Origin of the sequence: Inquilinus limosus, assembly GCF_051487185.1 — a bacterium.
GTDB lineage: Bacteria > Pseudomonadota > Alphaproteobacteria > DSM-16000 > Inquilinaceae > Inquilinus > Inquilinus limosus_F.
In genome coordinates this window covers 113431-170308 of sequence record NZ_JAHVDK010000016.1, presented here as the reverse complement: position 1 = coordinate 170308, position 56878 = coordinate 113431, and the positions used below count along the sequence as shown (strand labels likewise).

The window sequence follows — 56878 nt, the reverse complement described above, 5'->3', positions numbered from 1 at the left end:
CGAGCTGCACAGTGCCGGGACCGTCAGCGGTCTGTATGGTTCATCGCTCATGGACGCAGCGCATTTCTCGGCCGTCCTGCGAGACGCCGCGCAAGCGCGGCTGCCGTCGCCCACCCTCCGGGCGCTGAACCTGATCGTGCACGACTTGATCAAGGACGGGGATTATTGGCGTGGCACCATCGATCTGCGCCATCTCCATGACCTCGCAAAACTTGCGCAGACGCCGCAGAGCATCGACTGGTTCCACCTTTCCCGGCTTTTGCCGGGTCGGCTGCAGCAGAATGCATTCCGGACACAGCTGCTGGCCTTGCGCGAGTTGTTCGAGGTGCCGATCCCTGACGCTCTGTGCCGGACTCTAGTGCCGAAGGTTCAGCACTGGCGAAGGATGGCCCAGATCCGTCACCCCCGTTTGGCCATGCCCTTGCGGTTCGCGGGGGCTGCGGCCTGGCTCGGCCGGCGCGTCCGAACGAAGGATTGTCCGCGGTTCACCGCCAAGGATTTTGCGCCGCGGGTGTTCCGAAAGCTCATGCAGGGGCGCCGCGAGATCGCAGAGGCCCTGATGGGCATTCATCTCGGCCCCAAGCTATAGCTGCTCGCCGCAACCCCGCAGCTCGCTTTTGAGCCGTGATGAAAACCTTCCGGCCATCGACGCGCCGCTGGCCGCGGCGCGCACTGCTAGGGCCGGTTTGCCGCGTAGTCGCGCAGCACCCGACCCAGCGCCTCCAGATGACCGCGCAGCGCCGCGAAGCCGGCGGTGCGCTCGCGGCTGTCCTCGTCCATATAGAGCCGGCGGTTGATCTCGATCTGCAGGCTGTGGCGGCCGCGCACCGGATCGGAATAGGCCGAGATCAGCTCGGCGCCGCGGAACGGCACGTTGAGCGAGACCGAATAGCCGAGGCCGCGCAGCGTCTCGGCAGCGAGCTGCACGAAGCCGGGCTCGCAGCTGGCCCCGTCATAGTCGCCGAGCACGAAGTCGGGCCGCGCCGTGCCGGCCGGGTCGGGCGACAGCGCATGGCCGAAGGCCGGCATGGAATGGCAGTTGACATGGTAGACTCGGCCGAAGGCGCCGTGCACCGCGTCGAGCAGGCCGCGCAGCCGGTCGTGATAGGGCCGCCAGTAGCGCTCGATCCGGGCCTCGACCTCGGCCACGGTCGGGCGCCGGTCGTACATCGGCTCGTCGCCCCAGGCGTAACGCCAGATCAGTCCCATGCCGCGCCGGGCCGAGGCGCTGTCGCGCACCGGATGCGGCCAGCCGCCCTCGACCAGCTCCAGATCCACGTCGAGCAGCGAACGATTCACGTCGAGGAAGCTGCGCGGGAAATGCGCGACCAGAAAGGGCGCGCCGAGATCGGGGGCGAAGTCGAACAGCGCGTCGACATGGGTGTCGGCGGCGATGTGCACCAGCTCGGGCGGCACCGCCGGACGGAAGTCTTCCGGCAGCATCAGCCCGCTATGCGGGCTGTCGAAGACCATCGGGCTCGGCGTGCCGCGCGGCGGGACGACGGTGAGGACGCCGTCGATCTCGACGGCGTCGATGCGGGCGGGCTGGGTCATCGTGGATCGGTCAGCGGGTCGCGGCGGTGGCCTGGGAGGCTGGGTAGGTGGTGTCGGCCATGCCGGTGAAGCCGCCGCCCTTCCGGGCGATGGCCGAGGGCGAGGCGAAGGGGCGAGGATAGACCGCCCGCTGGGCCGGGCGGATCGGGCCCAGCGGTTCCAGCGCGGCGACGCAATCCTCCGGCAGATCGATATCGACGGTAATCCCGGCGGTCGGCCCGGCATTGATCCGCGGCGCGTTCAGCGCGTCCTCGACGCTCATCCCGGCATGCAGCAGCATCGCCGAAACCTGGGCCAGCGCCGGCACGATCTGGTTGCCGCCGGAGGCGCCGAGCACGGCGAAGGGGCCGTCCGCATCGGTGATCGCCACCGGGCACATGTTGTTCGGACCGAGGGCGCCCGGCCGCAGGCTGTTGGCCCGGCCCGGCCGCGGGTCGAACCAGGCCATGCCGTTGTTCAGCAGCACGCCGGTCGCGGGCGACAGCACCCGGGCGCCGAAGCGGTTCAAGAGGGTAAAGGTCAGCGCCACCATCCTTCCGTCGCGGTCGGCGGCGTTGAGCTGGGTGGTGCTGGAGGTCGTGCTCAGCTCGGCCGGGGTCAGCCGCCCGCGATGGGCGGCGAAGGCGTCGCGGAGCGACGCCGTCATCGCCGTGTAGAAGCCGGGATCGAGCGGACCGGCGCCGCGCTGCGCGTCGAAATGGCGGAGCGCATCGTGCAGCCGGCGGCCGCCGCTGGTCTCGCCGGCGACATGGACGCGCCGGCCGGCGATCTCGGCGGCGGATGCCGAATAGACGCTCGGCCGGTAGGCGGCCAGATCCTCCGCGGTGATGAAGCTGCCGCCGCGGCGCAGGTCCTCGGCCAGACGCTCGGCGATCCGGCCGGTGTAGAAATCCTCCGGCCCGGCATCGGCCAGCCGTTGCAGCGTTTCGGCGAGCCGCGGCAGCGGCAGCACGGTCTCCGGCTCCGGCACCGCGTCGCCGGGCATCAGCACGGCGCGGGCGCCGACGTCGCGCCGCAGATCGGATTCGGCCATGGCGATGGCGAGCGTGGCATGCCAGTCGACGGTCATGCCCTTGCGGGCCCGTTCGATCGCCGGGGCCAGCGCCCGGTCGAAGCCGATCGTGCCGAAGCGCCGCAGCGCTTCGGCCAGGCCGCGGATGCAGCCGGGCACCACCGCTGCGGTATAGCCGCGTACATTGGCCTGGCCGGCCGAGGCCGGCATGCCGAGGAAGGTGACGGATCCCTCTGGGGCCGGCCGATAGGCCTCGGGGTCGAAGCGCTGCGGCGCGCGGCCGGTGAACTCCACCACCTCGACCCTCCCGTCCGGCTCCGCCACCATCAGATAGCCGCAGGCGCCAAGGCCGCTCATCCAGGGCTCGACCGTCTGCAGCACCAAGGCGCCGGTCACCGCCGCGTCGACGGCGTTGCCGCCGGCCTCCAGCACCGCGGCGCCGGCCTCGGCGGCGGCGTAGTGCTGGGACGTGACGACGCCGTGTGGCCCGGCGGCGGCCGGCTTGCGCATCTGCCAGCGCTCGACCCGGGCGGCGGCGAAGCGGGGATCAGCCATGGTCAGCCTCCTGATCGGCGGCGACCAGGCGGCTGGCACCGGAGATGTCGCCCAGCTTCTGCCCGGCTTGGGCGCGGGCCTGGCGTTCGGCGATGCGGGCCTCGCGGGCGATCGCCTCATCGGCCGCCGCCTCGGCCTCGCCGGGCGGCAGGACCAGCACGCCGGTGGCGTCGGCCAGGACGGCGTCGCCCGGCAGCACCGGGACGTTGCCGCAGGCGATCGGCAGGTTCAGAGCCCCGCCCAGGTCGTTCAGCCGGGTGGTGATGGCGGAGGCGCCGCGGCACCAGACCGGCAGCCCGGCCTCGCGGATCTCCTCGGGATCGGTGCAGGGGCCGTCGAGCACGACCGCCACCGCGCCGGCCCGCTGCGCCGCCCGGGCGACGCCGCCGCCGAGGCAGGCGTGGCGGTCGTCGCCGAGCCGGTCGATCACCAGCACGTCGCCCGGCCGCAGCAGGCCGATGGCATGGTGCAGCAGGGTCGAATCCGTGCCGGGGATGGCGAGCGTCACCGCGGTGCCGACCAGGGTTCCCCGAACCGGCTGCAGCGGCGCGATGCCGCGGTGCACGAAGCCGCGATGGCGGAAATGACCGATCGTGGCGATCTCGACCCGGGCCAGCTTCTCGGCCAGGGCCGGGGCGATCTGCGGCGGCACGGCACCGATCTCATACTTTCTCATGCAGCCTTGTTCCTTCCGGCCCGGCAGCGTCGCGGCCCCAATCGCGTCCAGGCACGGCCGACAGCAGCTCGCGCGTATAGGCCTCGCGCGGGGCGCCGAAGAGGGCGGCGGGCTCGCCCTCCTCGACGATGCGGCCCTGGCGCATCACGGCGATCCGGTCGCAGATCCGGCTGGCCACGCGCAAATCATGGGTGATGAACAGCATGGCGAAGCCGAGCCGCTGCTGAATTTCGGCGAGAAGGTCGAGGATCTGCGCCTGGACCGAGACGTCGAGCGCCGAGACGGATTCGTCGGCGATCAGCAGGTCCGGCTCGATCGCCAGCGCCCGGGCGATGCAGATGCGCTGACGCTGGCCGCCGGAGAATTCGTGCGGGAACCGGCCGGCCGCCTCGGCGTCGAGACCGACGGCCTGCAGCAGCCGCAGCGCCCGTTCCCGCGCCTCCGTCTTGTCGACGCCATGGATGATCGGCCCCTCGGCGATGGCGGCGCCGACGCTCTGCCGCGGATCGAGCGCGCTGTAGGGATCCTGGAACACGATCTGCACCCGCCGGCGCGCCGCCCGCAGCGCCTTGCCCTTGAGGGCGGAGAAGGAGCCGGCGGCCAGCACGATGTCGCCGCGCTCGGGCTCGATCAGCCGGATGACGCATTGCGCTAGGGTGGATTTGCCGGAGCCGGATTCGCCGACCAGCCCCAGGGTCTCGCCGCGGCGGATCTCGACATCGACCCCGTCCACCGCCTTGACGCTGCGGCCGCCGCCGAACAGCCCGGCCTTGCGAAAGGTCTTGGCGATGCCTTTGGCCGAGAGGGCGACCGGGCCCAGCCCCGGCCGGGCGCGCCGCGGCTCCAGCATCGGTACCGCGGCCAGCAGGTCGCGGGTGTAGGGCTCCTGCGGCCGGCGCAGCACCTGGTCGCGCGGGCCTTCCTCGACCAGCCTTCCGTTCTGCATCACCGCGACCCGGTCCGCGATCTCGGCAACCACGCCGAAATCATGGGTGATGAACAGGATGCCGGTGCCGTGCCGCTGCCGCAGATCCAGCATCAGCCGCAGGATCTGCGCCTGGGTGGTGACGTCGAGCGCGGTGGTCGGCTCGTCGGCGATCAGGATGGCGGGGTCCAGCGCCAGAGCCGTCGCGATCATCACCCGTTGGCATTGCCCGCCGGACAGCTGGTGCGGATAGCTGTGGTACAGCTGCTCCGGGTCGGGCAGCCGCACCTCGCGGAACAGCGCCAGCACGCGCTCACGGATCTCCGCGGCCGACAGCTTCGTGTGCAGCCGGAAGACCTCGGCCACCTGGTCGCCGACGCGGTAGATCGGGTTCAGGGCGGCGCTCGGCTCCTGGAAGATCATGGCGATGCGGCGGCCGGCGACGTCGCGCCGCTCGCGCTCGCCGAGGGCCAGCAGGTCGCGGCCCTCGAACAGCACGCGTCCGCTCGGCGCCGGCAGGTTGGCCGGCAGCAGCCCCATCACCGCCAGGGCGGTCATCGACTTGCCGGAGCCGGATTCGCCGACGACGCAGAGGATCTCGCCGCGGCCGAGCGCCAGCGACAGGCCGGAGACGGCATCCGGCCGCTGCGCCGCCGGCGGCAGCGGCACGCGCAGATCCTCGATGGCGAGAAGGGGTGTCATGCCGGCGCCACCTCGACCCGGCGCGGGTCGCAGCGGCGGAAATGGGCGACGAAGCGCGCGGTGAAGCCGGTGATGTGCTCGACGATCCGGGCGCCGATCGCGGGGTCGGCCAGGGTCGGGTCGCCGCCCAGCATGCCGTCCGGATTGACCTCGGTGACGTCGAGCGGCACCTGCACCGGCAGCCCCTCGAAGCTGACGGCGGCGACGCCGTCGGTCGGCAGGCCGAAGGCGCGGGAGGGCGTCGCTGGGCGGATCAGGTCGGGCCGCATCAGCTCGGGGAACAGGTGCAGATAGACCGAGGTCAGCGGGTCGCCGCCATGGCCGCGGGCCCGGCTAGCGGCGTCGCCGTGCAACTCGCGCCACAGCTCCGGCGGGATCAGGCGCCAGATGTTCAGCGCCGCCACCGCCACGCCACGTTCGCGCCGCACACGGCGCAGCGTCTGGTCGATCAGCGGCGCGTTCGAGCTGTGGCCGTTGAACACCACCAGATGCTCGACGCCGTGGTCGAGGAAGGCGGTCACCGTGTCCTCCAGCACCGCCGAGAAGGTCTCGGCGCGCAGCTGGATGCCGCCCGGCACGGTGCGGAAGAAATCGGCATAGCCGAAGGGGACGGTGGGGGCGGCGATCGCGTCCGCCGCCTCCGCCGCCAGCACCGACAGCCGCTCGGTCAGCATGTAGTCGCCCATCGGAGCATGCGGGCCCTGCTCCTCCTGGCTGCCGAAGGGCAGCAGGACGACCGGGCGCTCGGCCAGACGCTCGCGGAACTCGACGAAGGTCATGTCCTTCAGGGCGTACTTGCGCAGCGGCATCGGCGTCGTCTCAGCCCAGCTTGAGGTAGTCGCCATACAGGCGCATGTCGCTGTCGGCGATCGGCGTCCACTGGATGTCGGCGCGATGCGCCCAGTTGTAGACGCTCTTCCACAGATAGAAGCCCGGGGTGACCCGCTGCCACTCCTCCGACAGCGCCAGATAGGCCGCCTTGCGCTTCTCGAAGTCGGTCTCCTTCTCGAAGGCACGGCCGAGTTCGACGAACTTCTCCGTCGGCGTCCAGGACTTCCAGCTTGCGGTCGCGCGGGTCGAGGTTGGACCCCAGTCCAGCCACAACGGCTGGTAGGGATCGCCCGGGATGAAGTCCGAGCTCATCGACATGTTCATCAGGTGGTAGGGGCGGCGGTAGACCAATTCGAAATTGTCCAGCACCACGGCCTCGACATTGACGCCGATCTCGCGCCACTGCTCGACCATGATCTCGGCCGCGGCCTCGTAGTTCGGATAGAACTGGCGGGTGATGTGCCAGCGCAGCTTCTGGCCGTCGTAGCTGGTCTCCTTCACCAGGGCCTTCGCCCGGTCGGGGTCATAGGGCAGCTTCGGCTTCAGGTTCGGGTCGTAGAACTTGCCGTATTCCGGGAAGTTGAACGGCACCGCCGGGTGGAAGGTGGCGTCGCCGAACAGGGCCGAGACGATCTCGTCCATGTTGACGCCCTGGACCATGGCGTAGCGCAGCTTCGGGTCGACCAGCGGGTTGTCCGGCGGGTCGGGCAGGGTGTTGAAGGCGAAGGCCGGGTAGTTCTCGACCTGGCGCCGGATCAGCTTGACGTCGGAATAGCCCTGCAGCGTCGGCTCCTGGTCGGTCGGGATGTTGACGATGAAGTCGAACTCCTTCGACACCAGCCCGGCCAGGCGCGCCGCGAATTCCGGCACGATCTTCCACACCAGCTGCCGCACCGGCGGCGGATCGCCCCAATAGCCGTCGAAGGCGTCGAGCACCATCACCTCGCCGGAGCGGAAGGTGGTGACCTTGTAGGGGCCGGTGCCGATCGGCGCCTGGCCGAAGCGGTCGACGCCGACCTCGAGATAGTATTTCTTCGGCACCACCAGGCCGATATTGCCGGTCAGCTTGCCCGGGACGTTGGGATCGGGCGTCTCGGTTTCGATCTCGACCGTGTGCGGGCCGGTGGCCTCGACCCGCTTGAAGCCGGCGGTGAAGGTCCTGCCGCGCGGCTCGAACGGCTTCGGGCCCCACAGCCGGTCGGCGCCGAGGGTGAAGGCGACGTCCTCGGCCGTCATCTCCGTGCCGTCGTGGAACGTCACGCCCTGGCGCAGCTCGATGGTCCAGACCGTGCCGTTCTGCTCCCACTTCGTCGCCAGCTTGGGTTTCAGCGCCAGGCCGTTCGGGTCGGAGATGTAGTCGCGCTCGATCAGCCCGTCGTAGAAGTTCGGGAAGATCCGGTTCGAGGTTGTGCTGAAGCCGTTGATCGGCGACATCGTCTGCCACAGGTTGTCGACCGCGATGGTCAGCACCGGCCGGTCCGCCGCCCGCCCGTGCCGCAGCGGCGCCACCAGCGAGACGGCGCCCGCGCCGAGCGCCAGCTTGCCGAGATCGCGTCTTGTGAACATCGAAGCCTCCATCGTTCGTTTTCTTGCGGTTATCAGGCGGTCCGGCCGCGCAGCATGGGGTCGAGCCGGTCGCGCAGCCAGTCGCCGACGATGCTCATCGACAGGGTGACGGCGAAGATCACGAGGCCGGGCCAGACCGCGATCCACCAGGCGCTGGACAGGTATTCGCGGCCGTCGCCGAGGATCTGGCCGAGGCTGGTCAGCGGCGGCTGGATGCCGAGGCCGAGGAAGCTCAGCGAGGTCTCGAGCAGGATGATCTGCGGGAAGTTGAGCGTGATCTGCACGATCAGCGCGCTGGCCACATTCGGCAGGATGTGCCGCAGGTAGAGGCGCATCGGCGCCGCGCCCAGCGCCACCACCGCCTTGGCATAGGGCTGGCTGGCGGCGGACAGGACGACGCCCCGCGCCAGCCGGGCATAGGCCTCCCAGCCATGCAGCCCCATCAGGATGACGAACAGCGTCAGGCTGTTGCCGAAGAAGGCCAGTAGGGTCAGCGCAATCAGGATGAAGGGCAGGGAGGCCTGGACGTCGACCAGCGTCATCAGCGCCTCCTCGACCCAGCCGCGGAAATGCGCGGCGATGAAGCCGAGGGCGCTGCCGACCACGGCGCCGATCAGCGTGCCGGCGACGGCGACCGACAGCGACATCTGCAGCCCGCCGACCAGCCGGGCCACCATGTCGCGGCCGAGGCGGTCGGTGCCGAGCAGGTAGCGCGGGTCGCCGCCCAGGAACGCCGGCGGCTTCAGCCGGGCGAGCAGGTTCTGCTGGGTGACGCCATAGGGCGTCAGCCAGCCGCCGAACAGGGCGGCCAGCAGCGCCGCCGCCAGGACGATGGCGGCGGCTGCGAGGAGCCAGGGGAAGCGCCGCATCGTCCGGCCCTCAGCGCGCCGCGCGGATGCGCGGGTCGAGCAGCCCGTACAGCAGGTCGACCGCGAGATTGGCCGCGACCATGGTGGCGGCGACCAGCAGCACCAGCGCCTGCACCACGGCGAGGTCGCGCGCGGTCACGGCGGTGACCAGGAGGCGGCCGATCCCCGGCCAGGCGAACACCGTCTCCACCACCACCGCGCCGCCCACTAGCGCGCCGAGATTGAGCCCGATGATGGTGACGATCGGGATGGCGGCGTTGGGCAGGGCATGGCGCAGGATCCGGGTAAGGGGCGGCGCGCCCTTAGCCGCCGCGGCGCGCATATAGGGCTTGGCCAGCACCTCCAGCATCGCCGAGCGGGTGAAGCGCGCCAGCGTGCCGGCGGTGTAGACCCCGAGGGTCGCGGCCGGCATCAGCAGGTGCAGGATCGTCCCCGTCCCCGAGCTCGGCAGCCATTGCAGGGTCAGGGAGAACAGCAGGATCAGGAGGATGCCGAGGAAGAAGTTCGGCAGGGCGAAGCCGAAGACGGCGAAGCCCATGACCAGCCGGTCGAGGGCGGAGCCGCGGCGCAGCGCCGCGACGATGCCGGCCGGGACGCCGACCAGGATGGCGACGGCGTAGGCGGAGAGGCCGAGCAGCAGGGTCCAGGGCACGCGCTCGGCGATGATCTCGGTCACCGACCGGCCGTCGCGGTAGGAGGTGCCGAACTCGCCCGACGCCATCTGCACGACATAGCGCAGATACTGCTCGGGCAGCGGCCGGTCGAGGCCCCAGGCCTCCCGGAACTGCGCGATCTCCTCGACGGTGGCATCCGGGCCGAGCAGCGACTGCACCGGGTCGCCCGAGACCCGCAGCACGATGAAGGCGAAGGTCACGACGAACCAGAGCGTCAGGAGGGTCCGCGCAGCTTTCACCGACCAGAAGCGCACCATGCAGCAGCCTTCTCCGTCATCGGGGCGGGCAGGGCCTGTCTCGGGGGACGCCCGCGATCGCAAGAAAGGGTCCGATCCGGGGTGCCGACGGAATGAGCGGACCACAGCGATCCCGTGGGATCTATCACAAAATTACAAGCCCATTTATATGTCACATGTATGAATAGGGGCATCGAGCTGCGGCATCTGAGCTACTTCGCCTGCCTGGCGGAGGAGCTGCACTTCGGCCGCGCCGCCGACCGCCTCGGCATGGCGCAGGCGCCGCTCAGCCAGCAGATCCGGCAACTCGAGGAGCGGCTCGGCGTCCGCCTGTTCGACCGCACGACGCGGCGGGTCAAGCTGACCGCGGCCGGCGAGATCCTGCTGCGCCACGCCCGCGACGTGCTGAGCGGCCTCGACCGCGCCATCTCCCACACCCGGGCGATCTCGGGCGAGCATGTCGGCCATCTCGTCGTCGGCGGCGTGCATCTGGCGCTGTCGCAGTTCCTGCCTGCCATCATCCGGGCGTTCCGCGAGACCTATCCCGCGGTCACGGTGGACGTCGTGCCCTTCACCACGGCCGAGCAGTTGAAGACGCTGGAGGCCGGCGGCATCAACGTCGCCTTCATCCGGCCGACCACGGCGGCCGGCTTCATGCAGATGGAGCGGCTGTCGAGCGAGGGCTTCGTGGCGGTGCTGCCGAAGGCGCATCCGCTCGCGGCCAAGCCCGACCTCTCGCTGCGCGACTTCTCCGGCCAGCCTTTCATCGGCTATGCGCCGATCCTCGGCGCCAGCTACAGCAACCTGGTGCTGGAGGCGTTCCGCCGGGCCGGGGTGCGGCCGATGGTGGTGCAGGACGCCTCTCACACCCTCTCGATCGTCACCCTCGCCGCCGCCGGGGTCGGCCTCAGCATCGTGCCCTCCTGGGTGTCCCACATGCCGCTGCCGGAGCTGGCCTACCAGCCGCTCGACGAGCTGCCCGAAGCGGTGGAACTCGCCATCGCCTGGCCGGCCGGCGAGACCTCGCCGGTGGTGCTCGATTTCGTGCGCATCGCCCGCCAGGTGGCGGCGCTGCGCCGGGCCAGCTGATCAGAAGCTGACGCGCAACCCGCCGGTGGCGGTCTGGCTGCGATAGTCGTCGGCAAAGCTGCCGTCGTAACGCAGGAACAGGCTCACCGCTTCCGCCGTGAGGGTGGCGCCGATGCCGATCACGGCGAGGTCGCGCGGCGCACGGGCGCCCGTCACGGTGAACGCCGCGTCCGAGCCCTCGAAGCGCCCGTCGAAGGAACGCTCCGTATCGGCGACATCGTGGCTCCACGCCGCCCGCAGTGACAGGCCGAGCGGCGCCGCCAGGCCGATGTCGAGGCGATGGGCCAGCTCCGCGCCCAGCATGCCCTGGGCCGAGGTGACGGTCCGGCCGTCGATCTCGAGATTGACGGCGCCGGCCCCGCTCTCCGTGATCTCGTCCTGCCCGACGACGATGGCCTGAAACGCCGCGAAAGGCGTGAGATCGGTGCTGTCGCCCAGCGACAGGCGATAGCCCGCCTCGATACCGAACAGGAACAGGTTCGAGTCCGCGTCGGCGGCAGCGAAGCGGTCGATGCCGGGGAAGGAGATCGTCCGGCTCACCGACCCCCAGCCATGGGCGTAGCCCAGCGCGCCATCCACATACCAAGCATCGGGCGAATAGCTGGCGTAGAGGCCGAGGGAGACGGTGCTGAGATCGCCGTCACCCGAAAGCTTCCGGGTGTTGAAGCCGCTGGTCGAGAAGGCCAGCGCTCCGCCGGCGGCGAGGGCATCGTCCAAGCGATGCTCGAAGCCCGCGGCGACGCCGACGATGTCGAAATCGACATCGTGCCTGTCGCCGTCGCCCGACAACCGGCCGAAGCTGCCCAGGCCGGCGACCCAGGCGTTCGGCGCGCCAGGCTCGCCGGGCCCTGCCGCGGCGATCCCGCCTGCCGGCACGGCGCCGCTGTTTCGGGATTGGCGCATCTGCTGCCGCAGCACGTTCAGGAACGTCTGCGCGCCGGCGATCTCGACCGATGGCAGATCCGCGTAGACCTCGCCGCTCAGCTGCTGCAGCGCCGACCGCAGCGGGCCCTGGTCGCCGTAATTCAGCAGATCGAGGCTGTTGTAGACGTGGTCCATGTCGCCGAAGAGCTGCGGCGGCGTGGCGCGGTCGAGGGCCTCGGCGATCGCACCGGCATTGCCGCCGCCCGCCCGCGGCCCATAGGCCAGGGCCTTGGCGCCGATCAACTGCCGGTTGGCATAGGCGTCGGCCGGCAGGAACTGCGGATTGGCGCAGTTCGGATCGTCGGACCGCCCGATCAGCAGGGACTGCGCCGTGCCGCCGCTGCCCCAGGGGCCGCCGACCGGGATCGACGGCGGATTGGCGGGGAAATTACCCAGAATGGGGGCGCCGGTTCCGGTCAGGATGCAGGTCCCCGCCGGCACGCGGACGATGGTCAGGGAATCCGGCAGATAGGGCAGGGCGAGCCGGTCCTTGATCTCCGCGGCCGTCAGCCGGCGCACGACGTCGGAGCCGGCGATGAAGCCGCCGACCGCCCGGGTGGTGCCTTCGGTGTAGACGCGGACATACTGCGTCTCGGCCGTGGTCCGCACCACCGCCGCCGGGGCCGAGTTCACGAAGGATTCGGTCGGCGGGGTGCTGAAGATATAGGCGTTGGCATCGGCTCCGGTCGTGACGGAGGAAATGGCAGAACCATCCCTGCGGTAGACGGGGCCGGACACGACCTCGCCCGGAGGGAGGGGCAGCGTCCCGGATATCTGCGCCAGCGCCGGGGCCGCGCATTCGATGGCCAGCACGCCCGAAAGGACCAGGGCCGCGCACCATCCGATATGCCATTTTCCTGCACCGAACCGCATCATCGTAGCCTGACTCGACCGGTGGCAGTAGACATAAAGCCTCCCGAGATGAAGCGCCGCCCGACCGTCCTGACCGCGAGGTGGCAGGGAATGTCAAGGCAAGCATGTTCCGGCTGGTTCCTTCTCTTAATATTTGATTCGTCCGGAAGGTGAATAGAGAAAATCTCAGATCTTCTATATTTCTATTGAATTAAATTAAATCAAAACAATACTATAATTTCCATTGAAATAGACGATTTGATTTGAGGAGCCCTGTCGTCGCCTTCTTTTGTCGTGCTGACGAAGGCGCTGCATGCGGCATAGGCTGGCCGATCATAGCGTCAGGGCGCGCAGTTCTCGTCCCCCGTCGGCGACGGCTCGCCAGGGATCTCAGACGCGTCGCCCCGCTTCGCGCGAGGTCATGCCTTGGCTCGCCACAATCGGCGGCGGCGAACGACGCCGTCATGGCCCAGGGCGCAGAACCCGCCGCCCTGGAAATGGTCGGTCACCTGCGGCAGGGGCACGGGCCTGGGCTGGTGGGCTTCGGGCGCTGCGAAATCGGTGGTGCGGTCCTGCGGTCGGTAACCCAGCGCGGTCGCGACCGAGTTGTCCCACCAGGCCGCGTCGTTGGCCGAGGCGCCGTAGACGGCGGTGCAGTCGATGTCGGGATGTTCGAGACCGATGAGGACGAGCTGGGCGAGGTCGCGCGGGCTGATCCAAATGGCGAGGCCGCGAGCGTCGACCGGCCGCTCGCCGGCATTGCCGATGCGGATCGCGAGGGTGCGGATGCCGGCCTTCTCGAAGAACACGCCGGCCTCGAGCTCGCCCCAGCACTTGCTGAGCCCGTAGAGCCCGTCGGGGCGCATCTGGTCCTCGACGCCGACGCGGGCATCGCGCGGATAGAAGCCGGTCACGTGGTTGCTCGACGCCAGCACGACGCGGCCGATGCCGGTGCGCCGTGCCGCCTCGTAGACATTGTGGGTGCCGAGCACGTTCACCCGCAGGATATCCTCGACCGCCCGCTCGTTCGGATAGCCGGCGAAATGGACGATGGCGTCGGCGCCCTCGACGGCGGCGGTGAGCGCCGCGAGATCGGTGATGTCGGCCGGCGTCCAGCGCTCGTGCTCCGCCAGCGGGCCGGGATCGGCGATGTCGATGATGCGCACCGCTGCGATGCGGCCGGCCAGCGCCCGGCGCAGCACCCGGCCGACATTGCCCGAGCCGCCGGTGAGCACGATCGACTTGGCGGAGGAGGGCACAGCGCCTTCGGCGCCGGACGGGATGGACGATATCAAGATTCTCACACTCCTTCGAACATCCGCTGCCGGGCATTGAGGATGTGCCGGCGCATGGCCTCGGCCGCGGCCCCGGCATCGCGCCGGCGGATCGCCTCGACGATCGCGACGTGCTCGTCCTGCACCGCCCGGATCCGCTCCGGCGTCCGCATCCGGCTCAGATGCCGGGTGATGTTCATGCCGACGGCGATGTGCGGGGCCAGCGAGCACTGCACGGCGATGTGGTACGGGTTGCGCGTCGCCCGGGCGACCGCCTCGTGGAAGCGCCTGTCCTCGTCGGCCCCCAGCTCACCATTGCCGAGACAGGCCTCGAGCGCTTCGAGCGCGTCCTCGATCTCCTTGAGATCGTTCGCTTCCCAGCGCTCGGCGGCGAGGGCCGCCGCGACGGATTCGAGGCCGGCGCGGAACTCGAAGCAGCGCTGCACATCGGCCAGCGAGCGGACCTGGGCGAAGCGCAGCACCGCCACATCCGGCTGCTGCCGGACATAGGAGCCCGAACCCTGGCGCGAGACGATGAGGCCATCCTGCCGCAGCCGCCCGAGCGCCTCGCGCACCACGGGCCGCGAGGCACCGAAGCGCGCCGACAGCTCCGCTTCCGACGGCAGCCTGCTGTTGAGGGCGAAATCGCCATGCGCGATCAGGGACACGATGCCGTCATAGACGACCTCGCTCAGGCGGGCCGGCGACCCGGTGTCCCGCGGCAGAAGGCCGATCGCAGCGTCGCCCTCCGTGCCACTCATGCCCGTCTCCTCCGCACCGGCAAGTTGTCAGGATCGATGACCGCGGAGCCCCACCTGGCCCGCATGCCGCATTCATCCGTCGCCGGCTCGGATGCCCGGTTCTTCTCGCTGTTTGCGCTGCCGCATCCCCGTACGACAGAAAACATCCGGAACAAGGCCATTCCTGTTGTTATTTGTCAATATTTGTAATAAGACCGGAACGACAAAGGAAGCGGATCGGCGCGCTCGCGGAACCGGTCCGACGCAGCACACAGGGGAGGAGTCCAGGATGGACGACAAGCTCAGCGCCTCGCCGCACGTGTTCGCCCGACGCACGGTTCTGAAGGGTCTCGCCGGGGTGGCGGCGGTGCCGCTCGCGGCCCGCTTCGCCCATGCGCAGGCCGCGAAGGGAGAGGCTCCCGATCTCGCGCAGCTGGTGAAGGACGGCAAGCTGCCGCCGCTGGCCGAGCGGCTGCCGGCCAATCCGCTGGTGGTGCAGCCCCTGACCAAGGTCGGGACCTATGGCGGCACGCTGCATCGCGGCCTGCGCGGGTCGTCCGACCACAATGGCATCCTGCGCATGGTCGGTAACCAGGGCCTGGTGCGTTGGAATCTCGAATTCACGAAAGCCCTGCCCAACCTCGCGGAAAGCTGGGAGATCAACGCCGACGCGACCGAATTCGTCTTCCATCTCCGCAAAGGGACGAAATGGTCGGACGGCCATCCCTTCACCGCGGACGACATCGTCTTCTCGGTCGAGGACTGCGCCAAGAACGCCGAGCTTTACGGCTCGGTCCCCTCACAGCTCTCGATCGCCGGCAAGCCGGTCGTCGTCACCAAGGTCGACGACGCGACGGTCAAGTTCACCTTCGCCGCACCCTACGCGACCTATCTCGAGACGCTGGCGACCCCGCTGGGGCAGCACCCGACGCTGTTCGCCAAGCACTACGCCAGCCAGTTCCATCCCAAATACAACGACAAGGTCGACGAGCTGGTGAAGCAGGCCAAGCTGTCGAACTGGACCGACCTGTTCCGGGCGAAATGCGGCGACATCGAGATTCCGGCGCGCTGGGGCAATCCCGAGAAGCCGACCCTCGACCCCTGGGTCATCGCCGAGCCCTATGTCGGCGGCGCCACCCGCGTGGTGATGAAGCGCAACCCCTATTTCTGGCAGGTCGACACCGAGGGCAACCAGCTGCCCTATATCGACGAGATCTATTTCGGCATCTCGCAGGATGTCGAATCGCTGCTGCTCGACGCTATCTCCGGCAAGCTCGACATCCAGGAACGGCACATCAGCCAGCTCCAGAACAAGCCGACGCTGTCGCAGAACCGGGAGAAGGGCGGATATCGGCTGATCGAACTCGAGCCCTCCTCGGCGCAGCAGTGCCAGATCTACCTGAACATGTGCCACAAGGACCCGAAGATGCGGGCCTTCTTCGGCCGGAAGGAGGTCCGCCAGGCGCTGTCCCTCGGCATCGACCGGCAGGAGATCATCGAGCTCGTCTATTTCGGCCAGTCGGAGCCCTACCAGACCGGACCTCGGCCGAGCCATCCCTGGTATCACGAGAAGTTGGCCCGGCAGTTCACCGAGTTCGATCCGGATCAGGCGGGCGCCATCCTCGACAAGCTCGGCTATGACAAGACCGGCGGCGACGGCTTCCGCCTGCACCCCGACGGCAGCAAGATCTTCTTCGCCGTCGACGTCATCCCGACCCTGAATCCCGACCTGGTCGACGTGCTGGAACTGGTGAAGCGGCACTGGGCCGCGATCGGCATCGACATCAAGGTCAACACCATCGAGCGCGCCCTCTACTACACGCGCGGCGACAGCAACGACCATGACGCCGCCGTGTGGCCGGGCCCGGGCGGCCTCGACCCGATGTTCGACCCGCGCGACTTCTTCGCCCAGCATCCGCAGGGCTCGCGCTACGCCGTTCCCTGGACGCTGTGGTACGTCTCGAACGGCCAGTCGGGCGAGGAACCGCCGGACAGCCAGAAGCAGCGCATGAAGCTGTTCGACGAGGCGCGCGGCAGCGCGGATCTGGACAAGCGCGGCGCGATCATGAAGCAGCTCTTCGACCTGACCGCCGAGGCCTTCGAGACGGTCGGCGTCTGTCTCGCCGCCAACACCTTCGGCGTGGTCAAGAACAGCCTCGTCAACGCACCGGAAAAGGAACCGGATTCCTGGACCTGGCCGAATCCCGGCCCGGCCATGCCGCAGCAGTTCTTCTTCTCGAGCTGACGCGTCAGTTCGCCGGTCTTCCTCCGCCGCTCAGCGCCCGATCTGAGGAGAGCCCCGGATGCTCCGATTCATCGCCAAGCGCCTGCTGTGGATGGTGCCCGCGCTGTTCGCGGTCAGCTTCCTCGCCTTCGTCCTGATCCAGCTGCCGCCCGGCGACTTCGTGACCAGCTATGTCGCGACGCTCGCCGCCTCCAACGAGATCGTCGATCAGAACGCAGCCGCCGCGTTGCGCGAGCGCTTCGGCCTGAACGATCCGATGCTGGTTCAGTACGCGAAGTGGATCGGCGGCATCGTCACCCGCGGTGATTTCGGCCTGTCCTTCGAATGGCAGCAGCCGGTCAGCGACCTGATCTGGGAGCGGATGGCGCTGACCCTGGTGCTCACCCTCGCCACACTGATCGCGACCTGGGCGATCGCGCTGCCGATCGGGGTGTATTCCGCGGTCCGCAAATACTCGATCGGCGACTACATCGTCACCACCATCAGCTTCGCCGGGCTCGCCATCCCGTCCTTCCTGCTGGCGCTGGTGCTGATGTATATCGCCGCCATCGAGTTCGGGCAGGACGTCAGCGGGCTGTTCTCGCCGGAATACGAAAAGGCGCCCTGGAGCATCGCCAAGATGCTCGACCTGCTGCGGCACCTCTGGATCCCGGTCCTGATCCTCGCCGTCTCCGGCACGGCGAGCCTGATCCGGGTGATGCGGGCGAACATGCTGGACGAGATCCACAAGCCCTATGTCACCACGGCGCGCGCCAAGGGCCTGTCCGAGTTCCGCCTCTTGATGAAGTACCCGGTGCGTGTGGCCCTCAACCCGTTCATCTCCACGCTCACCTGGCTGCTGCCCAACCTCGTTTCCGGCTCGATCGTGGTCGCGATCGTGCTCAACCTGCCGACGGCGGCGCCCCTCCTGCTGCAGTCGCTGATGGCGCAGGACATGTATCTCGCCGGCGCCTTCGTGCTGCTGATCTGCGCGCTGACGCTGATCGGGTCGCTGATCAGCGACATCCTGCTCGCGCTCGTCGATCCGCGCATCCGCCTCGAATAGCCGGAGGGGTTCCATGACCGACATCGCGACTGTCGCGCCCGCCGGCCAGCTCGCCGTCGCCTCGCAATGGCAGCTGATCTGGTGGGCCTTCCGCCGCCACCGGCTGGCCATGGCCTCGCTGGTGATCGTCGTGATCCTCTACCTGATCGCGGCGGTGCCCGGGTTCTTCGCCGTCAACGACCCTAGCCGGCAGAACGCCCGAGCCGCCTTCCACCCGCCGCAGGCGATCCATCTGTTCGACCGCACCGAGGACGGCAGCCTGGATATCGGCCTCTACTTCCACCCCCATAAGCTGACGCGCGACCCCGAGACGCTCGCCGCCGTCTACAAGGAGGACCCGACGCGCAAGGTCGCGGTCTCGCTATTCGGGCGCGGCTACGAATATTCGGTCCTCGGCCTGTTCACCACCGACCTGCACCTCCTCGCCTCGGCCGATCCGAAGCAGCCGCTGTTCCTGTTCGGCACCGACCGGCTCGGCCGCTGCGTCTGGAGCCGGATCATGCAGGGCGCCCAGGTGTCGCTGTCGGTCGGGCTCGTCGGCGTGTTCCTGTCGCTTGTCATCGGCATCGTCCTCGGCGGCATCTCCGGCTATTACGGCGGCAAGCCGGACTTCGTCATCCAGCGCGTGATCGAATTCGTCCTGGCCCTGCCGACGATCCCGATCTGGCTCGCAATGGCCGCGGCGCTGCCGCAGGACTGGCCGGCGATCACCCAGTACTTCATGATCACGGTGATCCTCTCGCTGACCGGCTGGGCGCAGCTCGCCCGCGTCGTCCGCGGCCGGTTCCTGTCGCTCAGGACCGAGGAGTTCGTCACCGCAGCCCGCCTCGACGGCTGCAGCGAGGGGCGGGTGATCTTCCGGCACATGATGCCGAGCTTCCTCAGCCACATCATCGCCTCGGTCACGCTGGCGATCCCGGCCATGATCCTGGCGGAGACGGCGCTGTCCTTCCTCGGGCTTGGGCTGCAGCCGCCGACCATCTCCTGGGGCGTGCTGCTGCGCGAAGCGCAGAACATCCGCTCGATCGCGACCGCGCCCTGGCTGTTCGCGCCCGGCGCCTTCGTCGTCCTGGCGGTGATGGCGCTCAACCTTCTCGGCGACGGCCTGCGCGACGCGGCCGACCCCTACAACAAGTGACGGCGGAGGCCCCGATGTCGACATCCCCGGCCGCCCCCGTGCCGTTCCCCGGCCGCCCGAAGCCCGTCCTGTCGGTGCGCGATCTGGTGACCCAGTTTCCGACGCGGACCGGCCTGGTCAAGGCGGTCGACGGCGTCTCCTTCACGGTCGAACGCGGCAAGACGCTCTGCGTCGTCGGCGAGAGCGGCTCGGGCAAGAGCGTCACAGCGCGCTCGATCCTGCAGATCGTCGACGCGCCGGGCCGCATCGTCTCGGGCGAGATGGTGCTCAACCGCCCCGACGGCACCAGCGTCGATCTGGCCAGGCTGCATCCGCGCGGCCGGGCGATCCGCCGGGTGCGCGGCCGCGAGATCGCGATGATCTTCCAGGAGCCGATGTCGTCGCTGTCGCCGATCCACACGGTCGGCGACCAGATCACGGAGGTGCTGCGCCTGCATCTCGGCATGGGCAGGGCCGCGGCCCGCGCCCGGGCGATCGAGTTGCTGCGGCAGGTCGAGATTCCCCGCCCGGAGCAGGCGATCGACCGCTACACGTTCGAGTTTTCGGGCGGCATGCGCCAGCGCGCCATGATCGCCATGGCGCTGTCCTGCAACCCGCTCCTCCTCATCGCCGACGAGCCGACCACAGCGCTGGACGTCACCACCCAGGCCGAGATCCTCGACCTGATCAAGCGGCTGCAGGCCGAGTACGGCATGGGCGTCATGTTCATCACCCACGACATGGGCGTGGTCGCCGAGATCGCCGACGATGTCCTTGTCATGTACCAGGGCAAGGTGATGGAGCGCGGCCCGGCCGACCGCATCTTCCACGCGCCGGAGGACCCCTACACCAAGATGCTGATCGGCTCGGTCTTGAAGCTCGAGGACAAGGCCGAGATCCGCCTGAAGCGTCCCGAACTTCCGGCCGACCGCCCGCCGGTCGTCGAGGTCGAGGGGCTGAAAATGCATTTCGGCACCGGCAGCGCCGCGGTCAAAGCCGTCGAGGACGTCTCGCTCGCCGTCCGGGCGGGGGAGACGCTCGGCATCGTCGGCGAGTCCGGCTCGGGCAAGACGACCATGGGGCGCTGCCTGCTGCGCATCCACGACCCGACCGGGGGTGCCATCCGCTACCGCCGCGGCGACGGCTCCGTCGTCGATCTGGCCAAGGCCGACAAGCCGACGCTCTCGGCCTGCCGGCGCGAGATCCGGATGATCTTCCAGGACCCGGTCTCCTCCCTCAATCCGCGCATGACGGTGTCGCAGATCATCGGCGAACCCTTGCTGGTCAACGGCATCGCCAAGGGGAAGGACCTCGATGAGCGCGTCGCGGGGCTGATGCGCCAGGTCGGCCTCGATCCCGCCTGGCGGGAGCGCTATCCGCACGCCTTCTCCGGCGGCCAGCGCCAGCGCATCGGCATCGCCCGGGCGATCGCGCTCAACCCCCGCGTCGTCGTCGCCGACGAGGCGACCTCGGCGCTCGACGTCTCGCTGCGCTTCCAGGTTCTCGACCTGCTGCTCAGGCTGCAGGACCAGCTCGGCCTCGCCTACATCTTCATCAGCCACGACATCAGCGTCATCCGCTACATGTGCGACCGCGTCGGCGTGATGTACCGGGGGCGGCTGGTCGAGATCGGCGACGCCGAGGAGGTGTGCGAGGCGCCGCGCCACGACTACACCCGGGCCCTGATCTCCGCCGTGCCGCGGCCCGACCCGCGCCGCCGCAGCATTCACAACCGCATCCGTTACACTGAGCCGGCCGAACGGAGCCTCGCGCAATGAAGATTACGGACATCCGCACCTTCCTGATGCAGGCCGGCCCGCCGGATCCGGCCAAATGGGCGACGGACGGCCGTTTCGACGACGCGGCGGCGCAGGGCAAGCTCCCCGGCTTCCGCAACTGGCTATTCGTGAAGGTCTATACCGACGCCGGCATCGTCGGCATCGGCGAATGCTCCGGCTGGCCCCGCGTGATCGAGACCGCGGTGCAGGACCTGAAGAGCATCCTGATCGGCGAGGATCCGACGCATATCGAGCGCCTGTGGCAGAAGATGCAGATCGCGATGATGGGGCACGGGCTGCTCGGTACGGTCGGCGCCGGAGCGATGACCGGCATCGACGTCGCGCTCTGGGACATCAAGGGCAAGGCGCTCGGCGTGCCGGTGTGGAACCTGCTCGGCGGCAAGATGCGCGACCGGATCCCGATCTACTCCCACGCGAACACGGCCGAGATGGCGGTGGCCGTGAAGGGACGCGGCATCAGGACCATCAAATGCGGCGGCGTCGCCGATCCGGTGCGCAAGGTCGCGATGCTGCGCGAGGCGGTGGGCGACGAGGTCGACATCGCCATCGACCTGCACGGGCCGCCCTGGCTGACGCCCGCTGACGCGGCGCGGGTGGCGCGGGCGCTGGAGCCCTACAGCCTCCTCTGGATCGAGGATCCGATCGCGCCGGACAATCTCGACGGCTACAAACGCATCCGCGACGCGGCCCATGTGCCGCTGGCGGCAGGCGAGCGCATGGCGACCATCTTCGGCGAGCGCGAGCTGATCGAGCGCGAGCTGGTCGACGTGATCCAGCCGGACACGGGGCGGGCGGGCGGCCTGACGCAGATGAAGAAGATCGCCGCCATGGCGGAGGCGCACCACATCATGATGGCGCCGCATTCCGGCTCGCTCGGCCCCGTCGCCGAATATGCGGCGCTGCATCTCCTGGCCGCGATCCCGAACGCCCTGATCCTGGAGCGCCTCGACGACGACTGGCCGGGCCGGGCGAGGACCGTGGTGCCGCATCCGGTGCAGGAGGACGGCTCCATCGCCGTGCCCGACGCGCCGGGCCTCGGCTGCGACATCGACGAGGACTTCGTCGCGCGCCATCCCAGCGAGCGCAACATCGCCGTGCCGGTGGCCGAGGCCGACCGGTCCTACGCGCCCGGCACCCACCACGAGCATGTCTACGTGCAGACGCGGCTCCGGCGGGCGTCCTACTTCACGGCGAGCTAGCCCGCTACAGCGGAGGCGCCGACAACGCCTCCCGAAGCGCCGCGAGGAACGCCTGCGCGGCCAGCGAAAGCGGGCGCCTCTTCGGTACGATAAGGCCGATCGAGACCGGAATCCGGGGTGTGAAGGGCCTGACCGCGAGGCCGGGGGCCCCGGCCGCATCCCAGACCGAGAACTCGTCGACCAGGGCGAGGCCGCGGCCGCGCTCGACCAGCTTGCGCACCACATGGCTGTGGTTGGCCGAAAGCGGGTTGCGGATCTGCACACCCTCATCCGCCAGCGTCTTGGCGATGACGGCGCCGAAGGGAAGCGTCTTCGGATAGGTGATCAGCGGCATGCCGGCCAGATCGGCCGCGCTGATCCCCGCCCGTCGCGCCAGCGGATGCGCCGCCGGCATGATGCAGACCATCGAGCCGGTGCGCAGCGTCTGGGCCATCAGATCCATCTCCTGGCTCGGATGGTGGACGAGGCCGAGATCGTAGTTCCCGCGGCTGACGAAGGAATGGATCTTGTCGGAATCGAGGATGTCGATCTGGACGAAGACGTCCGGATGACGGGCGTTGAAGGCTTCGACCACCAGCGGCAGCAGGGCCACGCCGAAGGTCGCCAGCGTCGCGATCTGGACGAAGCCGCTCTTCAGCCGCGCCAGGTCGGCCGACAGGGTCTCGAAGAAGGTCAGCTCCTCCATCAGCCGCGCTGCATGGGTGAACAGGATCTCGGCCTCCGGCGTCGGCTGCAGCCGGCCGCCGCTGCGCTGGAATAGCGCGATACCGATCGAGTCCTCCAGCTGCTTCAGGGATTTGCTGGCGTTCGGCTGGGTCGTGCCCAGGATCTCCGCGGATTCGGTGACCGATCCGGTCTTCATGAACACCATCAGCGTCTCGAGATGGCGGATCTTGATCCTGTGCATGCGCAGCCCCTGCCAGGCGGCATTCCATTTCGGAATGGAAAGCTCGAATAAATGAATTTTCCATGACGAAGCGGAGCTGCCTAGCATCATCTCGCGATCACCGGGCGGGCCGGATACCGCCGGATCAAGAATTCGAGCGCAGGTCGAAGATTTCGTGCCGGAAAACGGCACGCAGGCTGTCCTGCGGACAGGGGAAGGCCTTGGTTCACGACGTCGGGAGACGCGTCATGGCGTGTGGCTGCGTTGGTGGGGCGGGCATTGATGTCGCCGCCGGTTGATCCGGTTGCGTCCGACCCGGCCCTGCCGGCCAGGGTCGATGTGGTCGTTGTTGGCGGCGGCATCATCGGCGCTTCGACCGCGCTGTTCCTGGCCGAGAAGGGCGTGTCGGTCGCCTTGTGCGAGAAGGGCCGCATCGGCGGCGAGCAGTCCAGCCGCAACTGGGGCTGGTGCCGCAAGATGGGGCGCGACCCGTCGGAGCTGCCGCTGGCGATCGAAAGCCTGCGCCTGTGGGAGGGGATGAACGCGCGGGTCGAGGCCGAGACCGGCTTCCGCAAGGCCGGCATCCTCTATCTCTGCGAAACGCCGCAGGACATCGCCCAGCACGAGGCCTGGCTGGAGCATGCGCGCCAGTTCCAGCTCGACTCCCGGCTGGTCGACGGCGACGAGATCGCGCGGCTGCTGCCCGGCGCGTCGCGGCGCTGGCCGGCGGCCCTGTACACCCCGAGCGACGGGCGGGCCGAGCCGCAGAAGGCCGCCCCCGCGATCGCCGAGGCGGCACGCCGGCGCGGCGCCGCAGTGCTGACCGGCTGCGCCGTCCGGGGTGTCGAGACCAAGGCCGGCCGCATCGCCGGCGTGGTGACCGAGACGGGGCCGATCGCCTGTCACACGGTGGTGCTGGCCGGCGGCGCCTGGTCGCGGCTGTTCTGCGGCAACATGGACCTGGCCTTCCCGCAGCTGAAGATCCTCAGCTGCGTCATGCGCACCGCACCGCTGGAGGGCGGGCCGGAGGAGGCGGTCGGCGCCTCCAACTTCGCCTTCCGCAAGCGCCTCGACGGCGGCTACACCATCGCCCAGCGCAACGCCAACCTGGCGCCGATCGTGCCGGACAGCTTCCGGCTGTTCTTCGACTTCCTGCCGGCGCTGCGCAAGCAGCGGCACGAGCTGCGGCTGCGCATCGGCCGCCGCTTTATCGAGGAATGGCGCCTGCCGCGCCGCTGGACCCTGGACCAGGCCACGCCCTTCGAGCAGGTGCGGGTGCTGGACCCGGTGCCGGACGACGGCATCCTCGATGAGGGCCGCGCCAACCTGGTCAGGGCCTTCCCGGCCTTCGAGCGCATGGTGGTGGAGCAGCGCTGGGCCGGGCTGGTCGATGTGACGCCGGATGCGGTGCCGGTGATCTCCGCGGTCGACGCCGTGCCCGGCTTCTTCATCGCCAGCGGCTTCTCCGGCCATGGCTTCGGCATCGGCCCCGGCGCCGGCCGGCTGATGGCCGATCTGGTCGTCGGCGACACGCCGATCGTCGACCCCGCGCCGTTCCGCTACGCGCGCTTCGCCAAGGGCCCCATGAGGGCCGCGGCTTAGGAGGCGCGCGATGGTTTCTCGTTCTTCGGTTTCGTGAGGTCACCTCGCATGGCTTGGCGCATTGGCGTGGATTCCGGCGGGACGTTCACCGACGTCTGCCTGTTCGACGACGAGAGCGGGCGGCTCGACGTCTGGAAGGTCTCCTCGACCCCGGACGACCCGTCCCGCGGCATCGTCCAGGGGGTGCAGGAGGGGGCGGCCCGGGTCGGCGCCGCGCCGGGCGAGATCGGCTATTTCGGCCATGGCACCACGGTCGGCACCAATGCGCTGATCCAGCACCGCGGCGTCCGCACCGGGCTGCTGACCACCGACGGCTTCCGCGATCTCCTGGAGATCGGCCGCCAGAAGCGCCCGGACCTCTACGACCTGCAGGCCGACAAGCCGGCGACGCTGGTCAGCCGGGACCTGCGGATCGATGTGCCGGAGCGCATCCGGCACGACGGCTCGGTCGAGACCCCGCTGGACGAGGCGGCGCTGCGCCGGGCGGTGCGCGAGCTGCGCGCGGCGGGGGTCGAGGCGGTGGCGGTCAGCTTCCTGTACGGCTTCGTCCGCAGCGAGCACGAGGAGACGGCGCTGCGCATCCTGGCCGAGGAGTTCCCAGAGGCCTTCGCCTGCGCCTCGCACGGCGTGGCGCCGGAGTTCCGCGAGTACGAGCGGGTCTCGACCACCGTGGTGAACGCCTATCTCGGCCCGGTGATGCGCGGCTATATCGAGCGGCTTGGCAAGCGGCTGGCGGAGATCGGCGTCAAGGCCGCGCCGCGGCTGACCCAGTCGAATGGCGGCGTCATCAGCTTCGAGACGGCGGCGCGGCTGCCGGTCCGCACCGTCCTGTCCGGCCCCAGCACCGGCGTGGTCGCGGCCCAGGCGATCGGGGCGGTCGCCGGCTTCCCGGACCTGATCACCTTCGACATGGGCGGGACCAGCACCGATGTCGCGCTACTTGCCGGCGGCCAGTGCCGCCTGGCCGGCGAGGCGATGGTGCATGGCTATCCGATCAAGGCGCCGATGCTCGACATCCACACGGTCGGGGCGGGGGGCGGCTCGATCGCTTACGTCGACAGCGGCGGGCTGCTCAAGGTCGGGCCGCGCAGCGCCGGGGCCTATCCGGGGCCGGTCTGCTACGGCCACGGCAATGACGAGCCGACGGTGACCGACGCCAATATCGTGCTGCAGACGCTGAACCCGGTGTCGCTCCTTGGCGGCCGCATGGCCGTGCGCCGCGACCTGGCCGAGGTCGCGATCGGCCGGCTGGCGCAGCGGCTCGGCCTCGGGCTGATGGAGACGGCGCAGGGCATCCTGACCGTGGTCACCGCCAATATGGCGAAGGCGATCCGCGTCATCAGCGTGCAGCGCGGCCACGACCCGCGCGACTACACGCTGATGGCCTTCGGCGGCGCCGGCCCGCTGCACGCCGCCCGACTGGCCAAGGAGCTCGACATCGGCCGGATCCTGGTGCCGCAGACGCCGGGCATCCTCTGCGCCATGGGCCTGCTGCTGACCGACCTTCGCGCCGACTTCGCGGCCACCCGGCTGACCACCCTGGACCCGGCGGCGCTGCCCGCGGTCGAGGCCGCCTTCGACGGCCTCGTCGCCCGGGCCGATGCCTGGTTCGGGGAGGAGGAGATCCCGCAAGGTGCGCGGCGGATCACGCGCACGGTCGATATGCGCTACGCCGGCCAGAATTACGAGCTGCCGGTGGCGCTGCCGGACGGGCCGATCGGCGCGGCGACGCTGGAAGCCCTGGCCGCCGGCTTCGCCCGGGCGCATGAGCGGCAATACGGCTTCGTCGCCGCCGGCGAGCCGGTGCAGCTGGTCACCTTCCGGGTCGAGGCCGCGGGCGTCGTCACCAAGGCGAGCTTCCAGCCGCAGCCCGATGCCGGGCCGGAAGCGGGCCACGCGGTCACCGGCGCGCGCGAGGTCTGGCTGCCGGAGGCGGGGGGCTGGGTCTCCTGCTCGGTCTATGACCGCGCCAGGCTGAAGCCCGGCAACCGCATCGCCGGCCCGGCCGTGGTCGAGCAGATGGACAGCACCACCGTCATCCTTCCGGGCATGACGGCCCATGTCGAACCCTATCTCAACCTGGTCCTGGAGGTCCGATGAGCGTCGCCGTCCCGCAGCGCAGCGAGGCCGCGCTCGACCCGATCACGGTCGAGGTCATCGGCAGCGCCTTCGCCTCGATCGCGGAGGAGATGGGGGAGGCGCTGGTCCGGGCCAGCTACTCGACCAACATCAAGGAGCGGCGCGACTGCTCCACCGCGCTGTTCGACCTCGCCGGCAACACGCTGTGCCAGGCCGAGCACATCCCGATGCATCTCGGCAGCTTCATCGGGATCATCCCCCACATCATGAAGCGCCACCCGCTCGACCGGATGCGGCCGGGCGACGTGTTTATCGGCAACGACGCCTATGAGGGCGGCGGCACGCATCTGCCCGACATCGTGCTGGCGGAGCCGATCTTCGTCGACGGGCGGCTGGTGGCCTGGGCGGTCAACACCGCCCATCATGCCGACTTCGCCGATCGCGGCCACGCCCATATCTACCAGGAGGGGATCCGGATCCCGCCGATCCGCCTGTACCGCGCCGGCGAGCTGCAAGCCGATGTGCAGGAGCTGGTGCTGCTGAACTGCCAGGTCCCGCGCGAGCGGCTGTCGGACCTGCGGGCGCAGATGGCGGCCAACCGGCTGGGCGTGCAGCGGATGACGGCGCTCTGCGCCAAATACGGCGTCGACACCGTGCTCGCGGCCGGCGCCGCGTTGCAGGATTATGCCGAGCGCAAGATGCGCGCCGGCATCGCCGCGATCCCGGACGGCACCTACCGTTTCAACGATCGTTTCGACAATCCGGAGCTGGACGGCGAGCTCGACTTCTCGGTCGAGATCACCGTGGCCGGCGACGAGATGCGGCTGCATTTCGACAGCCCGCCGCAGGTGCGCGGCGGCCTCAACGTCGTCTGGACCGCGCTGCTGTCGACCGTCTACTACGCGGTGAAGACGGTGATCGACCCGACCATCCTGCCCAATGCCGGTCTGGCGCGGCCGCTGACGGTCACGGCGCCGGAGGGCACGGTACTGAACTGCACCCATCCGGCGGCGGTCAACGGCCGGGTGGCGACCTGCCAGCGCATCGCCGACCTGATCCACGGCGCACTGGCCCAGGCGGTGCCGGAGCGGCTGACCGCGGCCAGCAACGGGTCCTGCGCCTCGGCCACCTTCATGGGTCGCGACCCGAAGACCGGCGGACTCTGGGTTTATCTCGAGACCATCGGCGGCGGCAGCGGCGCCCGGGCGGGTAAGGACGGGCTCGACGGCGTCCATGTCCACATGACCAACACCTCCAACCTGCCGGCCGAGGCGCTGGAGCTGGAATACCCGCTGACCCTGCTGCGCTACGAGCTGGTCGACGGCTCCGGCGGACCGGGGACGCAGCGCGGCGGCATGGGGCTGCGCCGGGTCTACCGGGCCGAGGCCGACTGCCGCGTGCATATCGACGGCTCGCGCCTGCGCTCCGCCCCCTGGGGATTGGAAGGCGGGCTGCCGGGCGGCCGCGGCGGCTTCGTCTTCGGCCCCGGCGTCGCGCCCTTCGACCACGGCAACGGCGATCTGAGGCGCGGCGATATCATCGAGATCATCACGCCTGGCGCCGGCGGCTACGGCCCGCCCTCCGGGCGCGCGGCCGAGGCGGTCCGCCGCGATCTCGCCGAAGGGCGCATCAACCGGGAGACGGCGCAGAGGGTATACGGCGCCGCGCTCTGACCACGACAACAAACAGGGAGAGGTCATCATGCTCTTGTCCCGTCGCACATTGCTCGCCTCCGGGCTCGCCGCCGGCGCCGTGCTGCCGGCGCTGCGCCTGCCGGCCTGGGGCCAGGCGCCGTCGGACACGCTGCGCTTCGGCCTCTCCAGCTATCCGCCGAACCTGCAGCCCTGGGTGAATTCCGGCGGCGCGGCAGGATCGGTCTCGGCGCTGCTGCATCGCGGCCTGCTGTCCTATGCCGCCGACGGCAGCCTGCAGGGCGAGCTCGCCGAAAACTGGCAGCCGGACGGCGACAAGGCCTGGACCTTTCATCTGCGTGAGGCCTTCTTCCACAACGGCGCCCCGGTGACGGCCGTCGACATCCAATGGAACATCGAGCAGATCGCCGCCGAGAAATCGACCGCCTATCTGCGCACCCAGCTGCAGGGGGTGGAGCGGGTCGAGACGCCGGACGAGCGCACCGTGCGCCTGGTCATGAAGCAGCCGACCGTCTGCGTGCCGCACTGGTTCGCCAACTACTACATGCCGATGGTGGCCAAGGAGTCGACCGCCGATGACCCGCTCGGCGTCGGCGCCGGGCCCTTCGTGCTGCAGGCGCAGGACCGCGGCGTCTCGCTCGACCTCGTCGCCTTCGACAAATACTACAAGCCGGGCCTGCCGAAGCTGAAGGCGGTCAAGATCATCGCCTATCCCGACGAGAACCTGCGGGTGGCGGCGCTGCAGGCCGGCGACGTCGACCTGATCGATTACGTCCCCTGGCAGTCGATGCAGGCGATCGAGGCCGATCCGAACCTGAAGCTGGACAACCAGCTCGGCCCCTTCATGTACCTGACCTTCAACGGCCGGACCGGCCCCTTCGCCGATCCGCGCATCCGCAAGGCGGTGGCGCTGGGCATCCGGCGCGAGGAGATCGTGCAGGCCGCCTTCTTCGGCCGCGGCGCGCCGTTGGAGGGCCTGCCTTTCGCGCCGGGGACGCCCTTCTACGACGAAGCGGCAGCGCATGGCTGGCGCTACGACAAGGACAAGGCCAAAGCCCTTCTGGCCGAGGCCGGCGTGGCCGACGGCTTCTCCTGCAAGCTCCTGTCCACCGCTCAATACGGCATGCACAAGAGCACGGCCGAGGTGATCCAGCAGAACCTGGCCGAACTCGGCATCCAGGTGGAGCTGAACATGCCGGACTGGCCGACCCGGGTCAGCCTGGGCAATCGCGGCCAGTACGAGTTCGCGGTGATGGGCACGGCGATGGAGAGCCCGGATCCGGAAAGCCTGTCCTCCTTCGTCGATTCCTCGCTGTCGCCGTCCTACATCCGCAGCACCGGCATCACCGTGCCCGGGCTGAACGAGCTGCTGGCGGCGGGGCGGGGCGAGTTCGACACCGCCAAGCGCAAGGAGATCTACGCCAAGGCCGACCAGCTGGTGCTCGATCACGCACCGATGGTGACGCTGGCCTACCGCGCCCAGGGCTTCGCCATGCGCAAGGCCCTGCAAGGCTTCCGCAACCTGCCGGGGGGCCTCAGCTTCTATTCCGCGAGCACGCTGGACCAGTCCTCCTTCGCCTGAGGGAGGCGATCATGCTCTGGTTTCTCAAGCGCCTCGCCGTCTCCGTGCTGCTGGTCTGGCTGGTCGCCAGCATCGTCTTCCTGGCGATCCATCTGGTGCCGGGCGATCCGGCCGAGACCCTGCTGTCCCAGGGCGGGGTCGCTCCCGACCCGGCGATCGTCGAGGATCTGCGCCGGCAGCTCGGCCTCGATCGGCCGGTGCTGGCACAATATGCCCACAGCCTGTGGGGCCTGCTGCAGGGTGATCTCGGCCTCTCCATGCTCGACGGCAGCCCGGTGGCGCGTGAGATCGGGCGCCGGCTGCCGCGCACGCTGGAGCTGATCGGCGCCGCCGCCTTCATCAGCCTGCTGATCGGCATCCCCGCCGGCACGCTGGCGGCCCTGCGTACCGGCGGCTGGTTCGACCGCATCGCCTCGGGCCTGTCCGGCTTCGCCCAAGCCGTGCCGGTCTTCGTCATCGGCACGCTGCTGGTCATGGTCTTCGCCCAGCAGCTGCGATTGGTGCCGGCGGGCGGCTATGTTCCCTTCGCGCAGAACCCGGCGCAGCACCTGATCCTGCTGCTGATGCCGGCCGGCACCATCGCGGTCGGGCTGGCGGCGATCGTCTTCCGCGTCACCCGTGCCGCGGCGCTGGAGGTGATGCCGCAGGACTTCGTCCGCACCGCCATGGCCAAGGGTGTGACCCGCCGGCAGGTTCTGACCCATCACGTCATCCGCAACGCGCTGATGCCGGTGGTGACGGTGGTGGCGCTGCATCTCGGCAGCCTCCTGGGCGGCACGGTGCTGGTCGAATACGTCTTCAACTGGCCCGGCCTGTCGGGGCTGCTGGTCGGGGCGGTCAACGCCCGCGACTATCCGATCGTCGTCGGCGTCGTGCTGGTGATCTCGATCCTGTTCGTCGGGCTGAACCTCGCGGTCGACGTCCTCTACGCAGTCCTCGATCCGCGCGTGCGCCGGGCATGAGGCGGGTTCCCTGGATCGCGGCCGGGGCGACCGCCGGCCTTCTCCTGATCGCCGCGGCGGCGCCGCTGCTCGGCCTTGCCGACCCGCTGGCGATGGAGATGAAGAGCCGCTTCGCCGGGCCGTCGGCCGCCCATCTGCTGGGCCAGGACGAATACGGCCGCGACGTCCTCTCCCGCCTGGTCTGGGGGCTCCGGACCTCGCTCTTCGTCGGCCTCGCCGCCGCCGCCCTGGCCGGGGTCCTCGGCACCGCGCTCGGCATCCTCGGCGGCTATCTCCGCGGCGTGGCGGAGGTGCTGGCGATCCGCTCGATGGACGTGGTGCTGTGCTTCCCGCCGCTGCTCCTCGCCCTCTTGGTGGTGACGCTGCTCGGCCCCGGGGTGCTGACCCTGATCCCGGTGCTGGCCCTGGTCTATCTGCCGGCCTTCACCCGGGTGACCTATGCCGGGGTGCTGTCCGCCCGGTCGCAGGACTATGTCGAGGCGATGCGGGCCCAGGGGGCGGGCGGGCTCGAGATCATGACACGCACCATCCTGCCGAATGTCGCCGGACCGATCCTGGTCCAGTTCAGCCTCGCCACCGCCTCGGCCGTGGTGCTGGAATCCGGCCTGTCCTTCCTCGGCCTCGGTGTGGTGCCGCCGGCGCCGTCGCTCGGGGTGATGATCGGCGGCGCCCGCGCCACCATGGCCCAGGCGCCGCTGCTGCTGCTGTGGCCCTGCATCGCGCTGGTCCTCACCATCCTGGTGCTCAACGCCTTGTGCGACGGGCTGCGCGACTTCCTTGACCCGAAGACCCTGGTGCGCCGGCCGTTCCGGCGCCAGCGCACTGTTGCCGGTCCGGCGGAGGCCGCGGCGGCAGACGACGCGGTGCTCGACCTGGACCGCTTGTCGATCCAGATCGACACGCCGCAGCCGATCCCGGCGGTTCGCGACGTGTCCCTGCGCATCCGCCCCGGCGAGACCGTGGCGGTGGTGGGCGAGAGCGGCTCCGGCAAGTCGCTGACCAGCCTGGCGGTGATGGGGCTGCTGCCGCCGGTGGCGCAGATCGGCGGCGGCGCGGTGCGGCTGCAGGGGGCGGACCTGCTCCGGCTCGACGTGGAGGCCGTGCGGCAGCGCCGGGGCCGCAGCATGGCGATGGTGTTCCAGGACCCGGCGTCGAGCCTGAACCCGGTGCACCGCGTCGGCGACCAGATCGCCGAGGCGATCCGCGCCCATCGCGCGATCTCCGGCGCCGCCGCCTGGAGCGAGGCCGTGGCCCTGCTGCGCCGCGTCGGCATCCCCGACCCGGAGCGGCGGGCGCGGTCCTTCCCGCACGAGCTGTCGGGCGGCATGCGGCAGCGGGTGATGATCGCGATCGCCATCGCCAACGACCCGGCGCTCCTGATCGCCGACGAGCCGACCACGGCGCTCGACGTCACCATCCAGGCGCAGATCCTCGACCTGCTGGCCGAGCTGCGGCAGCAGAGCGGCATGGCCCTCCTGTTCGTCACCCACAGCCTGCCGGTGGTGTCCGAGATCGCCGACCGGGTGGTGGTGATGTATGCCGGCGAGGTGGTGGAGGAAGGGCGCACCCGCGAGGTCTTCGGCGCCCCGCTGCACCCCTACACCGCGGCCCTTCTGGCCAGCGCGCCGCGCGAGGACGGGCCGCCGCCGCAGGGCATCCCCGGCGTGGTGCCGGCGCCGGACGCGCTGCCGCCCGGCTGCGTCTTCGCCCAGCGCTGCCCGATGCGCGCCGGCGCCTGCGAGGCGGCGCGGCCGCATCTCGTCGAACCCGCGGCGGACCGGAGGACGCGATGCCTGCGCTGGAAGGAGCTGTGACGCCTCTGGTCGTCGCCGAGGGCATCGGCCGCCGCTTCGGCGGGCGCGGCGTGTTCGGCCTGGGCCGGCCGGTGCAGGCGGTGACCGATGTCAGCCTGGCGCTGGCGCGCGGCGAGACGGTCGGGCTGGTCGGCGAAAGCGGCTCGGGCAAGAGCACGATCGGCCGGCTGCTGCTCGGCCTGCAGCCGCTCAGCGCCGGGCGGGTGCTGTTCGACGGCACCGACCTCTCCGGCCTCGGCCGGGAACCGCTGCGGCGGCTGCGCCGGCGGATGCAACTAGTGTTCCAGGACCCGTTCTCCAGCCTCGACCCGCGGCGCCGGGTCGGAGCCCAGATCGCCGACGGGCTGCGCATCCATCGCCTGGCCGATGCGGCGGCGCGCCGGCGGCGGGTGCGCGATCTGCTGGTCCAGGTCGGGCTGCAGCCGGAGCATGCCGAGCGCTATCCGCATGCCTTCAGCGGCGGCCAGCGCCAGCGCATCGCCATCGCCCGGGCGCTGGCCACCGACCCCGACTTCCTGGTGGCGGACGAGCCGGTCTCGGCCCTCGACGTCTCGGTCCAGGCCCAGGTCATGGCGCTCTTGTCCTCGCTCAGGGCCGAGCTCGGCCTGACCATGCTGTTCATCAGCCACGACCTGCCGGTGGTGCGGCATCTGTGCGACCGCGTCGTGGTGCTCTATCTCGGCCGGGTGATGGAGGAGGGGCCGGTGGCGGCGATCTTCACCGCGCCCCGCCACCCCTACACCAGGGCGCTGCTGTCGGCGGCGCCGCGCCTGGCGATGGCTGGCCGGCCACAGCGGATCTGCCTGGCGGGCGAGCCGCCGAGCCCGCACGACCCGCCCTCGGGCTGCGTCTTCCGCACCCGCTGCCCGCACGCCCTGCCGGCCTGCGCCGGGGCGGTGCCGCCGCCGCGCGAGGCGGCGCCCGGCCACCGCTTCGCCTGCATCCGCGACGATGTCACACAGCCGCCGATCGCCCTTCCGGACGAGCCGAAGCGCCACTTGACGCTTGACTCCGTCCATAATGGACGATCACAATCATAATCTCAGTTCCCAAGAAACGATCGAATGTCCGGACCGATGTCCGGCGAAGAACATTCGATTGCGCACTGTCTGATCATCGGATGATGAAAAGGAAGGCATGATGTGCCTGTGATAGGCATTCTGCGTTCTTTCGTCGGAATTGTGTCAGTTCTTCCGGGATGAGGAGGACATGATACATAAGACACCGCTCGAGCCGTCGCTGTGGTTCGCCACGGCGGCCGCGGCGCCGGAGACGACGGCGCTGGACGGCACCATCGACGCGCCGGTCTGCGTGATCGGCGCGGGCTACACCGGCCTGTCCACCGCGCTGCATCTCGGCGAGCGCGGCGTCGGCGCAGTGGTGCTGGAGGCGGAGCAGATCGGCCATGGCGGATCGGGCCGCAACGCCGGCCATTGCACTCCGACCTTCCACGTCCACGAGATCCCGACCATCCGGCGGATCCTGGGCGAGCCCTTCGCCTCGCGGCTGATCGAGCGGCAGACCAACGCCGCCAACCTGGTCTTCGACATCATCCGCCGCTACGGCATCGACTGCGAGGCGGTGCAGACCGGCTACATCCATGCCGCCCATGCCAGCTCGGCCCTGGCGAAGCTGGAGCAGCGCTGCCGCGACTATGCGGCAATCGGCAAGGCCACCCGGATGCTCGGCCGCGACGAGGCCCAGCGTCTGACCGGGTCGCCGCGCTTCTGCGGCGGCTGGTTCCATCCCGAGGGCGGGCATCTCAACCCGCTCGGCTATGCCCGCGGTCTGGCGCGGGCCGCCATGTCGCGCGGCGCTCGGGTCTTCACCCGCTCGCCGGCCACTGCCATCCGCCCGCAGGGCGGGCGCTGGCGGGTCGAGACCCCGACCGGCGCCGTCATCGCCGACAAGGTGGTCTGCGGCACCGGCGCCTACACCGACGGCTTCTGGCCGGGGCTGGAGCAGAGCTTCGCCCGGCTCGGCGTCGCCGTGCTGGCGACCCAGCCGCTCGGCGACAACGTCCGCCGGACGATCGCGCCGGACAACAACACCGTGGTCGACAGCCGGCGCGACATCTCGATCTGGAAATACGACAAGGACGGACGGTTGGTGACCTCGCTCTTCGTCGAGGGAAGGCGTGGCCGCGATCCGACCTATACCCGCGACCTGATGCGCCGGAAGCTGCAATGGCTGCTGCCGCAGCTCGGTGACATCGAGTTCCAGTACCGCTGGTCCGGGGCGCTGGACATGCAGCCGCGCACCTTCCCGCGGCTCTACGGCCTGGCGCCCGGCATCGTCGCCTCGCTCGGCTATTCCGGCCGCGGCGTGCCGACCGGCACGATGATGGGCACGGTGCTGGCCGAGTGGGCGACGGGAACGCCGCCGAAGGACCTCGCCTTGCCGCTCGAGAAGCTGCAGCGGGCTCCCTTCTACATGAGCTTCATGCCGCGCGTCATGCTGGCTTGGTCGCGGATCCGCGACCAGCGCCTCGCCCGGCGCGACGGCCTCGACCCGCCGCCCTTCTGACCTCCCCTCATGTTTGCCGGATCCATGCGGAACTGTGACCTGAACCAGACCACCGAAACCAAGGACGGCTATGCCCGCCACGAGCGATGGGCGCGCCCGCCCGCGGAGCAACCCGCAGATCCCGAAGACGATCGACTTCTCGGAGATCGACTTCGACATCTTCACCGACCTGCTCAGCTTCTACGTCCGCACCGTCAACATGCTGGTCAGCCGCGACCTGGACGAGCAGATGGAGGCGCTGTCGCTGGCCGGCGGCACCGGCAAGATCTCGACGCTGCTGCTGGTCGGCCGCAATCCCGGCATCAGGCCCTCGGTGCTGGCGCATTTCATCCTCAAGGACCGCTCGGCCATGGGCCGGCTGCTCGACCAGCTGCAGCAGGCCGGGCTGATCGAGCAGAAGATCTCGCCGGAGGAACGGCGGGCGCGCGAGCTGTACCTGACGCCGAAGGGGCAGCGGGTGGCGGAGAGGGTGCGCGCCGTCGCCCGCCGGCAATCCGCCGAGTTCTTCTCGATCCTGAGCGAGGCGGAGCAGGCCGACCTGCTGCGCCTTCTGCGCAAAGTCTATGCGAGCTACGTCGAGCAGGCACCGCCGGTCGAGTGACCGACCCAGGCAGGAGGCGCCGTCATGGCTGACGCCACCGCCCGCGTCGCCATAATCTCCGGCGCCAGCCGTGGCATCGGGGCCGAGATCGCATCCGCCCTGGCCCGCGCCGGCTGGCGGCTCAGCCTCGGCGCCCGGAACCCGGCGTCCCTGAGCCTGCCCGACGGCGCCGACGCCCTGGCCCACCGCTTCGACGCCCGCGATTCGGACTCCGAAAGGCTGTGGGTCGAAGCCACGGCCGAGCGGTTCGGCCGGATCGATGCCGTCATCGCCAATGCCGGCATCATGATCCCGAAGACGGTGATCGCGGCCGACGACGCGGATCTCGACGACCTGATCCAGGTCAACGTCAAGTCGCCGCTGCGGCTGGTGCGGGCCGCCTGGCCGCATCTCATCGCCTCCGGCCACGGCCGCGTCGTCACCATCGCCTCGCTGTCGGGCAAGCGGGTGAAGTCGGCCGACTCCGGCCTCTACGCCGTCAGCAAGTTCGCGGCGTTGGCCCTGACCCACGCCATCCGCCACGCCGGCTGGGAGGAAGGCGTACGCGCCACCGCGGTCTGCCCCGGCTACGTCGCGACCGACATGGCCGCGGCGCTGACCGACCGGCCGCCCGAGACCATGACCCAGCCGCAGGACGTGGCGCGGGTCGTCGCCTTCCTCCTCGACCTGCCCGCTACCGCGAGCATCGCCGAGATCCCGATCAATTCGACCCTGGAGGACAGCTGGTGAATCCGATGCGTGTCATCGCCGAGCGGAGAGGGCGTTGATGGGGCCGCAGGTCGACAGCGTCGAGCCGGATGCCGTCCTGCCGCGGCGGGTCGATGTGGTGATCGTCGGCGGCGGCATCATCGGCACCAGCGCCGCCCTGGCCCTGGCGCAGCGCGGCGTCTCGGTGGCGCTGTGCGAGAAGGGCCACATCGCCGGCGAGCAGTCCAGCCGCAACTGGGGCTGGTGCCGCAAGACCCGGCGCGATCCGCGGGAGATCCCGCTGATCATCGAGAGCATGCGGCTGTGGGAGGGCATGAACCGGACGGTGGAGGCCGAGACCGGCTTCCGCCAGAGCGGCATCCTGTTCGCGGTCGAGACCGACCAGGAGATCGCCGAATACGAGGCCTGGCTGGAACATGCGCGGCCCTACCAGCTCGACGCCCGGCTGATCACCGCCGCCGAGTTCGACCGGCTGATGCCCGGCGCCGGCGGCCGTTGGAAGGGGGCGCTCTACTCCGCCTCCGACGGCAGGGCCGAGCCGCAGCGCGCCGCCCCCGCCATCGCCCGGGCCGCGCGCCGGGCCGGCGCCGTGATCCTGACCGACTGCGCGGTCCGCGGTGTCGACCGCGCCGGTGGGCGCATCGCCGGCGTAGTCACCGAACGCGGCCACATCGCCTGCGACACCGTGATCGTGGCCGGCGGCGCCTGGTCGCGGCGCTTCCTGACGGATCTCGGCCTGCGGCTGCCGCAGCTCAAGGTCAGGGCCAGCGTGCAGCGGACGGCGCCGCTCGACGGCGCGCCGGAGACCGCGATGTGGTCGAAGGAGTTCGCGCTGCGCAAGCGCCACGACGGCGGCTACACCATCGCCAACGGCAACTCCAACATCGCCCCGCTGGTGCCGGACAGCTTCCGCTTCTTCAGCGACTTCCTGCCGGCGCTGCGCATGGAATGGTCGTCGCTGAAGATCCGGCTCGACGACCGCTTTCTGCAGGAATGGCGGGAGGCGGCGCCGGTGCCGCTGGACCAGCCCTCGCCCTACGAGAAGGTGCGGGTGCTGGATCCGGAGCCCGACCGTCAGGCCAACCGCCGGGCGATGGCCGATCTGGTCCGGCAGTTCCCGGCCTTCGCCGAGGCTCGGGTGGTGCAGGAATGGGCCGGGCTGATCGACGTCACGCCCGACGCGGTGCCGGTGATTTCGACTGTCGAGGAGGTGCCGGGGCTGGTGGTGGCGACGGGCTTCTCCGGCCACGGCTTCGGCATCGGCCCGGGCGCCGGTCATCTGGCCGCCGATCTCGCGACCGGCGCCCGCCCGATCGTCGACCCGACGGATTTCCGCTTCTCGCGCTTCACCGACGGATCGAGGCCCAGGCCGATGGCCGGGGTGTAGGACGGCTTCGCGGGAGACGGGCGAAGACCCGCCCCGCAAGGCCTTGGAGGCAACGAATAGGGGAGCTTCACCATGACCGATGAGACCAGGGATCTTCCGTTCGCTCAACCCAGCCGCCGCCGCTTCCTGGCGGCGGGGCTCGCCGCCGGTACGGCGGTCTGGCTCGGCCCCGGCCAGGGCTGGGTCAAGGCGGCGCGGGCGGCGGGGCCGCCGTCGAAGCCAACGGGCCAGGCCGTGATCGGCCTGTCGCAGGAACCGACGGTGTTCCACCCGCTGATGCTGCACATCGAGGTCGACGAGGCCGTCTATTTCAACCTGTTCAGTCCGCTGTGGCAGGTCGACTCGCAGGGCAACTTCGTCCCCGATCTCGCGGCCGAGGTGCCGACCCTGGAGAATGGCGGCATCTCGGCGGACGGGCTGACCTGGCGCATCAAGCTGCGCGACAACGTCAAATGGCATGACGGCACGCCGTTCACAGCCGAGGACGTGAAGTTCACCATCGACCTGATCAACAACCCGAAGTTCCGCGCCGGCCGCCGCGCGGGGCACGAGCTGGTGCGCGACATCAAGGTGGTCAGCCCGACCGAGCTGACCTGGCGGCTGGAAAAGGCCTACGCGCCCTATCCGTCGATCCTGTCCTGGACCTTCATCGTGCCGAAGCACCTGCTGGAGAAGGAGGCCGACCCGAACGCCTCGGCCTTCGCCACCAAGCCGGTCGGCACCGGGCCGTTCAAATGGGTCGAGCGGGTGCCGGGCGACCACATCACCCTCGCCGCGCATGAGGGCTATCACCTGGACGGGCCGTATCTGGAGCGGCTGGTCGTCAAATACATCCCGGACCTGACCGTCCTCTACACCCAGTTCAGCACCGGCGACATCGACTATATCGGCCTGCAGGGCATCACCGCCGATCACTACGAGGAGGCCAAGGGCCTGGCCGACCGCGAGGTCACGCCGGTGCCGCAGGCCTTCATCGAGAACATCGCCTTCAACCTCGGGCTGCCGGTGTTCCAGGACCCGGCGGTGCGCGAGGCGCTGTACTATGGCATGGACAAGCAGAGCATCATCGACAGCATCTATTACGGCCTGCCGACGCCGTCGGAATCCTTCCTGCCGAAGCAGTCCTGGGCCTTCAACCCGGACCTGCCGAAGCACAGCTACGACCCGGAGAAGGCGAAGCAGATCCTCGACTCCGCCGGCTGGGCCCCGGGCGGAGACGGCATCCGCGAGAAGAACGGGGTGCGGCTCGAATTCGTCAACTCGACCACCGCCGGCAACCATGTGCGCGAGCAGGCGCAGCAGCTGTTGCAGCAGAACTGGCTCGACATCGGCGTGAAGATGAACATCAACAACCTGCCCCCGGCGGTGATGTGGGGCGACTACTGGATGATGTCGAAGTTCGAGACGGCGATGGTCGGCATCTACTTCATGGTCGGCCCCGACCCCGACGCGACCGACTATTTCTCCAGCCGCTCGATCGGCGCCAAGGGCGGGGGCGGCCAGAACACGACTCAGTACGAGAGCGCCGAGGTCGACAAGCTGCTGGCCGAGGGGGCCGGCACGGTCGACACGGACAAGCGCAAGCAGGCCTACCTGAAGATGCAGGAGCTGACGCGTCGCGACCTGCCCTATCTGCCGATCTTCCAATACGCCATGGTCCAGGGTGTGAAGAAGGGGCTGACCGGCTTCACCCCCAACGTCAATGTCCAGGAGAACGCCTGGAACGCCCGCATCTGGTACTGGGCGAGCTGAGGGGAGGCGGCCGCCCGGAGACAGAGGAGGCCCGACCATGGCCCGATTCCTGCTCGGCCGCGCGATGCAGAGCCTGCTGCTGCTCCTGCTCGTGTCGATGATCGGCTTCGCCGTGCTGCACCTTACCCCGGGCGGCCCGCTGGCCCAGTTCGCCCTGGTCCCCGGCATGTCGCAGGAACGGCTGGCGCAGATCGCGCATGAGATGGGGCTGGACCGGCCCCTGCCGCTGCAATACTGGGAATGGCTGACCCGGCTCCTGACCGGCGACTGGGGGCGGTCCTACCGCGACCAGCAGCCGGTGCTCGCCGTCATCGGCTCACATCTCTTCGCCACGCTCGAGCTGATGGCGACGGCGATCCTGATCGCGGTGCTGCTCGGCGTCTGGATCGGCGTCATGGGGGCGATCCGGCGCTACTCCTTCGCCGATACCCTGGCGACGGTCGGCGCCATGGTGGCCCTGTCGATCCCGACCTTCTGGTTCGGCCTCGTCGTGATCTACGTGTTCTCGGTGCGGCTGCAATGGCTGCCCGCGGGCAACATGTACACCGTCGGCGACGGCTCTCTGCTCGACTTCCTGCACCACCTGATCGCGCCGGCTCTGGTTCTGGCGCTGGTCGAGGTGGCGATCTGGAGCCGCTACATGCGTGCCTCGATGATCGATGTGATCAACCAGGACTACATCCGCACCGCCCGCGCCAAGGGCCTGCCGGAGAAGCGGGTTCTGATCCGCCACGCGCTGCGCAACGCCCTGCTGCCGATGATCACCCTGGCCGGACTCGAGCTGCCGACCTTGCTCGGCGGCGCCCTGGTGACGGAGACGGTGTTCACCTGGCCCGGGATGGGCCGGCTGTTCCTCGATTCCCTCGGCTACCGCGACTATCCGGTGGTGATGGGGATTCTGGTGTTCTCGGCGGTGCTGGTGCTGCTCGGCAATCTCCTGGCCGACATTCTGTGCGCCATCGCCGATCCGCGCATCCGTCTGGATTGAGGGGAGGGGACGATGACCTTGGCCGCCGCCGACCCGAACGCCGCCGCTGTCGCCGAGGCCATCCCGCAGGCCGGGAACCGCGGCTGGCGCCGGTTCCGCCGGCACAGGCTGGCGATGTTCGGCGTCGCCTGCATCCTGCTGCTGGTCCTGGCCTGCGTCGCCGGGCCCTGGCTGCTGCCCTTCGACGACCTGCGCATCGACATGCGCGCGCGCTTCGCGCCGCCTTTGACCGGGCTGCACCTGTTCGGCACCGACCCGCTGGGCCGCGACCTCTGCGCCCGCCTGCTGATGGCCGGGCGGATCTCGCTTTCCGTCGCCTTCGCCGCGATGGTGATCAGCACCCTGGTCGGCTCCGCGGTCGGGGTGGTGGCGGGCTATTACGGCCGGGCGGTCGGGGCGGTGCTGATGCGTCTGGTCGACGCCATGCTGTGCTTTCCCGCCGTCTTCCTGCTGCTGACGCTCGCCGCCCTGCTGAAGCCCGACCCGGTGACCATCACCCTGATCATCGCCGCAACCAGCTGGATGGAGGTGGCGCGCGTGGTCGAAAGCCAGATCCGCACGTTGCGCGAGCGCGACTTCACCCTGGCGGCGGAGATGATGGGCGCCTCCGACGCGCGGATCATGGTCGACGAGCTGCTGCGCAACGCCGTCGGTCCGATTGTCGTCGCCGCCACCCTGACCGTCGCCCGCGCCATCCTGATGGAGGCCTATATCAGCTTCCTCGGCTACGGCATCCAGCCGCCGACGGCGAGCTGGGGCAATATGCTGAACAACGCCCAGCAGTATCTGACCTCGGCGCCCTGGCTCGCCCTGGTTCCGGGCTTCGCGATCACCCTGGCGGTCACCAGCTTCAACTTCATCGGCGACGGGCTGCGCGACGCCCTCGACGCCCGGCTGGAGGCGTCATGACGGACGCCCCGATCCTCGAGGTCCGCGACCTGGCCGTCATCTTCCGCGGCGAAGGCGGGGCGGTGACGGTGGTCAACGACGTCTCCTTCTCCGTCCGGCGCGGCGAGACCCTGGCGCTGGTCGGCGAATCCGGCTCGGGCAAGAGCGTCACCAGCCTGGCCGTGCTGCGCCTGCTGCCGCCGGCGCCGCGCTGCACCATCGCCGGCTCGGTCCGCTTCACCGGGCGCGACGGCCGCAGCCGCGACCTGCTGCAGCTCGATGCCGAGGCGATGCGCGCGGTGCGCGGCGACGAGATCGCGATGATCTTCCAGGAGCCGATGACCTCGCTGAACCCGGTGCACCGGATCGGCGACCAGATCGCCGAGGCCGTGACCTACCACCGCGGCCTCGGCCGCCGAGACGCGATGGCCCGGGCGGAGGAGCTGCTGGAGCTGGTCGGCATCCCGGAACCGCGGCGGCGCCTGTCCGCCTATCCGCACCACCTGTCGGGGGGCATGCGCCAGCGCGTGATGATCGCCATGGCGCTGGCCTGCGACCCCAGCCTGCTGATCGCCGACGAGCCGACCACGGCGCTCGACGTCACCGTACAGGCCGGGATCATCGACCTGTTGAAGTCGCTGCAGGCGAAGACCGGCATGGCGATCATCTTCGTCACCCACAATCTCGGCGTGGTGGCCGAGATCGCGGACAGTGTCATGGTCATGTATGCCGGACGGATCGTCGAGCGCGGCGACGCCGTCGGCCTGCTGCGGCGGCCGCGCATGCCCTACACCCAGGGCCTCCTGCGCTCGGTGCCGCGGATCGACCGGCTGGAGTTCGGCGGCGGCGTCCTGCCGGCCATTCCCGGCAGCGTCCCGGACCCCGGCCGCCTGCCGCCCGGCTGCTCCTTCCACCCACGCTGCGATCACGCGCGGCCCGGCGCCTGTGACGCCGCTGTGCCGGCGCTGGAAGAGGCCGGCGGCGGCCGGGTGGTGCGCTGCCATCTGTGGCGCGAGATCGAGGCGGGGGCGTGATGATGACACAACAACCCGCGCCCATCCTCGACCTGCAGGAGCTCAGCAAGTCCTTCCCGGTCGGCGGCACGCTGTTCGGCCGCGACCGGCTGCAGGTGCGCGCGGTCGACCGCGTCTCCTTTACCGTTCGACAGGGCGAGGTGCTGGGGCTCGTCGGCGAATCCGGCTCGGGCAAGAGCACGCTCGGCCGGACCCTGCTGCGGCTGATGCGGCCGACCGGCGGGCGCGTGCTGTTCGAGGGCGTCGACATCACCCATCTCGGCCGCCGCCAGCTGAAGCCGATCCGGCCGCGGATGCAGTTCGTGTTCCAGGACCCGGCGGCGTCGCTGAACCCGCGCATGACCGTCGGCCGCATCGTCGCCATGCCGCTGCGGGTGCAGAAGGCCGCGCCCTCGGCGGCGGAGCGCACGGCCCGGGTGGCGGCGGCGCTTGAGACGGTCGGGCTTTCTGCCAGCCATGCCGAGCGCTTCCCGCACGAATTCTCCGGAGGCCAGCGCCAGCGCATCGGCATCGCCCGCGCGCTCGTCACCCAGCCCCGGCTGCTGGTGGCGGACGAGCCGGTCTCAGCCCTCGACGTCTCGGTCCAGGCGCAGATCATCAACCTTTTGATGGAGGTGAAGCGGCGGCTGGACCTGACCATCCTGTTCATCAGCCACGACCTGGCCGTGGTCGGCCAGATCTGCGACCGGGTGGCGGTGATGTATCTCGGCCGGATCGTCGAGATCGCCCCGGCCCGCGCGCTGTTCGAGACGCCGCGCCACCCCTACACCGAGGCGTTGCTGTCGGCCGCGCCGATCCCGGACCCGACGCTGCGCCGCCAGCGCATCCTGTTGAAGGGCGAGTTGCCCAGCCCGCTGTCGCCGCCCTCGGGCTGCCCGTTCCGCACCCGCTGCCGCTACGCCCTGCCGGCCTGCGCCGAGGCCGCCCCGCCGCTGCAGGCGGTCGGGGACGGCCACTACAGCGCCTGCATCCGGCCCGAGCTGGCGCTGGCCTCGCCGCTGCGCCTGGCCAGCGCCTGTGCGGGGTGAGGCGATGCCTTGGGGGCGAGCAGGGCGATCCAGAATCTGGTGACGCTGATGGCCAAGCCGCTTCGCGTGACCTCTCCCGCCTGGCGGGAGAGGTCGGGCTCGCGCAGCGAGACCGGGTGAGGGCGGGGCCGGGCCTCGACAAAACCCCCTCACCCGGAGGCGCAAGCGCCTCCGACCTCTCCCGCAGGCGGGAGAGGCAAAACAATCGGGCTCTTATGGTGTGTGAGACAGTCCGGGCGGCGTTCATCCGCCGCCGGGCTTAAGCAGCCAGGGCGCGCGGTCGAGCCGTTCGCCGGTCTCGATGTCGTACCAGCCCTGGACCGGGATCTTGTCGCTCGCGTCGAGATGCCAGTAGCGGCCGGCATCCGGTCCGTCCTCGGGCCACCAGGGCACGGGAGGCTTGTCGCCGTCCTTGGCCGCCTTCTTCCGCCGTCCGAACCAGTCGGCGCCGGAATAGTCCGGGTCCAGCCAGGCCGGGTCGGGACGGATGCGCATGTCGCGGCAGAGGTGGAAGACGATCGCCTCCAGCGAATGCTCGGAAAGGGCGAGGTCGGCGTCGATCGCCGGGTCGTCGACCAGCCGCTTCCACATCGCGGCGATCTGCGCCTCGCAGGTCTCGGCCGGGAGGTCGCGGTTGGCGGCGACCGAGCAGGCGACGGCGCGGGCCACCCGGTGGCGGCGCGTCTCCTTCGCCGCGGCGCTGTCGCGGGCGTGGATAGCGGCCTTTTCCGCCATCTCCTGGCGCTTGCGGGCGAGATGAAGCTTGAGCGCCAGCATGCGGCTGACACCGCGGCCGGCGCGCTCGAAGGCCAGCCCGAACTCCTTGGCCTTGGCGGCATCATCGGCCTTGATGGCGGCCATCGTGGCCCGATGCATCGCCTCCGCCTGCTCCATCGCCATCTCGGCCAGCCGGTCGAGCAGGCGCGCCGCCTGCTCGGCCTCGGCCCGATCGGGGGCCGGGGCGGCGGGCTGCGGGGTGGGGACGGAGTGCGGCTTGTTCATGGAACATATGATGAACAACAACGAACCACCTGCGCAATGAACATTGCGTGACCTTAAGGCGGTATGGTCGGCGGCAGACTGGATCGCCACGGCCCCCGGATCAAGTCCGAGGCTCGCGCCTCGCGATGATGGCGAGGGTTTGGCGGTTCAAGCTGCGCCGTCATTGCGAGCGCAGCGAAGCAATCCATGCAGCCGCTCGTGCGGGACGATGGAGTGCTTCGTCGGCTTCGCCTCCTCGCAATGACGGCGAGGGGCCGGGGGGCATGCCTCAGCCCGCCACCACGACATCGACCTGGGCGCGCTCCAGCAGCTCGGCGATCTCCTGGGGCGGCGGCTGGTCGGTCACCAGCACATGCGCCCGGTCGAGCGGCGCGATATGGGCGAAGGAGGCATGGCCGAACTTGCTGGCATCCGCCAGGATCATGGTGCGGCGCGCCGCCGCCATCATCGCGGCGATCAGACCGGCTTCCTCGAGGAGCGTCGTGGACAGGCCGGCCGAAGCCGACAGGCCGCCGACGCCGAGCACCGCCGTGTCGGCGGTGATGCCGCCTGCACCGGCGAAGCCGAGCGGGCCGATGGTGACGTGGGATTCGCGCCGGAACTGGCCGCCGAGGACGTAGATGTCGCGCACCGCCTGCGCCGGCACGGCCAGCGGCAGCTCGAGATTGTTGGTGACGATGGTCAGGTCGCGCCGGCCCGTCAGCTCGGCCGCGAACAGCCGGGTGGTCGAGCCGCCATTGACGATCAGCGTCTCGCCGTCGCCGATCAGGTTGGCAGCGGCCCGTGCGATGCGCCGTTTTGCATCGATCTGCGTGTTCATGCGCTGGGCGTAGGGCGCATCGCGCCCGACCAGCACGTCGACCGGCACGGCGCCGCCATGGGTCCGGGCCAGCAGGCCGCGGCCCTCGAGGAAATCGAGGTCACGCCGGATCGTGTCGGCCGAAACCCCGAACAGACCGGACAGCTCCGTCACCGTCACCTGGCCCCGGGTGCGGGCCAGGCGCAGCAGCTCGTTGCGCCGCCGCGCGGGGAGGGCCGCATCCGCGGCGGGATCGAATGATGTCATGGCTCCTCGCAGAAAACCGCACCGAGTCTAAGACAACTTGCTTGACTCTGCCAGATCGCTGCGGCCCTATATCGGAATAGGCGCATAAACACGCATAAAACAGCGCAAGATTCCCGTTTCCATCAATGGGAGGGAGGAATGACCAAGATCCCTGGCCGGACGCAGCGCTCCGGCGGCCTGTTCCGGCGTGATCTTCTGAAGCTGTCTGGGGTGGCGCTGGGGGCAGGGGCCGCGGCCCCGATCCTGGGCCGGTCGCGGCCGGCCCGCGCGGCGACCGAGATCACCTTCGCCAGCGCGAAGTTCTTCGGCAAGGAGACGATCGCGCAGCTGGTCGACGCCTACAACGCGTCGCAGGACAAGGTCCATGTCACCTATCGCGAGCTGCCGCCGCCCAGCGCCTCGACCGAGGTGCATCAGGCGCTGGTGCAGCAGCTGGCCCGCCGCAACGGCGCGCCCGACGTGTTCACCCAGGACATCATCTGGATCGCCGAATTCGCCGCTGCCGGCTGGTCGCTGCCGCTCGACGACCATATCGATTCCAGCGAGATCGGCGCCTATTTCCCCGGCCTCGTCGCCGGCTGCAAATGGCAGGGCAAGCTGGTGGCGCTGCCCTGGTTCGTCGATTCCGGCATGCTGTACTACCGGCGCGACCTGCTGGAAGCGGCCGGGGCCAAGGTGCCGGAAACCTGGCCCGAGCTGGTCGAGACGGCGAAGAAGATCACCGACGCCGGCCAGGCCAAGCTGGGCTTCCTGTGGCAGGGCAAGCAGGCCGAGGTGCTGGTCTGCGACCTCGTCTCCTTCACCGGCTCGAACGGCGGCGCCATCCTCGACGCCGACGGCAAGACCGTGCGCATCGCCGACCCGGCGGCGGTCGAGGCGGTGCAGTTCATGCACGACACCATCGCCACCCACAAGATCAGCCCGCCCGACCTCTTGAGCTGGGACGAGGAGCCGTCGCGCCGGCCCTTCACCGCCGGGCAGGCGGTGTTCCTGCGCAACTGGTCCTATGTCTACGGCATCTCCCAGGACGCGAGCGAATCCAGCGTCGTCGGCAAGGTCGGCGTCGCGCCGCTGCCGCACTTCCCGGGCAAGTCCAGCGCCGCCTCGCTCGGCGGCTACCAGTACGGCGTCAACGCCTCGTCCAAACACAAGGAGGCGGCGCTCGACTTCGTGCGCTGGATGTCCTCGCCCGAGACCCAGCTGCGCTTCGCCCTGCAGCTCGGCCTGGCGCCGACCCGGCAGGCGGTGTTCGACCATCCGGAGCTGGCCAAGGCCCAGCCCTTCATGGCCCAGCTGAAGCCGGTGTTCCTGGGCGCCACGCCGCGGCCGGTGACGCCGAAATACCCGCAGGTCTCGCTGGTGCTGCAGTCGGAGGTGTCGAAGGCGCTGGCGGGCGGCGACGTCAAGGGCGCGCTGGAGGCCGCCAAGTCCCGGATCGACGCCATCGTCGGGGTATGACCTGCATGGCGATGACCGGCTCCATCGCGCATCGCATCGCCGGCCCGGGGCGTTCCCGCCTCGGGCCGGTCCGGGCCCCGGCCCTGCTCCTGCTGCTGCCGGCGGCCGGCGCCCTGGCCGCGGTCTCGGTCTATCCGGTCGGGCTCGGCCTCTGGCTGTCGTTCCGCGACACCTCGCTGGCCGCGCCCGACGACGCCTTCCTCGGCCTGCGCAACTACCAGGACCTGATCGCCGACCCGACCTTCTGGAACGCCTGGCTGCACACGGTCGAGTTCACGGTCACTTCAACCCTGGCCGAGACGCTGCTCGGGCTCGGCATGGCGCTGATCCTCTACGAATGGTTCATCGGTCGCGGCCTGGTGCGGGCGGCGATGCTGATCCCCTGGGCGATCCCGACCGTCGTCACCTCGAAGATGTTCGGCTGGCTGTTCGACGGCCAGAACGGGATCGTCAATCACCTGCTGCGGGTCACCGGGCTGATCGACCAGAACGTCAACTGGTACGGGTCGACCGACACGGCGCTCCTCACCATCATCATCGCCGACGTCTGGAAGACCACGCCCTTCATGGCGTTGCTGCTACTCGCTGGGCTGCAGACGATCCCGCGCTCGCTGTTGGAGGCGGCGCTGGTCGACGGCGCCGGGCCGTGGTCGACCTTCTGGCGGGTGCGGCTGCCGCTCTTGATGCCGACGCTGCTGATCGCGGCACTGTTCCGGGCGCTCGACGCTTTCCGCATCTTCGACCTGGTCTATGTGCTGACCGGCGGCGGCCCCGCGGATTCGACCGAGACGCTGTCGACCCTGACCTACAAGACCCTCTTCTCGACGCTGCAGTTCGGCTACGGCTCGGCCATGGCGGCGGCGATGTTCGCGACCGAGGTGGTGATCGCCGGGGTGTTCGGCGCCGTCCTGATCCGCAAGCTGCGGGAGACCGAGCGATGACGCCGCTCTCCGCCATGCGCGGCCGGCTGCTCGGCCTGCCGGTCTGGGTCTGGCGCGGCGTGCTGCTGCATGCCGGCGCCCTGTTCATCGTCGCCTGGTCCGCCGGCCCATTCCTGTGGCAGCTCTCCACCTCGCTGCAGGAGGACAAGGCGCTGGTCGCCGAGACGCCGAGCTGGCTGCCGATCCCGGCCACGCTCGAGCATTTCGTGAACATCTTCACGGTCAAGCAGTTCCAGCTCTACCTGCTGAACTCGGTGATCGTGGCCGGGGCGACGACCGTCGTCTGCCTCGTGCTCGGGGCGCTGGCCGCCTTCGCCTTGGCGCGGCTCGACATCAGGGGCCGCTTCGGCATCCTCGGCCTGATCCTGTCGATCTCGATGTTCCCGCAGATCGCGATCGTGGCGCCGCTCTACCTGCTCGCCGCGTCGATGGAGTTGCTCGACACCTACACGGTGCTGGTCGTGGTCTATGTCGCGCTCGGCCTGCCGCTGGTGATCTGGGTGCTGTTCGGCTACTTCCACAGCATCCCGCGCGAGATCGACGACGCCGCGCGGATGGATGGCGCTGGGCCGCTCACCATCCTGTTCCGCGTCACCCTGCCGATGTCGCTGCCCGGGGTGGTGACCACGGGGCTGCTCGGCTTCATCGCGGCGTGGAATGAGTTCATGTTCGCGCTGGCCTTCACCTCCGACATCAGCCGGCAGACGGTGCCGGTCGGCATCGCCAACTTCACCAACCTCTACTACGTGCCCTGGGGCGACATCGCCGCCGCGTCAGTCGTGGTGACGGTGCCGCTGGTGCTGCTGGTGCTGGCCTTCCAGCGTCACATCATCGCCGGGCTGACCCAGGGGGCGGTCAAGGAATGATACCAGCCTCCCGAAACATTGAGCCGTCATGGCGAGGCGGCGAAGCCGACGTGGCCATCCAGGGGCCGGTGCGAGTGGCCCTGGATGGCCACGCCCCTTCGGGGCTCGCCATGACGGGGAACGGACCGAAGAGTCGATCTCGAAGGCCAATGGCATGAGGTGGGAGCAGCGTTATCGCGACCTGTCGACCCGGCTACGGCACCTCGCCGCCACGGCGCGGCCGACCCTGTGCGGCCTCAGCACCTGCATCGATGCCTATCTGCCGCTGCACCGTGCCTGGCCGGTGCTGGCGGCTGAGCCCGGCACCCCCGCCGCGGCGCTGGCGGCGGAGCTGCTGCGCCGTGCCGCGGAAGGGATCGGCGGCGAGGTCCTGGTCGACTGGCCGGAGGGGCCGTGCTGGATCGACCGGCATCTCCGTTCCAACCCCGGCCTCGGCGGCACCGGCGCCCAGGCGGCGCAGGCGCTGGCCGTGGCCGGCGCGCCGGCGCTGCTGGCCCTGGGCGACCGCACGCCGGCCCAGCTTGCCCTGCTGCATCCCGGGATCCGTCTGGCCGAGGGCGACCGCATCGTTCCCGCCCGCGAGGCACGGCCCGGCGGGGGCGGCAAGCCGGCGCATTACATCTTCGAGTTCACCGCCGGCACCCCGGTCGGGCCGGCCATGCCGCGGCGGTCGTCGCGCACCATTGTGCGCTTCGCCGACGAGGCACTGGACGACGATCCGGATTTTTGGCTCGCCAGCATCGGTGTGGCGTTGACGGCCGGGGCAGGGATCCTGTCCGGCTTCAACGCCCTGCCGCCGGACGCGGTCGATGCTTCCGTCGGCTCCGCCGCCGAGCTCGCCGACGCCTGGCGGGCGGCGGGGCTCGCCCTGATCCATCACGAGCTCGGCGACTACCCGCATGCGGCGCTGCGCGACCGGGTGGTGGAAGGGCTGACGCCGCACGCCACCTCCTTCGGCCTCAGCCTGTCGGAGCTGGAGGCGCTGTCGCCCGGCCCCGGTGATCCCGGCGCCAAGGCCCGTGCCCTCGGCGACCGCTTCGGCCTCGCGCGCGTCTGCGTCCATGCCGATGGCTGGGCGCTGGCGGCCACCCGCGGCGATCCGCAGGCGGAGCTGGAGGCGCTGATGGCCGGCTGCCTCCTGGCCGCGACCCGCGCCGCGGTCGGCATCCCGACCAACCCGGACGGCATCCCGCCCGGCGCCGTGTTTCCACCGCTGCCCTTCCCGGTCTGGGACCACCGCGACGGCTGGACCATGGTCGCCTGCGCCGCGCCTTACCTCGAACGCCCCGCGGCCACGATCGGCCTCGGCGACACCTTCCTGGCCGGCTGCCTGCTCGTGCTCGGCCAGCCGCCCGAGATCCTGTCCACCCTGACATCGACCGAAGAGGATTGAACGATGGTCTCCCTGCCCGCCGCCCGCGACCCCGGCAAGATCCGCAGCCTGCAGCGTGTCGCCTCGGCCGACGGCTTCTTTCTGATCTGCGCGCTCGATCACCTGTCGGATTTCCAGGAGCTGCTGGCGCCGGACCCGGACAAGGTCGACTACGCCATGACCGTCGCGGCGAAGATCGAGCTGGTGCGCGCGCTGTCGCCCGAGGTCAGCGCCTTCCTGCTCGACCCGCGCTATGGCCTGGCGCCGGCGATCGCGGCGCGGGTCCTGCCGGGTTCGGTCGGGCTGATGGCGAGCATCGAGGACGAGGGCTACAACGGCGCCGCCGCGGCGCGCGAGACCCGGTTCCGCGCCGGCTGGGGCACGCGCAAGATGAAGGCGATGGGCGTCGACGTCTGCAAGCTGCTCTGGTTCTACCGGCCGGACAGCGCGGTCGCCGAGCATCAGCGCCAGGTTGTGCGCAGCCTCGCCGCCGAATGCGCCAGCCTGTCGCTGCCGCTGGTGGTGGAGCCGATCTGGTACCCGCTGCCGGGCGAGGACCCGGCGAGCGCCGCCTGGAAGGCGAAGCGGATCGAGGGCATCGTCGCCTCGGCGCATGAGGCGAACGGCTACGGCGTCGACGTGCTGAAGGTCGAGTTCCCCGGCGACGTCAGCACGGAAGAGGGCAGGGCCGCCGCGCTCGACGCCTGCCGGCGGCTCGACGACGGCATCTCCGTGCCCTGGGTGATCCTTTCGGCCGGCGTCGGCTATGCCGATTTCCGCACCCAGGTGGAGATCGCCTGCAGGGCCGGCGCCTCCGGCTTCCTCGCCGGCCGGTCGATCTGGCGCGACGCTGCCTCGACCCACGACCCGGCGAAGAAGGCGGCGGCCCAGAAGGACGCGGCCGGGCGCCTCGCCGAGCTCGCTTCCATCACCCGCAAGCATGGCCGGCCCTATGTCCCGGCCCTGGAGCCGGCGGCCGTGGCCCAGGCCTATCCGGAATTCTGGTACGCCAGCTGGCAGAACTGACGGCAGCCGCAAGCCCTCGTCTGCCGGCGAGGGCTGCCGGTCTCTTAGCGCCGGAGGCCGTCCATGCGGGCCCGCGGCCATGCTATAATGGTGCTGTGGCCGTCCAGCGCAGCGGGGGAAGCATGTGGCCCCGTCGGGATCTTCAGGAACTCCTGGGCATCGAGCACCCCCTGATCCAGGCTCCGATGACGAGTGTCACGACGCCGGAGCTGGTCTCGGCCGTCTGCAACGCCGGTGCCCTGGGGTCACTCGGCTGCGGAATCCTGCCCCCCGACATGGTGCGCGATCAGGTGGCGGCCGTGCGGGCCAGCACCAACCACGCCTTCAACCTCAATTTCTTTGCCCATACGACGCCACCGCTCGACAGGGCGGCGGTGGCCCGGGCGCGCGCGAGACTTCAGCGCTATTACGATGAGCTCGGCCTGGGCGCTCCTCCGGAGCCGAGCGAACCGCCTGTCCCGGCCTTCGATCCTGCCCGGCTGGAGTTGGTCCTCGAGCTTCGGCCGCGGGTCGCCAGCTTCCATTTCGGGCTGCCGGGCGAAGATGCGCTGCGCCGGTTGAAGCAGGCAGGCTGTGCCGTCCTGAGCTCGGCCACGACGGTGGCCGAGGCGCGCTGGCTCGAAGAGGCGGGCGCCGATGCGATCATCGCGCAGGGCGCGGAGGCCGGCGGGCACCGCGGAACCTTCACCGATCATCCCGGCGCCGGGTCCGTCGGCACAATGGCTCTCGTTCCCCAGGTCGCCGATGCGGTCCGCGTGCCGGTCATCGCCGCCGGCGGCATCTTCGACGGACGCGGGATCGCGGCGGCGTTCAAGCTGGGGGCCAGCGGCGTGCAGATCGGCACGGCCTTTCTCGGCTGCCCCGAAAGCAATGTTCCCGCCCCGTACCGGGCCGCGTTGCGCGGTGCGACGGATCAGAGCACTCACGTCACGCGGGCTTATACCGGCAGGCCCGCGCGGGTCCTTCGCAGCCGCTTCTCCAGCGAAATGGAAGCCGAGGAGGCGCCGGTGCTGGACTTTCCGTTCCAGGCGGCCCTGACGATGCCGCTGGGGCGCAGCGCCGACGGAACGACCATACGCCCCGATTTCCTACCGATGTGGGCAGGCCAGGGCGCCGCCGCGGTGGATGAGATCCCCGCAGGCGAACTGGTGCGCCGGCTGGTCGCAGACGCCCAGAGTTTTCTCTCCTGAATCCGCTCCACCGGCCGCCCCCGCCCGGCTTTCCCATGAGGTGATGAAATCTGATCAACGGCGTCCGTTGAGCGCCGTCGCTCCGGCCATACGCTCGCTCCATCCGCGCAGCCGGGCCCCAAGTGGCGGTTCCGGCCGTTCGGTTGGGAGGAGACCATGAAGAAATATCTCGCGCCTTATCCGAGGGTCCGCCGCATCTTCGAGGCGGGCCTGGCGCTCGACGCCTTCCAGCGGGCGATGCCCGACCGGCAGCCGGATGCGGAATAGGGGGCGGATCCTGGTCCGCTCCGGCCCGGCGGGCGACGTCAGCGGGTCGCCGCCAATTCCGGTGGCCGCCGAGGGAAAGACGGCGTGCGGACTGCGCCGGCCTGCGCGAGCATAGGGTTGCCGAGCTCTGCCGCAATCCAGGCCATGCCCGGCAGGCCGCGGGAACAGGACTTGATCCAACCGAGCATCGCCCGCGCCAGGTCAGGGCGCTGGTCGTGCAGCAGCGAGGCGAAGGTGAATTCGGTCCGAAGCGCCTGTTCGACGATCTCGGTCGCTTGCGGCGGCAGGCCCCGCATGCTGTCCAGGGGCGTCTCGACGGGCTGGCGGCCCGGCAGATGGATCCGCACGCCGCCCGTCGCGGGGGCGGCGTCGAAGATGAAGGCCGCCGGCTGGGGTCCGTTGGGAGCGGTCACGGCGATCGCCTGGAACCGGCCCTCCAGCTCCTCGGTGAACACGGTCAGGCTCGCCGCCGTGCGGTCGCGATAGTCGAGGCTCACGGTGGCATAGCCGGCCGACTGGATCCGGCGCGCCACGATCACCAGCGCAGCCCGCTGGAGGCGCCAGTCGAGGCGGTGGGGGATGTTCAGCACATCGGCGCAGATGGTGATGACCGCCGGCTCGGCATCGGCCGACCGAAGCGTTTCCCGGATCGCGCCGAGGTCCAGATACATGGCACGAAAGCCTGCCGCGTCCGGGCCGACCATCTCGCTCGAGGCATCGAGGACGCCGCCGCGGGTCTCGATCGCTTCGAACAGGGCCGACCAGCCGGCCGGCGCGGGCTCGCTCCCGCGGGCTGTTCTGCTGTGCATGAAGTCCTCCATTCTGTCGGCCGTCGACAGGCGGTCGCTGCCGCCCGTGCGGTTTCGTCATGCGACAATGGTCCGCCGATAGACCCCGGGGAGCCTGGCGCAGCACTGCACGGATCAGCTTATGCTTCTGTATAAGCGCCGCGATGTTCGGCCCTGTGACTGGGATATGAACCGCCATTCGCATCGGACGAGGCGTCTAACGGTCGGCGGGGCGGGTGGATTCCCCGATCGGAGGACCGGCTCTACAGCGTCAGAGGGCGATCTGTCCCCTGTTGCAGCGGCGGCGCAGCAGCACCGCGGAGGTCTGCTGCTGCAGGCCGATGGTCAGCAGCACCAAAGCGTCGCGCGAGATTTCGGCATAGCGCGCCGCCAGCGTCACCGGCACGGAGGCCGAGGTCATGTTGGCGTATTCGGTCAGCGTCGTCAGGTACTGGCCCGGCCGGATCGCCTCCGCCCAGGCGTCGATCAGGACCGAGGAGGCCTGGTGCGCGATCAGCGTGATCTCGTCGGCCGCCAGGCCGTTGCGGCGCAGCAGCCGGTCGACGATCCGCGGCGGGACCTTGGCGCCGTACTCCCGGTACGACGCGGCTCCCTCGTCGCCGATATACATCAGCGGGGTGGTGAAGCTCTCCGCCAGATAGGGCGGCGGCGGATCGATCGTGCCGGCGGGCCGGGCGCTCATATGCATGGCGCCGAAATAGCTGGTGTCGGTGTCGGTCACGACATCGACCAGGGCGAAGCGCTGCTGGTCGCCGGTCACCGCCATCACCGCGGCGCCGGCGCCGTCGGCCGCGCCGATGCAGGTCGCCTCATGGTAGCTGACATGCCGGCTCCAGTTGCAGCCGCAGACGACCAGCGCGTTGCGCAGGCCGCGGCCGGTGCGGATCAGCGCCTCGGCCAGGACCAGGCCGTCATTGAAGATGGTGAACTCGGTCCCGAGCGGCAGCACCTGACAGCGCGACGGCAGGCCCAGCGTCTGGTGCAGCGCCACCAGCCCGTTCGGGCTGACATAGTCGGAGACCGAGGCGACGCCGATCAGCAGGTCGATGTCGTCGGCACCCAGCCCGGCATCGGCCAGAGCGCCGGCGGCGGCCTCCGCCATCAGCCCGAGCAGCGTCTCGCCGGGGGGAAGGATCCGGCGCTGGTCGAAGCCCTTGAACAGGTCGGAATGGGGCGGGTTGTGCGCCTTGATCCAGTCGAAGATCGGCGCATCGTTGGTCCGGACCTGCTCCGGCACCGCGAAGCCGACGCCCCTGATGCGGGCGGTGTTGTCAGCCATTCACGCGTCCTCCCGCGGGAGATCGCCGGGCTGCAGCGGGTTGCGGTAGTAGGGCGGCACCTCCGCCCGATCGATCTCGAGCACGATCACCTGCGGTCGCCGGTACAGCTCGGCCTGGCCGATCGCCTTGGTCAGGGCGGCGCGCAGCCCCTGCGGGTCGTGCACCGTGTAGGTCATGGCGCCCAGCCCGGTCGCGAAGGACACCAGGTCCGGGGCGCCGAGCTTGTAGTAGTCGGTCCAGGACGGCTTCGGCGGCTTCGGGAAGAAATGCGCGTTGCCCTGGCTGACCATGGCCAGATCGTTGTTGTCCATGACAATCCAGATGGCGCCGACGCCGTAGCGCACGGCGGTCGACACCTCGCTGCCATGCATCAGGAAGGCGCCGTCGCCGGTGATCGCGATGCAGGTCCGGTCCGGGGCGCCAAGCTTGCCGCCGACCACCGCGCAGACGCCGAAGCCGAGCGGTCCGGTGTCGAGCGACAGATGGATCTGGGTCGGCGGGTCGAGCGCCAGATAGTTCAGCGACCAGCCGACGCAGTTGGCGCAGTCGATGAAGATGTGGCTGCCGGGCGGCACCACCTCGTTGATCACGCGCATCGCCGATTGCGGCAGGACCGGGTTGGCCAGGGAATCGCGCTTCTCCGGATCGTACCAGGGGGCGTGGTGGTCCTTGAGCCAGCGGATGTAGTCCTTTCGCTCCGCCACCGCGGCCTCGTCGGGCCGGCGCTGCTCCGCCAGGTCGCACAGATCGTCGATGAACTGGCCGAGCTCGCTGACGATACCGAGCTCGATCGGGAAGACGCGGCCGATCACCGACTGGTCGGCATCGACCTGGATGAGCGGCCCTTGCGGCAGCAGGGCCGGGTTCCAGTTGCTGGTGGCGAGATTGCCCAGCACCGACCCCATCACCATCAGCGCGTCATAAGCCGGGCCGCCCCCTGCGGCCGCGAGATAGAGGCTGGGCCAGATGCAGCCGGCCATGCCGTAGTTGCGGAGCGACAGCGGATGGTTCTCCGGGAACAGCGCCTTGCCGTCGGGCGAGGTCATCACCGGAATGCCGAAGCGCTCGACGAAGGCGATGAAGCGGTCGCGCCGCTCGCCCTGCAGGGCGAAGCGGTTGCCGTTGCCGAGCATGATCAGCGGCCGCTTCGCCGCCAGCAGCAGGTCGAGGGCGCGGCCGGTGCGGGCCCGGTCGCTGGCCTTCGGCACGGTGCGGTAGTTCTCCCAGCTCGCCGGGAAGGCGACCGGCCCGCTCGGCGTCTGGTTCGAGACGTCGACCGGCAGACTGATATGGGTGGCGCGGAACGGGATCGACAGCGCGTCGCGCAGCGCCTGGGTGAACAGCGTGCCGAGATCGTCCGGGCTGGCGATCATGGCGCTGTACTGCACCGAGGCCTGGTAGACGGCGTCGACGTTGAGCGTGCCGTCGATGCCCTGCTGCAGATAGCCCTTGCCGAAATAGCTCTCGGCCACCTCGCCGGTGATGGTCAGCACGGCCGAGTGGTCGGCCTGCGCGTTCATCGCCCCGGTCAGGGCGTTGACCGCGCCGGGCCCGGTGGTGGCCAGGACCACGCCCAGCCCCCCGGTCACCCGGTGCAGCCCGTCCGCCATGTAGGCGGCGCCGGTCTCGTGCCGGCAGACGACGTAAGTGAACTCGTCCTCGCGCAGCCGCAGCTCGTTCAGCAGATACATGATGCCGCCGCCGGGGATGCCGAAGAGGTAGCGGACATTCTCAAGCTTCAGGTAGTCGAGCAGCAGCTGCGATACGGTCCGGTCGGTCACTGTGCGGTAATAGGTCGTGCTCTGCTGCAGCATGCGCGGGATCTCTCGGAACGGGGGAGAAGGGGCGGGAGGTCAGGCGGCGGAGGCGAGCCCGTCGACCGGGGCGGCGAGGCCGAAATGCTCGGTCAGCATCATCTCGGCGGTCTGCAGCGCGCCTTCGACCCAGCCCTGATAGGTCGAATAGGATTCGCCGCAGATATAGACCTCCTCGTCGGCGACCGGCTTGACGATGCGGGGCATCACCGCCGCGGTGTCGACGCCGATGTTCCAGGAATGCCAGCCGCCGCCATAGGGATCGTCGCCCCAGTCGCGAAAGGCGGCGGCATAGGGTTCCGGCGCCTTCTCCACCCCGTGCACCTCGATCAGCTGGCGGTGCGCCTCGGCCACCATCAGCGCGCTGACGTCGTAGATGTCGGGGAGCCTCGCCTCCGCTCCCGTGACGAAGGG

General features: G+C 69.9%; 47 protein-coding genes (2 of these 47 running past the window's edge). 29 read left to right on the top strand and 18 right to left on the bottom strand.

Going from position 1 to position 56878, the window contains the following annotated elements:
• Window positions 1–589 carry the 3' portion of a nucleotidyltransferase family protein gene (locus KXR53_RS19545; RefSeq protein ID WP_437376935.1) on the top strand. 467 nt of this gene lie to the left of the window's left edge, so 589 of the gene's 1056 nt are visible here — the last part of the coding sequence; its start codon lies beyond the left edge, outside the window; its stop codon occupies window positions 587–589.
• Window positions 590–675: 86 nt separating this feature from the next.
• Here KXR53_RS19545 and KXR53_RS19540 read toward each other — a convergent pair whose 3' ends face one another.
• The 8 genes from KXR53_RS19540 to KXR53_RS19505 are packed head-to-tail and all read right to left on the bottom strand — an operon-like array spanning window position 676 to window position 9621.
• The gene (locus KXR53_RS19540) at window positions 676–1554 is read right to left on the bottom strand and encodes an N-formylglutamate amidohydrolase (RefSeq protein WP_437376934.1); all 879 of its coding nucleotides are present in this window, start codon (window positions 1552–1554) and stop codon (window positions 676–678) included.
• A gap of 10 nt (window positions 1555–1564) precedes the next feature.
• Window positions 1565–3121 carry a gamma-glutamyltransferase gene (locus tag KXR53_RS19535; protein ID WP_437376933.1) on the bottom strand — a complete coding sequence of 519 codons (1557 nt, stop codon included), beginning with the start codon at window positions 3119–3121 and terminating at the stop codon, window positions 1565–1567.
• Entirely contained in the window at window positions 3114–3797 is a 684-nt protein-coding gene (locus KXR53_RS19530; protein ID WP_437376932.1) for an RraA family protein, read from the bottom strand. Before KXR53_RS19530 ends, KXR53_RS19535 begins: the two co-directional genes overlap by 8 nt.
• On the bottom strand, window positions 3784–5424 hold the full coding sequence (locus tag KXR53_RS19525; protein WP_437376931.1) for an ABC transporter ATP-binding protein: 1641 nt from the start codon (window positions 5422–5424) through the stop codon (window positions 3784–3786). The genes KXR53_RS19530 and KXR53_RS19525 overlap by 14 nt, the downstream gene beginning before the upstream one ends.
• On the bottom strand, window positions 5421–6233 hold the full coding sequence (locus KXR53_RS19520) for a creatininase family protein (RefSeq protein WP_437376930.1): 813 nt from the start codon (window positions 6231–6233) through the stop codon (window positions 5421–5423). Before KXR53_RS19520 ends, KXR53_RS19525 begins: the two co-directional genes overlap by 4 nt.
• Before the next feature lie 10 nt (window positions 6234–6243).
• A complete protein-coding gene (locus KXR53_RS19515; protein ID WP_437376929.1) occupies window positions 6244–7821 on the bottom strand; it encodes an ABC transporter substrate-binding protein in 1578 nt (525 codons plus the stop codon).
• A gap of 32 nt (window positions 7822–7853) precedes the next feature.
• Window positions 7854–8690, bottom strand: coding sequence for an ABC transporter permease (locus KXR53_RS19510; protein WP_437376928.1), 837 nt, complete (start codon window positions 8688–8690; stop codon window positions 7854–7856).
• Window positions 8691–8700: 10 nt separating this feature from the next.
• Window positions 8701–9621, bottom strand: coding sequence for an ABC transporter permease (locus KXR53_RS19505; RefSeq protein ID WP_437376927.1), 921 nt, complete (start codon window positions 9619–9621; stop codon window positions 8701–8703).
• A gap of 159 nt (window positions 9622–9780) precedes the next feature.
• On the opposite strand from KXR53_RS19505, the gene KXR53_RS19500 reads away from it, so the two are divergent.
• Window positions 9781–10689, top strand: coding sequence for a LysR substrate-binding domain-containing protein (locus KXR53_RS19500; RefSeq protein WP_437376926.1), 909 nt, complete (start codon window positions 9781–9783; stop codon window positions 10687–10689).
• Here KXR53_RS19500 and KXR53_RS19495 read toward each other — a convergent pair whose 3' ends face one another.
• The 3 genes from KXR53_RS19495 to KXR53_RS19485 form a co-directional block, all read right to left on the bottom strand.
• Window positions 10690–12351 carry an autotransporter outer membrane beta-barrel domain-containing protein gene (locus tag KXR53_RS19495; protein ID WP_437376925.1) on the bottom strand — a complete coding sequence of 554 codons (1662 nt, stop codon included), beginning with the start codon at window positions 12349–12351 and terminating at the stop codon, window positions 10690–10692.
• 533 nt (window positions 12352–12884) lie between these two features.
• Window positions 12885–13760: an NAD-dependent epimerase/dehydratase family protein gene (locus tag KXR53_RS19490; protein WP_437376924.1), complete on the bottom strand. Its 876-nt coding sequence runs from the start codon at window positions 13758–13760 to the stop codon at window positions 12885–12887.
• Between the two features lie 5 nt (window positions 13761–13765).
• A complete protein-coding gene (locus KXR53_RS19485; RefSeq protein ID WP_437376923.1) occupies window positions 13766–14500 on the bottom strand; it encodes a FadR/GntR family transcriptional regulator in 735 nt (244 codons plus the stop codon).
• A gap of 268 nt (window positions 14501–14768) precedes the next feature.
• Here KXR53_RS19485 and KXR53_RS19480 point away from each other — a divergent pair, with 268 nt between their 5' ends.
• From KXR53_RS19480 to KXR53_RS19460, 5 genes are read left to right on the top strand one after another with little or no spacing between them, the layout of a single operon-like run.
• Window positions 14769–16724 carry an ABC transporter substrate-binding protein gene (locus KXR53_RS19480; protein WP_437376922.1) on the top strand — a complete coding sequence of 652 codons (1956 nt, stop codon included), beginning with the start codon at window positions 14769–14771 and terminating at the stop codon, window positions 16722–16724.
• 58 nt (window positions 16725–16782) lie between these two features.
• Window positions 16783–17769: an ABC transporter permease gene (locus KXR53_RS19475; protein WP_437376921.1), complete on the top strand. Its 987-nt coding sequence runs from the start codon at window positions 16783–16785 to the stop codon at window positions 17767–17769.
• A gap of 13 nt (window positions 17770–17782) precedes the next feature.
• Window positions 17783–18907: an ABC transporter permease gene (locus tag KXR53_RS19470; protein WP_437376920.1), complete on the top strand. Its 1125-nt coding sequence runs from the start codon at window positions 17783–17785 to the stop codon at window positions 18905–18907.
• Between the two features lie 14 nt (window positions 18908–18921).
• Complete coding sequence (locus tag KXR53_RS19465; protein ID WP_437376919.1) at window positions 18922–20664, top strand: ABC transporter ATP-binding protein; 1743 nt, start codon at window positions 18922–18924, stop codon at window positions 20662–20664.
• Entirely contained in the window at window positions 20661–21884 is a 1224-nt protein-coding gene (locus KXR53_RS19460; protein ID WP_437376918.1) for a mandelate racemase/muconate lactonizing enzyme family protein, read from the top strand. The genes KXR53_RS19465 and KXR53_RS19460 overlap by 4 nt, the downstream gene beginning before the upstream one ends.
• 4 nt (window positions 21885–21888) lie before the next feature.
• Here KXR53_RS19460 and KXR53_RS19455 read toward each other — a convergent pair whose 3' ends face one another.
• Window positions 21889–22791 carry a LysR substrate-binding domain-containing protein gene (locus tag KXR53_RS19455; RefSeq protein ID WP_437376917.1) on the bottom strand — a complete coding sequence of 301 codons (903 nt, stop codon included), beginning with the start codon at window positions 22789–22791 and terminating at the stop codon, window positions 21889–21891.
• Window positions 22792–23052: 261 nt separating this feature from the next.
• Between KXR53_RS19455 and KXR53_RS19450 the strand changes: the two genes are divergently transcribed.
• The 16 genes from KXR53_RS19450 (at window position 23053) to KXR53_RS19375 (ending at window position 43373) form a co-directional block, all read left to right on the top strand.
• Complete coding sequence (locus tag KXR53_RS19450) at window positions 23053–24372, top strand: NAD(P)/FAD-dependent oxidoreductase (protein WP_437376916.1); 1320 nt, start codon at window positions 23053–23055, stop codon at window positions 24370–24372.
• Between the two features lie 48 nt (window positions 24373–24420).
• The gene (locus KXR53_RS19445) at window positions 24421–26472 is read left to right on the top strand and encodes a hydantoinase/oxoprolinase family protein (protein WP_437376915.1); all 2052 of its coding nucleotides are present in this window, start codon (window positions 24421–24423) and stop codon (window positions 26470–26472) included.
• A complete protein-coding gene (locus KXR53_RS19440) occupies window positions 26469–28124 on the top strand; it encodes a hydantoinase B/oxoprolinase family protein (protein WP_437376914.1) in 1656 nt (551 codons plus the stop codon). The genes KXR53_RS19445 and KXR53_RS19440 overlap by 4 nt, the downstream gene beginning before the upstream one ends.
• Before the next feature lie 28 nt (window positions 28125–28152).
• Window positions 28153–29685: an ABC transporter substrate-binding protein gene (locus KXR53_RS19435; RefSeq protein WP_437376913.1), complete on the top strand. Its 1533-nt coding sequence runs from the start codon at window positions 28153–28155 to the stop codon at window positions 29683–29685.
• An 11-nt stretch (window positions 29686–29696) separates the two neighbouring features.
• Complete coding sequence (locus KXR53_RS19430) at window positions 29697–30647, top strand: ABC transporter permease (protein WP_437376912.1); 951 nt, start codon at window positions 29697–29699, stop codon at window positions 30645–30647.
• Complete coding sequence (locus tag KXR53_RS19425) at window positions 30644–32461, top strand: dipeptide/oligopeptide/nickel ABC transporter permease/ATP-binding protein (protein WP_437376911.1); 1818 nt, start codon at window positions 30644–30646, stop codon at window positions 32459–32461. The genes KXR53_RS19430 and KXR53_RS19425 overlap by 4 nt, the downstream gene beginning before the upstream one ends.
• Entirely contained in the window at window positions 32437–33501 is a 1065-nt protein-coding gene (locus tag KXR53_RS19420; protein ID WP_437376910.1) for an ABC transporter ATP-binding protein, read from the top strand. Before KXR53_RS19425 ends, KXR53_RS19420 begins: the two co-directional genes overlap by 25 nt.
• A gap of 169 nt (window positions 33502–33670) precedes the next feature.
• On the top strand, window positions 33671–34987 hold the full coding sequence (locus KXR53_RS19415; RefSeq protein ID WP_437376909.1) for an NAD(P)/FAD-dependent oxidoreductase: 1317 nt from the start codon (window positions 33671–33673) through the stop codon (window positions 34985–34987).
• A 70-nt stretch (window positions 34988–35057) separates the two neighbouring features.
• A complete protein-coding gene (locus KXR53_RS19410; RefSeq protein ID WP_437376908.1) occupies window positions 35058–35588 on the top strand; it encodes a MarR family winged helix-turn-helix transcriptional regulator in 531 nt (176 codons plus the stop codon).
• 24 nt (window positions 35589–35612) lie between these two features.
• On the top strand, window positions 35613–36317 hold the full coding sequence (locus KXR53_RS19405; protein WP_437376907.1) for an SDR family NAD(P)-dependent oxidoreductase: 705 nt from the start codon (window positions 35613–35615) through the stop codon (window positions 36315–36317).
• A 37-nt stretch (window positions 36318–36354) separates the two neighbouring features.
• The gene (locus KXR53_RS19400) at window positions 36355–37683 is read left to right on the top strand and encodes an NAD(P)/FAD-dependent oxidoreductase (protein ID WP_437376906.1); all 1329 of its coding nucleotides are present in this window, start codon (window positions 36355–36357) and stop codon (window positions 37681–37683) included.
• Window positions 37684–37755: 72 nt separating this feature from the next.
• Entirely contained in the window at window positions 37756–39435 is a 1680-nt protein-coding gene (locus tag KXR53_RS19395; RefSeq protein ID WP_437376905.1) for a peptide ABC transporter substrate-binding protein, read from the top strand.
• A 37-nt stretch (window positions 39436–39472) separates the two neighbouring features.
• Window positions 39473–40423 carry an ABC transporter permease gene (locus KXR53_RS19390; RefSeq protein ID WP_437376904.1) on the top strand — a complete coding sequence of 317 codons (951 nt, stop codon included), beginning with the start codon at window positions 39473–39475 and terminating at the stop codon, window positions 40421–40423.
• 12 nt (window positions 40424–40435) lie between these two features.
• Window positions 40436–41332 (top strand): ABC transporter permease, encoded by an 897-nt coding sequence (locus KXR53_RS19385; RefSeq protein WP_437376903.1) that lies wholly within the window; start codon window positions 40436–40438, stop codon window positions 41330–41332.
• Complete coding sequence (locus tag KXR53_RS19380) at window positions 41329–42345, top strand: ABC transporter ATP-binding protein (RefSeq protein ID WP_437376902.1); 1017 nt, start codon at window positions 41329–41331, stop codon at window positions 42343–42345. Before KXR53_RS19385 ends, KXR53_RS19380 begins: the two co-directional genes overlap by 4 nt.
• Before the next feature lie 2 nt (window positions 42346–42347).
• Entirely contained in the window at window positions 42348–43373 is a 1026-nt protein-coding gene (locus KXR53_RS19375) for an ABC transporter ATP-binding protein (RefSeq protein WP_437376901.1), read from the top strand.
• A gap of 243 nt (window positions 43374–43616) precedes the next feature.
• Here KXR53_RS19375 and KXR53_RS19370 read toward each other — a convergent pair whose 3' ends face one another.
• Both KXR53_RS19370 and KXR53_RS19365 read right to left on the bottom strand, forming a co-directional pair.
• Window positions 43617–44375: a hypothetical protein gene (locus tag KXR53_RS19370; RefSeq protein WP_437376900.1), complete on the bottom strand. Its 759-nt coding sequence runs from the start codon at window positions 44373–44375 to the stop codon at window positions 43617–43619.
• Window positions 44376–44643: 268 nt separating this feature from the next.
• On the bottom strand, window positions 44644–45441 hold the full coding sequence (locus tag KXR53_RS19365) for a DeoR/GlpR family DNA-binding transcription regulator (RefSeq protein ID WP_437376899.1): 798 nt from the start codon (window positions 45439–45441) through the stop codon (window positions 44644–44646).
• Window positions 45442–45579: 138 nt separating this feature from the next.
• On the opposite strand from KXR53_RS19365, the gene KXR53_RS19360 reads away from it, so the two are divergent.
• From KXR53_RS19360 to KXR53_RS19335, 6 genes are all read left to right on the top strand, one after another.
• On the top strand, window positions 45580–46899 hold the full coding sequence (locus tag KXR53_RS19360; protein WP_437376898.1) for an ABC transporter substrate-binding protein: 1320 nt from the start codon (window positions 45580–45582) through the stop codon (window positions 46897–46899).
• Window positions 46900–46910: 11 nt separating this feature from the next.
• Window positions 46911–47840, top strand: a complete 930-nt coding sequence (locus tag KXR53_RS19355; protein ID WP_437376897.1) for a carbohydrate ABC transporter permease — start codon at window positions 46911–46913, stop codon at window positions 47838–47840.
• Entirely contained in the window at window positions 47837–48706 is an 870-nt protein-coding gene (locus KXR53_RS19350; RefSeq protein ID WP_437376896.1) for a carbohydrate ABC transporter permease, read from the top strand. Before KXR53_RS19355 ends, KXR53_RS19350 begins: the two co-directional genes overlap by 4 nt.
• 154 nt (window positions 48707–48860) lie before the next feature.
• Complete coding sequence (locus KXR53_RS19345) at window positions 48861–50099, top strand: ADP-dependent glucokinase/phosphofructokinase (protein WP_437376895.1); 1239 nt, start codon at window positions 48861–48863, stop codon at window positions 50097–50099.
• Window positions 50100–50102: 3 nt separating this feature from the next.
• Window positions 50103–51104, top strand: a complete 1002-nt coding sequence (locus tag KXR53_RS19340; RefSeq protein ID WP_437376894.1) for a tagatose 1,6-diphosphate aldolase — start codon at window positions 50103–50105, stop codon at window positions 51102–51104.
• Window positions 51105–51226: 122 nt separating this feature from the next.
• Window positions 51227–52294 (top strand): NAD(P)H-dependent flavin oxidoreductase, encoded by a 1068-nt coding sequence (locus KXR53_RS19335; RefSeq protein WP_437376893.1) that lies wholly within the window; start codon window positions 51227–51229, stop codon window positions 52292–52294.
• A 305-nt stretch (window positions 52295–52599) separates the two neighbouring features.
• On the opposite strand, the gene KXR53_RS19330 is transcribed toward KXR53_RS19335, so the two are convergent.
• From KXR53_RS19330 to KXR53_RS19315, 4 genes are all read right to left on the bottom strand, one after another.
• Window positions 52600–53382, bottom strand: coding sequence for a hypothetical protein (locus tag KXR53_RS19330; RefSeq protein ID WP_437376892.1), 783 nt, complete (start codon window positions 53380–53382; stop codon window positions 52600–52602).
• A gap of 238 nt (window positions 53383–53620) precedes the next feature.
• A complete protein-coding gene (locus KXR53_RS19325; protein WP_437376891.1) occupies window positions 53621–54649 on the bottom strand; it encodes a 3-oxoacyl-[acyl-carrier-protein] synthase III C-terminal domain-containing protein in 1029 nt (342 codons plus the stop codon).
• Window positions 54650–56464, bottom strand: a complete 1815-nt coding sequence (locus KXR53_RS19320; RefSeq protein WP_437376890.1) for a thiamine pyrophosphate-binding protein — start codon at window positions 56462–56464, stop codon at window positions 54650–54652.
• 39 nt (window positions 56465–56503) lie between these two features.
• Window positions 56504–56878: the end of a flavin monoamine oxidase family protein gene (locus KXR53_RS19315; RefSeq protein WP_437376889.1), read on the bottom strand. 1233 nt of this gene lie beyond the right edge of the window; only the last 375 of its 1608 coding nucleotides appear in the window; its start codon lies off the right edge, out of view; its stop codon occupies window positions 56504–56506.

What these genes read in the sequence shown, in the direction of transcription:
- KXR53_RS19500 (WP_437376926.1), top strand. Translation starts at nt 9,781, where the DNA reads ATGAATAGGGGCATCGAGCTGCGGCATCTGAGCTACTTCGCCTGCCTG.
- KXR53_RS19475 (WP_437376921.1), top strand. Translation starts at nt 16,783, where the DNA reads ATGCTCCGATTCATCGCCAAGCGCCTGCTGTGGATGGTGCCCGCGCTG.
- KXR53_RS19340 (WP_437376894.1), top strand. Translation starts at nt 50,103, where the DNA reads ATGGTCTCCCTGCCCGCCGCCCGCGACCCCGGCAAGATCCGCAGCCTG.
- KXR53_RS19370 (WP_437376900.1), bottom strand. Translation starts at nt 44,375, where the DNA reads ATGAACAAGCCGCACTCCGTCCCCACCCCGCAGCCCGCCGCCCCGGCC.
- KXR53_RS19335 (WP_437376893.1), top strand. Translation starts at nt 51,227, where the DNA reads ATGTGGCCCCGTCGGGATCTTCAGGAACTCCTGGGCATCGAGCACCCC.
- KXR53_RS19355 (WP_437376897.1), top strand. Translation starts at nt 46,911, where the DNA reads ATGACCGGCTCCATCGCGCATCGCATCGCCGGCCCGGGGCGTTCCCGC.
- KXR53_RS19410 (WP_437376908.1), top strand. Translation starts at nt 35,058, where the DNA reads ATGCCCGCCACGAGCGATGGGCGCGCCCGCCCGCGGAGCAACCCGCAG.
- KXR53_RS19380 (WP_437376902.1), top strand. Translation starts at nt 41,329, where the DNA reads ATGACGGACGCCCCGATCCTCGAGGTCCGCGACCTGGCCGTCATCTTC.
- KXR53_RS19385 (WP_437376903.1), top strand. Translation starts at nt 40,436, where the DNA reads ATGACCTTGGCCGCCGCCGACCCGAACGCCGCCGCTGTCGCCGAGGCC.
- KXR53_RS19485 (WP_437376923.1), bottom strand. Translation starts at nt 14,500, where the DNA reads ATGAGTGGCACGGAGGGCGACGCTGCGATCGGCCTTCTGCCGCGGGAC.
- KXR53_RS19420 (WP_437376910.1), top strand. Translation starts at nt 32,437, where the DNA reads ATGCCTGCGCTGGAAGGAGCTGTGACGCCTCTGGTCGTCGCCGAGGGC.
- KXR53_RS19470 (WP_437376920.1), top strand. Translation starts at nt 17,783, where the DNA reads ATGACCGACATCGCGACTGTCGCGCCCGCCGGCCAGCTCGCCGTCGCC.
- KXR53_RS19530 (WP_437376932.1), bottom strand. Translation starts at nt 3,797, where the DNA reads ATGAGAAAGTATGAGATCGGTGCCGTGCCGCCGCAGATCGCCCCGGCC.
- KXR53_RS19465 (WP_437376919.1), top strand. Translation starts at nt 18,922, where the DNA reads ATGTCGACATCCCCGGCCGCCCCCGTGCCGTTCCCCGGCCGCCCGAAG.
- KXR53_RS19435 (WP_437376913.1), top strand. Translation starts at nt 28,153, where the DNA reads ATGCTCTTGTCCCGTCGCACATTGCTCGCCTCCGGGCTCGCCGCCGGC.
- KXR53_RS19415 (WP_437376909.1), top strand. Translation starts at nt 33,671, where the DNA reads ATGATACATAAGACACCGCTCGAGCCGTCGCTGTGGTTCGCCACGGCG.
- KXR53_RS19540 (WP_437376934.1), bottom strand. Translation starts at nt 1,554, where the DNA reads ATGACCCAGCCCGCCCGCATCGACGCCGTCGAGATCGACGGCGTCCTC.
- KXR53_RS19515 (WP_437376929.1), bottom strand. Translation starts at nt 7,821, where the DNA reads ATGTTCACAAGACGCGATCTCGGCAAGCTGGCGCTCGGCGCGGGCGCC.
- KXR53_RS19405 (WP_437376907.1), top strand. Translation starts at nt 35,613, where the DNA reads ATGGCTGACGCCACCGCCCGCGTCGCCATAATCTCCGGCGCCAGCCGT.
- KXR53_RS19400 (WP_437376906.1), top strand. Translation starts at nt 36,355, where the DNA reads ATGGGGCCGCAGGTCGACAGCGTCGAGCCGGATGCCGTCCTGCCGCGG.
- KXR53_RS19350 (WP_437376896.1), top strand. Translation starts at nt 47,837, where the DNA reads ATGACGCCGCTCTCCGCCATGCGCGGCCGGCTGCTCGGCCTGCCGGTC.
- KXR53_RS19325 (WP_437376891.1), bottom strand. Translation starts at nt 54,649, where the DNA reads ATGGCTGACAACACCGCCCGCATCAGGGGCGTCGGCTTCGCGGTGCCG.
- KXR53_RS19345 (WP_437376895.1), top strand. Translation starts at nt 48,861, where the DNA reads ATGAGGTGGGAGCAGCGTTATCGCGACCTGTCGACCCGGCTACGGCAC.
- KXR53_RS19395 (WP_437376905.1), top strand. Translation starts at nt 37,756, where the DNA reads ATGACCGATGAGACCAGGGATCTTCCGTTCGCTCAACCCAGCCGCCGC.
- KXR53_RS19440 (WP_437376914.1), top strand. Translation starts at nt 26,469, where the DNA reads ATGAGCGTCGCCGTCCCGCAGCGCAGCGAGGCCGCGCTCGACCCGATC.
- KXR53_RS19390 (WP_437376904.1), top strand. Translation starts at nt 39,473, where the DNA reads ATGGCCCGATTCCTGCTCGGCCGCGCGATGCAGAGCCTGCTGCTGCTC.
- KXR53_RS19455 (WP_437376917.1), bottom strand. Translation starts at nt 22,791, where the DNA reads ATGCACAGGATCAAGATCCGCCATCTCGAGACGCTGATGGTGTTCATG.
- KXR53_RS19510 (WP_437376928.1), bottom strand. Translation starts at nt 8,690, where the DNA reads ATGCGGCGCTTCCCCTGGCTCCTCGCAGCCGCCGCCATCGTCCTGGCG.
- KXR53_RS19430 (WP_437376912.1), top strand. Translation starts at nt 29,697, where the DNA reads ATGCTCTGGTTTCTCAAGCGCCTCGCCGTCTCCGTGCTGCTGGTCTGG.
- KXR53_RS19365 (WP_437376899.1), bottom strand. Translation starts at nt 45,441, where the DNA reads ATGACATCATTCGATCCCGCCGCGGATGCGGCCCTCCCCGCGCGGCGG.
- KXR53_RS19525 (WP_437376931.1), bottom strand. Translation starts at nt 5,424, where the DNA reads ATGACACCCCTTCTCGCCATCGAGGATCTGCGCGTGCCGCTGCCGCCG.
- KXR53_RS19360 (WP_437376898.1), top strand. Translation starts at nt 45,580, where the DNA reads ATGACCAAGATCCCTGGCCGGACGCAGCGCTCCGGCGGCCTGTTCCGG.
- KXR53_RS19505 (WP_437376927.1), bottom strand. Translation starts at nt 9,621, where the DNA reads ATGGTGCGCTTCTGGTCGGTGAAAGCTGCGCGGACCCTCCTGACGCTC.
- KXR53_RS19375 (WP_437376901.1), top strand. Translation starts at nt 42,348, where the DNA reads ATGACACAACAACCCGCGCCCATCCTCGACCTGCAGGAGCTCAGCAAG.
- KXR53_RS19330 (WP_437376892.1), bottom strand. Translation starts at nt 53,382, where the DNA reads ATGGAGGACTTCATGCACAGCAGAACAGCCCGCGGGAGCGAGCCCGCG.
- KXR53_RS19480 (WP_437376922.1), top strand. Translation starts at nt 14,769, where the DNA reads ATGGACGACAAGCTCAGCGCCTCGCCGCACGTGTTCGCCCGACGCACG.
- KXR53_RS19535 (WP_437376933.1), bottom strand. Translation starts at nt 3,121, where the DNA reads ATGGCTGATCCCCGCTTCGCCGCCGCCCGGGTCGAGCGCTGGCAGATG.
- KXR53_RS19520 (WP_437376930.1), bottom strand. Translation starts at nt 6,233, where the DNA reads ATGCCGCTGCGCAAGTACGCCCTGAAGGACATGACCTTCGTCGAGTTC.
- KXR53_RS19450 (WP_437376916.1), top strand. Translation starts at nt 23,053, where the DNA reads ATGTCGCCGCCGGTTGATCCGGTTGCGTCCGACCCGGCCCTGCCGGCC.
- KXR53_RS19445 (WP_437376915.1), top strand. Translation starts at nt 24,421, where the DNA reads ATGGCTTGGCGCATTGGCGTGGATTCCGGCGGGACGTTCACCGACGTC.
- KXR53_RS19425 (WP_437376911.1), top strand. Translation starts at nt 30,644, where the DNA reads ATGAGGCGGGTTCCCTGGATCGCGGCCGGGGCGACCGCCGGCCTTCTC.
- KXR53_RS19460 (WP_437376918.1), top strand. Translation starts at nt 20,661, where the DNA reads ATGAAGATTACGGACATCCGCACCTTCCTGATGCAGGCCGGCCCGCCG.
- KXR53_RS19320 (WP_437376890.1), bottom strand. Translation starts at nt 56,464, where the DNA reads ATGCTGCAGCAGAGCACGACCTATTACCGCACAGTGACCGACCGGACC.